The organism is Micromonospora sp. B9E7 (genome assembly GCF_039871815.1).
In the GTDB taxonomy this organism is placed as follows: domain Bacteria; phylum Actinomycetota; class Actinomycetes; order Mycobacteriales; family Micromonosporaceae; genus Micromonospora.
Window position 1 is genome coordinate 342,308 of sequence record NZ_JBDPLX010000004.1, and the last position, 57,671, is coordinate 399,978.

Annotated in this window: 9 protein-coding genes (2 of these 9 running past the window's edge); 3 read left to right on the forward strand and 6 right to left on the reverse strand. The window is 73.1% G+C overall.

Going from position 1 to position 57,671, the window contains the following annotated elements; translation table 11 throughout:
- The 3 genes from ABGB10_RS09290 to ABGB10_RS09300 form a co-directional block, all read left to right on the forward strand.
- On the forward strand, positions 1 to 2,720 hold the 3' portion of the coding sequence (locus ABGB10_RS09290; RefSeq protein WP_347660453.1) for a biotin carboxylase N-terminal domain-containing protein. The gene continues 2,686 nt to the left of window position 1, outside the view; 2,720 of the gene's 5,406 nt are visible here — the last part of the coding sequence; the start codon falls outside the window, past its left edge; the stop codon is at positions 2,718 to 2,720.
- 138 nt (positions 2,721 to 2,858) lie between these two features.
- The gene (locus tag ABGB10_RS09295) at positions 2,859 to 3,101 is read left to right on the forward strand and encodes a DUF5988 family protein (RefSeq protein WP_347660454.1); all 243 of its coding nucleotides are present in this window, start codon (positions 2,859 to 2,861) and stop codon (positions 3,099 to 3,101) included.
- Between the two features lie 274 nt (positions 3,102 to 3,375).
- Positions 3,376 to 4,080: a 4'-phosphopantetheinyl transferase superfamily protein gene (locus ABGB10_RS09300; protein WP_347660455.1), complete on the forward strand. Its 705-nt coding sequence runs from the start codon at positions 3,376 to 3,378 to the stop codon at positions 4,078 to 4,080.
- Between the two features lie 87 nt (positions 4,081 to 4,167).
- Here the strand turns inward: ABGB10_RS09300 and scpA are convergent, their stop codons facing one another.
- The 6 genes in view from scpA to ABGB10_RS09330 are tightly spaced (at most 34 nt apart) and all read right to left on the reverse strand, a layout consistent with a single transcriptional unit that may run on beyond the window.
- Complete coding sequence (gene scpA, locus ABGB10_RS09305) at positions 4,168 to 6,294, reverse strand: methylmalonyl-CoA mutase (protein ID WP_347660456.1); 2,127 nt, start codon at positions 6,292 to 6,294, stop codon at positions 4,168 to 4,170.
- On the reverse strand, positions 6,291 to 8,060 hold the full coding sequence (locus tag ABGB10_RS09310) for a methylmalonyl-CoA mutase family protein (protein ID WP_347660457.1): 1,770 nt from the start codon (positions 8,058 to 8,060) through the stop codon (positions 6,291 to 6,293). The genes scpA and ABGB10_RS09310 overlap by 4 nt, the downstream gene beginning before the upstream one ends.
- A gap of 26 nt (positions 8,061 to 8,086) precedes the next feature.
- Positions 8,087 to 27,034 (reverse strand): type I polyketide synthase, encoded by an 18,948-nt coding sequence (locus ABGB10_RS09315; RefSeq protein WP_347660458.1) that lies wholly within the window; start codon positions 27,032 to 27,034, stop codon positions 8,087 to 8,089.
- Positions 27,035 to 27,068: 34 nt separating this feature from the next.
- Entirely contained in the window at positions 27,069 to 41,447 is a 14,379-nt protein-coding gene (locus ABGB10_RS09320) for a type I polyketide synthase (RefSeq protein WP_347660459.1), read from the reverse strand.
- A gap of 23 nt (positions 41,448 to 41,470) precedes the next feature.
- On the reverse strand, positions 41,471 to 57,148 hold the full coding sequence (locus tag ABGB10_RS09325; protein ID WP_347660460.1) for a type I polyketide synthase: 15,678 nt from the start codon (positions 57,146 to 57,148) through the stop codon (positions 41,471 to 41,473).
- Positions 57,149 to 57,176: 28 nt separating this feature from the next.
- Positions 57,177 to 57,671, reverse strand: partial view of a type I polyketide synthase gene (locus ABGB10_RS09330; RefSeq protein WP_347660461.1) — the final stretch only. It continues 16,104 nt past the right edge of the window; the window shows 495 of its 16,599 coding nt (coding positions 16,105-16,599); the start codon falls outside the window, past its right edge — the gene reads right to left on this strand; its stop codon occupies positions 57,177 to 57,179.

Consider the following 57,671-nt stretch of genomic DNA (forward strand, 5'->3'; position numbering starts at 1 on the left):
CGGACGCCCCGGACCGGGCCGAGCGCGTCCAGCGGATGGTCTCCTGCCGGCAACCCCTCGTCCGGATCATCGGCCAGCGCATCCGACGCGGGGGCCACACCGAGCACGGCCCCCTGCTGGAGGTGCTCACCCGGCGCTACTACGGCAACCGCGGACTGCGGGCCGTCACCGCGCGAGGCGACTTCATCACCACCGAGCACGGCACCACGCACATCGTGGCGGGCGCCACCGACATCCCCCGTCTCCCGGAAACCCTCACCGCGCTCGCCGAACTGGCCGCCGACGCCCCGGCCCGGCTGGTCGCCGACCTCTACGTCGCGTTGGGCGACCAACCCGACGACGACGACGCGATCGCGGTACGGCTCGGGAAGCTCTTCGCGGACCAGCCGCCGCCCTCGACCCTCGATCGGGTGACCGCCACCGTGGCCAGCACCAACGGCGCGGTCATGCACCACTACTTCACCTTCCGGCCCGGCGAGACCGGCTTCACCGAGGACCGGCTGATCCGCGGCCTGCACCCGCAGATCGCCCAGCGCCTGCAACTGGAACGGCTCCGCGAGTTCGACCTGACCCGGCTGTCCTCGGCCGACGAGGAGATCTACCTCTTCAAGGCCGTGGCGCACAGCAACCCGGCCGACGAACGGCTGATCGCCATGGGCCAGATCCGCGACCTGACCCCGTTGCGGGAGACCGACGGGCGGCTGGTCGCGCTGCCCGCCCTGGAGGAGGCCACCACCCTGGCCCTGGACGCGATCCGCGACATCCAGGCGCGGCGCCCGCAGGACAAGCGCTTCGACACCAACCGGATCATGATGTACGTCTGGCCGCCCACCAACCTGTCGCGCGACGAACTGAACGCGCTGGTCCAGCGGATCCTGCCGACCACGACCGGTGCTGGCCTGGAAGAGGTGCAGTTCATCGCCCGGCAGCCGCGCTCGGCCGGGGACGTGGCGGTGACGATCACCCTGGATCCGGGCAACGGTGCCCGGCTGCACGTGGGCGCGCCGTCCACCGAACCGGTGCGACCGTTGGACGACTACCGGCAGAAGGTGCTGCGGGCCGCACGCCGGGGCACGACCTACCCGTACGAGCTGACCGGGCTGCTGGGCCGCTTCACCGAGTACGACCTCGACCCGTCCGGGACGCTCGTGCCGGTCGACCGGCCGAAGGGGAGGAACTCGGCGGCCATCGTCGCCGGCGTGGTGACGACCCCGACCGAGCGGTACCCGGAGGGGATCACCCGCGTGGTGCTGCTCGGCGACCCGACGAAGTCGCTGGGCGCGCTCTCCGAACCGGAGTGCGTCCGCGTGATCGCCGCCCTCGACCTGGCCGAGACCATGCGGGTGCCCCTCGAATGGTTCGCGCTGTCGGCCGGAGCCCGCATCTCGATGAGTTCCGGGACGGAGAACATGGACTGGGTCGCCGCCGCGCTCAAGCGCGTCGTGACGTTCACCCAGGCCGGCGGTGAGATCAACATCGTGGTGGCCGGCATCAACGTCGGCGCGCAGCCGTACTGGAACGCCGAGGCGACGATGCTCATGCACACCAGGGGCATCCTGGTGATGACCCCGGACTCGGCCATGGTGCTCACCGGCAAGCACTCGTTGGACTTCTCCGGTGGTGTGTCCGCCGAGGACAACTTCGGCATCGGTGGCTACGACCGGGTGATGGGGCCCAACGGGCAGGCCCAGTACTGGGCACCCGACCTGCCGGCGGCCCGGGACGTGCTGATGGCGCACTACGACCACACCTACGTCGTACCCGGGGAGACCGGGCCTCGGCGGGCCGACACCGACGACCCGGTGGACCGGGACGTCTCGGACTACCCGCACACCGTCGACGGCAGCGACTTCACCACAGTCGGGCAGATCTTCTCGGCGGACCACAACCCGGACCGCAAGAAGGCCTTCGACATCCGTACGGTCATGCGCGCCCTGTCCGACCAGGACCACCCCGTCCTGGAACGCTGGGCCGGGATGGCCGACGCCGACACGTCGGTGGTGCAGGACGCACACGTCGGTGGCTATCCCGTCTGCCTCATCGGCATCGAGTCGCGGCCGGTCCCCCGGCGCGGATTCCCACCCACCGACGGGCCGGACACCTACACGGCGGGCACGCTGTTCCCCCGCTCGTCGAAGAAGACGGCACGGGCCATCAACGCGGCCTCCGGCAACCGTCCGCTCGTCGTCCTGGCCAACCTGTCCGGCTTCGACGGCTCCCCCGAGTCGATGCGCAACCTCCAACTGGAGTACGGGGCCGAGATCGGCCGGGCGATCGTCAACTTCGACGGGCCGATCGTCTTCACGGTGATCTCCCGCTACCACGGTGGGGCGTTCGTGGTCTTCTCCAAGGCCCTCAACCCGAACATGTCCGTGCTCGCGTTGGAGGGATCGTTCGCCTCGGTGCTCGGCGGCGCCCCGGCCGCGGCTGTCGTCTTCTCCGGTGAGGTGAACACCCGCACCGCCAGGGACCCGCGAGTCGCGGACCTCCACGCGCAGGTGGCGGGGACGACGGGCGCCCAGCGCGCGGCGTTGAACGTCCGGCTCGCCGAGGTGCGCTCGTCGGTCCGCGCGGAGAAGTTGGGCGAGGTGGCCGCCGAGTTCGACCGGGTGCACAGCATCCAACGCGCCGTCCAGGTCGGCTCGGTCGACGCCATCGTCAGCACGGCCGACCTGCGGCCGCGCGTCATCGAGGCGATCGAGCACGGCCTGAAGAGCTGAACAGAGCCGCGACCCTCCGCACCTCGCGTTTGCCTCGCCCGTGCGGCACCGCGGTACTAGGGGTCTGTGTCGACGTCGGAGCCGCCACCATGCTGGATTCGGGAGCAACGACGCTCCCTGGCGGAGAGGAACGATCCGATGCCCCAGCAGTATCTGACGCTCGACCGGCCGGCCCTGGCACCGACATCCGAGCCCGTGTTGGTGTTCCTCCAGGGTGGACCGGAAGGCGTTCCGCGCACGATGGTGGCCAGCGTGGAGCAGCTGGTCTACGGGAAGATCAAGGTGCCCTACCTGGCCGGCTACGAGCACTTCGAGCGCCGCGTCGGCGACGGCTCCCCACTGTTGTTCACGTGGACCGGCCGGACCAAGATCGCCGAGTGACCCGGGGCGGATCGCGGGCCGTACCCCTGCCAGCGGCCCTGGCACGACGGCCCGCGACCGGACCCCCACCTGCTGCCCGGCCCCTAGCCGTCGAGGGCACTCCCTTAGCCCGGCGAGCCCGGCCCGTGAAAGCTGCAACGTTCGTTCCCTGCGGCTACCAGCGCCGATACTGTTGAAGCGTGACCAATGTCAGCCGCATTCAGCCACTGCCGCCCAACGGCGTCGGGTCGGATGCCGCTGACTCCGGAACCGTTTCTCCGGCGCGGAGGAAGCCATGATCGAGTCCATTCTTCCCGGCGCCGTGACGGCCGTCGACACGTTCGTGGACCCGCCGGGCGCCGAGCTCTTCCCCGAGGAGGAGGCAGTCGTCCGCAAGGCGGTGGACAAGCGCCGCCGCGAGTTCACCACGGCCCGCTGGTGCGCCCGCCAGGCGATGCGACGGATCGGGATCGCTCCCGCGCCGGTCCTGCCCGGCACCCGGGGCGAGCCCCAGTGGCCGTTCGGGATGGTCGGCAGCATCACCCACTGCGCCGGCTACCGCGCCGCCGTCCTCGCCGAGCAGGAGAAGGTCACCACCGTCGGCATCGACGCCGAGCCCAACGAGGCCCTCGCCAACGGCGTGCTCGAAGCCGTCTCCCTGGCCGAGGAGCGGGACCGGATCGCCGTCCTGCTGCGGGACCATCCCGGTGTCGCCTGGGACCGGCTGCTGTTCAGCGCCAAGGAGTCGGTCTACAAGGCCTGGTTCCCGCTGACCGCGCGATGGCTCGACTTCGAGGACGCGAACATCGTCATCGACCCGCTGAGCGGGACGTTCAGCGCCGCGCTGCTGGTGACCGGGCCCTGGGTGCACGGTCGGCGGCTCAGCGGCTTCAGCGGCCGGTGGATGGCCGAGCAGGGCCTCGTCGTCACCGCCATCACCGTGCTCGCCCCGGTGGCCCCGAAGACCCGTGCCACCGGCCGTCTCGCCGCCCACCGCTAGCGCACGACACGGTGGCCGCCTCCCGTGTGGGAGGCGGCCACCGTGTCGTCTGCGGTCAGCCCGCGATCGGTGAGCCGGTCGCCGTACTCATCGCTGAAGCCGTTCCAACAGGTCCACCGCGGCCTCGGCGAGCACCGTGCCGGGCGGGAAGACGGCCGAGGCCCCGGCCCGGCGAAGCGCGGCGATGTCACCGGGAGGAACCACCCCACCGACCACGATCATGATGTCCGCGCCACCCAGGGCGGTCAGCGCCTCGCGCAACGCCGGCACCAGGGTGAGGTGACCGGCGGCGAGCGAGTTGACTCCGACGACGTGCACGTCCGCGTCGACGGCCTGCCGGGCCACCTCGTCCGGGGTCTGGAACAGCGGACCGACCTCGACGTCGAAACCCAGGTCGGCGAAGGCCGTGGCGACGACCTTCTGACCGCGGTCGTGACCGTCCTGGCCCATCTTGGCGACCAGGATGCGCGGGCGGACCCCCCGCCGCTCGGCGAACGCGTCGGCGGCGGCACGGGCCCGCGCGACACCGGGATCGGCGCCCGCCTCGTCGCGGTACACGCCGCTGGTCGTGCGGATGTGGGCGACGTGCCGGCCGTACGCCGTCTCCAGGGCCGCGGAGATCTCCCCGACGGTGGCGTGGGCTCGGGCGGCGGTGACGGCCAGGTCGAGCAGGTTGGCCGCCGGGTCGGTGGCGCCGCGGGTGAGCGCGGCCAGGGCGGCGTCGCAGGCCGGCTGGTCGCGTTCGGCGCGCAGCCGGCGTAGCTTGGCGACCTGCTCGGCGCGGACCGCCGTGTTGTCCACCTTGCGCACCTCGATGGGGTCCTCGACCACCGGCCGGTGCCGGTTCACGCCGATCACCGGTTGGCGGCCCGAGTCGATCCGCGCCTGGGTACGCGCGGCGGCCTCCTCGATCCGCAACTTCGGCAACCCCTGCTCGATGGCCCGGGCCATACCGCCGGCCTGCTCGACCTCCCGGATGTGACCCCATGCCCGCTGGGCCAGGTCGTGGGTGAGCCGCTCCAGGTAGGCGCTACCGCCCCACGGGTCGATCACCTGGGTGGTGCCCGACTCCTGCTGCAGCAGCAGTTGGGTGTTGCGGGCGATGCGGGCGGAGAAGTCGGTCGGCAACGCCAACGCCTCGTCCAGCGCGTTCGTGTGCAGCGACTGCGTGTGACCCTGGGTGGCCGCCATCGCCTCGACACAGGTCCGCACCACGTTGTTGTACGGGTCCTGCGCCGTCAACGACCAGCCGGACGTTTGACAGTGGGTGCGCAGCGACAACGACTTCGGGTCGGTCGCGCCGGCGTCGCGCAGCAGCCGCGCCCACAGCAGGCGGCCGGCCCGCAGCTTCGCCACCTCCATGAAGAAGTGCATACCGACCGCCCAGAAGAACGACAGTCGGGGAGCGAACGCGTCGACGTCCAGCCCGGCGGTCTTGCCGGCGCGCACGTACTCGGCCCCGTCCGCGAGGGTGTACGCCAACTCCAGGTCGGCGGTCGCACCGGCCTCGTGCATGTGGTAGCCGGAGATCGAGATCGAGTTGAACCGGGGCATCCGCTGCGAGATGTAGGCGAAGATGTCCGCCACGATCCGCATCGACGGCTCCGGCGGATAGATGTACGTGTTGCGGACCATGAACTCCTTGAGGATGTCGTTCTGGATGGTCCCCGCCAACCGCTCGGGCGTGACCCCCTGCTCCTCGGCGGTGACGATGTAGAGGGCGAGGATCGGCAGCACCGCGCCGTTCATGGTCATCGACACGCTGATCCGGTCCAGCGGGATGCCGGCGAACAGCTCCCGCATGTCGAGGATCGAGTCGATCGCCACTCCGGCCATGCCCACGTCACCGGCCACCCGGGGGTGGTCGGAGTCGTAGCCACGGTGGGTGGCCAGGTCGAACGCGACCGACAGGCCCTTCTGGCCGCCGGCCAGGTTGCGCCGGTAGAACGCGTTGGACTCCTGCGCGGTGGAGAAACCGGCGTACTGGCGGACCGTCCACGGGCGGGTGGTGTACATGGTCGGGTAGGGGCCGCGCACGAACGGGGCGATGCCGGGCAGCGAGTCGAGGAAGTCCACGCCGGCCAGGTCGTCGGCGGTGTAGAACTGCTTGACCCCGATCCCCTCCGGGGTCTGCCACACCTCGGTCGGCTCCGGGGTCGGTCCACTCGGCGCCTGTGGTGTGCCGAGCGCGACGTCGGCGTACGAGGGGATCATCGGGGCACTCCGAGGTCGTCGAGGGTGGTCTCCAACACGTGCACGGCGTCGCATCCGGCGTACAGGTAGGCGTCGACGCCGGGATGCCCGCCGGGCCGCCCGGCCAGCCAGACCTTCGCCGCGCCGGCCTGCCGCAGCGCGGTCGCGACCGGCGCGGCCTGCTCGGCGTAGACCCGGTCGGACGAGCAGAGGCAGACCACGGCCCCGGGCGGGACCGCGTCGCCGGGGGCCGTCGTCACGGTGCGGATGCCGCCGGCGGCGAACAGGTTCGCGGTGAAGGTGACCCGGGCGTTGTGCTCGGACGTCCGTCCGATCGCGACCAGGTGCACCAGCGGCGGCGTCGGCGCGCCGTCGGCTCGGCGACGCAGCTCCTCGAAGCGGTACGCGTAACGGTGGCGGGGCAGGCCGCCGACGGGAGCGGGCGATCCGGCATGGTGGGCGGGGACCTGCTCGTCCAGATCGGGGAACTCGCTGACCCCGGTGATCGCGTCCTGCCGGCGGGCCAGCCGCGCGGCCCGGCGCTCCCAGGTGGCGGCCAGCCGGTCGGCGACCAGACCGCTGCGCAGCGCCGTCCCGATGCCGCCGGCCCGCTCGATCGTGGTGAACCAGTCCCAGGCCGCGCGGGCCAGGTCCTCGGTGCGTGACTCGACGTACCAGGATCCGCCGGCCGGGTCGGTGACCCGATCCAGGTGTGCCTCGTCCATCAGGATGATCTGGGTGTTGCGGGCGATCCGCTGGGCCGTCTCGTCGGGTCGCCCCAGGGCCAGGTCGAACGGCTGGACGGTGATCGCCCCGGCGCCGCCGACGCCCGCGCCGAAGCAGGCGATCGTGGTCCGCAGCAGGTTGCTCCACGGGTCCCGGGCGGTCATCATCGCGGCCGAGGTGACCGCGTGCTGCCGCTGCGCCGACGGCCGGTTGGCACCTGCCACCTCGGTGACCCGGTGCCAGAGTCGGCGGGCCGCCCGGAGCTTGGCGATCGTGGCGAACTGGTCGGCGGTCGCGGCGTACCGGAACTCGAGCTGGGCGAGCGACCTGGTCAGCGGGATCCCCCGGTCGCTCATCGCCCGCAGGTACGCGACGCCGGTGGCCAGCGCGCAACCCAACTCCTCGGCGTCACTGCCGCCCGCGTCGTGGTAGGTGGTCGCGTCGACGGTCAACGCCCGCAACCCGGGGTGCGCCGTCACCGACTGGGCGGCCAGCTCCGCGGCGACCCCGAGTTCCGGTTCGACGCCGCTCGCCGCGTACGCCCCGTACGGGTCGGCGCCGAGGTTGCCCCGCAACACGCGAGGCTCGATGTGCTGCCTGGTGGCCACATCCAGCAGGGCGGCGGCGGCCTTGTCGGTCTCGGTGCCGGCGTCGAGCACGATGCCGGTACGGTCCAGTGGGATGCCGGCGAGCAGCTCGCCCAGCTGCTCGGGTGCCGTCGCCCGCAGCCACAGCGAGGTCGCCCCTCCGTGCAGGTCGGCTCGGGCCGCCGTCGCGGTGCGTACCGGGTCGGGGTCGGTGTGCACGGTCCGCACGTCCCACCGGCCGCCGACCCCACCGCCCCGGGTGAACGGCGCCTGCCCGGGCCGGCCGTCCGGCACCGTGGTGTCGCGCGAGGTGTAGAGCGGGGCCAGCGGGAATCCGTCGTACGTGGTGGTGGCCAGCAGGTCCGCGGCCTCACCCGCCCGGGTGTTCTCGTCCGCCTTGCCGGACTTGCGCAGCACGCTCAGGGTGAGCCGCTGCCAGTCCTCGATGGCGGGAACCGGGAAGTCGTCTGTCATGAGTGTTCCTCCTTGGCCCGGCCCGGTCAGGCGCGGCCGAGTTCGCTGCGGATGAAGGCGAACAGTTCCTCGTCACTGGCTTCTTCGAGCGGAGGTGCCTCCTCGGTGACCGGCTCGACGACGTCGTTGAGGCGGTTGATGAAGGCTTGGAGTCGCAGGACGGTCCGGCTCCGCGTGGTGCTGTCCGGTGTGGACAGGGCGAGGCCGGCTTCGAGACGGTCCAGTTCGGCGAAGAGCCCGCCGGTCAGATCCAGGCCGTCGCCGATGACGGTGTCCCGGATGTGACGTGCGAGGGCTTGCGCGGTCGGGTGGTCGAACGCGGCCGTGGGTGGCAGGTTCAGGCCGGTGACCCGGCCGAGCCGGTTGCGTAGCTCGACCGCGGTGAGCGAGTCGAAGCCCAGCTCGGTGAAGGCCCGGGTGGGCGGGACGGCTTCCAGGGTGCCGTGCCCCAGGACGGCGGCGACGGTGCCGCGTACCAGGTCGAGAGCCGCCCGGTCCTGTTCCGGTTCGGCCAGGGCCCGCCACTGGTCGCGCAGCGCGGCGGTGGCTCCGGCGTCTCCGGTGGGCGGCTGTTCGGCCGCCGACACGGGCACCTCGGGCAGGTCGGTGAGCAGCCGGCTGGGCCGGGTGCCGGTGAACGCGAGCGCGAACCGGGGCCAGTCGACGTCGGCGAGGACGACCCGGCCGGTCGTGCCGGCTGCGGCTGCCATCGCGTCGAGGGCGGCGTTCGGGGGAAGGGCGGTCAGACCGCGGCGGCGGAGGCGTTCGTCGCTTCCGCTCCACGGTCCCCAGGCGATCGCGGTGGCGCCGGCCCGCTGGGCGAGCGCCTCGATGGTCGTGGCGGCCACGGCCGCGGCGGTCTGCAGGCCGCCACCCCAGGTGCCGGCCACCGAGGTGAAGACGACGAACGCGTCCAGGTCCTCGTCGATGAGGGCGGTCAGGTGCCGGGCCCGGCGTACCGCCGGGGTGTCCCAGGCATCGGATGTGGTGTCGGTCAGGGGCGCCGGTGCGGGCTCCGAGCGGTCGGCGAGGACGACGGCCGTCAGCGCGACGCCGTCGGCGCGGACGCGGTCCAGCAGGTCGGCCAGGGCTGCGCGGTCGTCTCCGGTGCAGGCCTCGACGGTGACGATGCCGTCGTCCACCTCGGCGATGCTCTCCGTGACGATCACCCGGTCGGCCCCCTCGGCCGCCGCCCAGCGGGCGATGTCGCCGCTGGTGTCGCCGACGACCAGGACCTTGCCGCGCGGGCGCCAGCGTCCGACCGGCGCGGTGGCGTGCCGCAGACGCCGGGCGAGCACCCGGTCACCACGGATGGCGAGCTGGTCCTCGCCGTCGCCGCCGAGCGCGGCGGCGAGGTGGTCGCCGGTCCAGTCCACCGGCACGTCCACGAGGCCGCCCCACCGGTTCGGCAGTTCCAGGGCGGCGACCCGGCCCAGGCCCCACACCGCCGCGGCGGACGGGTCGACCGGTTCACCGGGCTCGGTGGCGACGGCCGCCGTGGTCACCATCCAGAGCGGCGCGTCGACGGCGGCGTCGGCGTAGGCCTGGACGAGGACGAGCGCCACCTCGGGCGTGCCACCGGCCGCGACCGCACCGGCGAACGGGCCGCCGACTGCGGCCAGGCGCAGTTGGTCGGCCACGACGGCCCGGTCCGGGCCGAGGCCCGGGACGCCGCGCACCTCGGCGCCGTACGCGGTGAGGGTCTCGGCGACCGCCGTGAGGTACGCGTCGTCGCCGAGCACCAGCCACGTCCCGGTGATCGCCGTGGTGGGCGGGGCGGTCGGGGCCCACGCCTCCTCGTAGCGCCACGAGTCGCGGGCTCGGGTGGCTCGTCGCTCGTGACGCCACGCGGTCAGGGCGGGCAGCAGGTCGGCGTTGTCACCGGTGATACCGAGCGGGCTGAGATCGCCGTCCTCGACGGCCTGCCAGAACTCGCTGTCCACCGGGTCGACGGTGACCGGTTCGACCGGGGACGGCCAGAAACGGACGCGCTGGAAGGGGTAGGTGGGCAGGTCGACTCGTCGGCCGCCGGGAACGCAGCGTCCCCAGCCGACGGGCACACCGCGGACGAAGGCGCTGGCCAGGGCGGTGAGGAGGGTGGTCGGTTGGTCGCGGTCAGCGCGTTGCACGGGTACGAACACCGCGTCGGAGACACAGTCCGCGCCCATCGCGGACAGCACCCCGTCCGGGCCGATCTCCACGAACGTGGCGACACCGAGGCTCTCCAGGGTGGTGATCCCGTCGGCGAAGCGCACCGCCTCGCGGACGTGTCGCACCCAGTAGCCGGCGTCCTGGATCTCGGCGACCTGCCCGGTCACGTTCGACACGACGGGGATGCGCGGTGCCTGGTAGGACAAACCAGCCGCGACCGAGGCGAACTCGGCCAGCATCGGCTCCATCAGCACCGAGTGGAACGCGTGACTGACCCGCAGCTTCTTCGACTTCTCGAAGTGCGCCGCGACCGCCGTCACCTCGTCGGCCACACCGGACAGCACCACCGACCGCGGACCATTCACCGCCGCGATGCTCACGCCCTCGGTGAGAAGCGGCAACACCTCCGCCTCGGTGGCCCGCACCGCGACCATGACGCCGCCAGCCGGGAGGGCCTGCATGAGGCGGCCCCGGGCGCTGACCAGCCTGGCCGCGTCGGCGAGGGACATGACCCCGGAGACGTGCGCGGCGGCGATCTCACCGATCGAATGCCCGACCAGGAAGTCCGGGGTGACACCGAACGACTCGACCAGCCGGAACAACGCCACCTCGACCGCGAACAACGCGGCCTGCGTGTACACCGTCTGGTCCAGGTCGTCGCCCTCGGCGATCACCTCCCGGACCGGCCGGTCCAGGTGACGGTCCAACTCGGCGCAGACCGCGTCGAACGCCTCCGCGTACACCGGGAACGTGTCGTAGAGGTCCAGGCCCATGCCCGGTCGCTGTGAGCCCTGCCCGGAGAAGACGAAAGCCGTCCGGCCGCGTACCGCCGACCCGGTCACCACCCGGGGGTGCTCACCACCGGCAGCCAGGGCGTCGAGCGCCGTCACCAGGTCTTCCGTGTCGACACCGACCACCACCGCCCGCTCCTCCAGGACGCTGCGGGTGGTCGTCAGCGAGTGGATCAGGTCCTTCGGATCGGCCCCCGCCGACAGGTGTTCCCGCAGCCGAGCACCGTGCTCCCGGAGCGCGGGCCCGGTACGGGCCGACAGCGGCAGCCCCAGCACCGGCGGCTGCGACGGCTCCGGCTCGATGGGCACGGACGGCGTTCGGGTGGGCGGCTCCTCCAGGACGGCGTGGGCGTTCGTACCGCTGAACCCGAACGACGAGATGCCCGCCCGACGCGGCCGGTCACCGGTCCGCTCCCACGGCTGCTCCTCGGTGAGCAGGGCCACCGCACCCGTGGTCCAGTCCACGTGCGGGCTGGGCTGGTCGGCGTGCAGCGTACGCGGCAGGGTTTCGTGCCGCATCGCCTCGACCATCTTGATGATGCCGGCGACACCGGCGGCCGCCTGGGTGTGGCCGAGGTTCGACTTCACCGAGCCCAGCCACAGCGGCTGGTCGGTGGTTCGCCCCTGCCCGTACGTCGCGAGCAGCGCCTGCGCCTCGATCGGGTCGCCCAGCTTGGTGCCGGTGCCGTGCGCCTCCACCACGTCGACGTCGGCGGCCGACACGCCCGCGTTGGCCAGAGCCGCCCGGATCACCCGCTGCTGCGACGGCCCGTTCGGTGCGGTCAGCCCGTTCGACGCGCCGTCCTGGTTCACCGCGCTCCCCCGGACCACGGCGAGCACCGGGTGGTCGTTTGCGACCGCGTCGCTGAGGCGTTCCAGAAGGAGCATGCCGACGCCCTCACCCCAGATCGTCCCGTCGGCATCGGCCGAGAACGCCCGGCATCGGGCGGTGGCGGACAGGCCCCGCTGGCGGCTGAACTCGATGAACGCGCCCGGCGTGGACATCACTGTGACGCCGCCGGCCAGGGCGAGGTCGCACTCGCCCTGCCGCAGCGCCTGGCTCGCCCAGTGCAGGGCGACCAGCGACGACGAGCAGGCAGTGTCCACGGTGACCGCCGGGCCTTCCAGCCCGAAGGTGTAGGAGATCCGCCCGGAGACGACGCTCGCCGCGTTACCGGTGCTGACGTACCCTTCGGCGGCCTCCTGCTCACCGGTCAGCAGCGGACCGTAGTCCAGGTTGTTGGTGCCGACGAAGACCCCGGTCTGGCTTCCGCGGAGCGCGTCGGCCGGCACACCGCCGCGTTCGAACGCCTCCCACGCTGTCTCCAGCAGCAGCCGCTGCTGCGGGTCCATGGCCAGTGCCTCGCGGGGCGAGATGCCGAAGAACCCGGCGTCGAACTCGGTGGCGTCCGCCAGGAAGCCGCCCTCGCGTACGTAGGTGGTGCCGATGGCGTCCGGGTCCGGGTCGTAGAGGGCGTCCAGGTCCCATCCACGGTCGGTGGGGAAGCCGCCGATGGCGTCTCCGCCGTCGGCGAGCAACCGCCACAGGTCCTCGGGCGAGCCGATGCCGCCGGGGAATCGGCAGGACATCGCGACGATCGCGATCGGCTCGTCGGTGCGGCCCGTCACGGCGGCGACCGGGGTCGGGTCGGGAGCCCCGACAACCTCACTCTCCAGGTACGCGGCGAGTGCCTCCGGCGTCGGATGGTCGAAGACCAGGGTGGTGGGCAGCCGCAGTCCGGTGGCCGCGCCGAGCCGGTTGCGCAGTTCGACACCGGTCAGCGAGTCGAAGCCGATCTCGGTGAACGAGCGGCCGGGATCGACCGCCTGCGACGACCGCAGTCGGAGGACCTCCGCGACGTGCGTCCGGACGGTCTCCAGCACCGCGTGGGTCCGTTCGGTGCCGGCGAGCGCCAACAGCCCGGCCCGCCACCCGTCGTCGGCGGTCGACTCCGGTTCGGTGGTGAGGGCGTGGACCTCCGGGACGCCGTCGAGCAGCGGGCTGGGCCGGGCGGCGGTGAACGCCGGGGCGAACGTCGCCCAGTCCACGTCGGCGACGACGACGCTCGTACGGTCGTCGCCGACCGCCGCCCGCAGCCCGCGCAGGGCCCGCTCGGGGGCCATCGGGCGCAGGCCGCGTCGGCGTAGTTGTTCGTCCACGGCGCTATCGGCGGCCATGCCACCGTCGGCCCACGGGCCCCAGCCGATCGAGGTCGCGCTGAGCCCACGGGACCGGCGCTGGTCGGCGACGGCGTCCAGGGCCGCATTGGCGGCGGCGTAGGCGGCGTGGTCGCCGCTGCCCCAGACACCGGCGATCGAGGAGAACAGCACGAAGGCGTCCAACGCGGTGTCCCGGAACAGGTCGTCCAGGTGTGTCGCGCCGAGCACCTTGGCGGCCGTGACCTCGGCGATGGCGTCGGCGGTCAGCTCCGCGAGTGGGGCGCGGGTGGCGACGCCGGCGGTGTGCAGCACCGCGGTGACCGTCTCACCGGCGGCGTTCAGGTCCGCGACGACCGCACCGAGGGCGTCCCGGTCGGCCAGGTCGACGGCGTGCACCGTGACTCGTGCCCCGGCGGCGGTCAGTTCGTCGCGTAGGTCGGCGGCACCGGGTGCGGCCTCGCCCCGGCGGCTGAGCAGGACCAGATGGTCGGCGCCGTGGCCGGCGGCCCAGCGGGCGGCGTGCGCTCCCAGCGCGCCGGTGCCGCCGGTGATCAGGACGGTGCCGCGCGGCTGCCAGGGCCGGCCCGCCCCGGATGATGGGACGAGTCGCCGGGCGAGCAGTCCGGCGCGGACGGCGACCTGGTCCTCGCCGGCGGAGCCGGCCAGCGCGGCGGCGAGCACCCGTCCGTCGACGGGGTCACGGCCGGCGGGCAGGTCGACGAGGCCGCCCCAGGCACGGGGGATTTCCAGGGCGGCGACGCGGCCGAGGCCCCAGACGGCCGCGGCGGACGGGATGGGCGCCGGGTCGTGCGGGGTGGCGGCTACCGCACCGCTGGTGATCAGCCAGAGTGGGATGTCGGCGCTCAGCGACTGGTGGGTCTGGACGGCGCGCAGTGCGTGTACGGGGTCGTCCACCACGACGGCGACACCCGTGACGTCCCGCATCGTCTCGGCGTCCGGGGTACCGCGTCGCACGTCGAGGCCGGTGGTGGCCAGGGCGTCCGAGACGCGGGTGTCGTCGGCCGGTTCGGCGATCAGCCAGGTCCCGGTGGGTGTGCCGGCCTGCGGTAGTGGGGTCCAGTCGAGGCCGTAGCGGCCCAGTGGCGCGGTGGTGTGGTCGCGCCGCCAGGAGGCCAGGGCGGGGAGCAGTGGGGTGAGGGCGGTGCTGTCGTCGAGTTTCAGGGTCTGGGTGAGGGTGTCGAGGTCGGCACGTTCGACGGCGTCCCAGAAGGCGGCGTCGGTGGGGTTCGTGGTCCGGGTGCCGGGCGTCGGCCAGTAGCGCTGGTGGTGGAATGCGTAGGTGGGCAGGTCGATGAGCCGTCCGCCGGTCAGGGAGGGTGTCCAGTCGACCGCGACGCCGCGCACGAAGACCTGCGCGAGGGCGGTGAACAGGGTGGCGGGTTGGTCGCGGTCAGCGCGTTGCAGGGGTACGAACACGGCGTCGGTGACGCAGTCCGCGCCCATCGCGGAGAGGACCCCGTCCGGGCCGATCTCCACAAAGGTGGCGACGCCGAGGCTTTCCAGGGTGGTGATGCCGTCGGCGAAGCGCACCGCCTCGCGGACGTGTCGAACCCAGTAGGCGGCGTCCTGCGTCTCGGCGACCTGCCCGGTCAGGTTCGACACGACGGGGACGCGCGGGGACTCGTAGGTCAGGGTTTCGGCGACCTCGGTGAAAGCCTCCAGCATCGGCTCCATCAGCACGGAGTGGAACGCGTGACTGACCCGCAGCTTCTTCGACTTCTTGAAGTGCCCTGCGACCGCCGTCACCTCGTCGGCCCCACCGGACAGCACCAGCGAGCGGGGTCCGTTGATCGCGGCGATGTTCACGCCCTCGGTGAGCAGCGGCAGCACCTCGGCCTCGGTGGCCCGCACGGCGACCATGACGCCGCCGGCCGGGAGCGCCTGCATGAGCCGGCCTCGGGCGGTGACCAGCGTCGCCGCGTCGGCCAGGGACAGCACACCGGCGACGTGCGCGGCGGCGATCTCCCCGATCGAGTGCCCGACGAGGTAGTCCGGTGTGACCCCGAATGACTCCACGAGGCGGAACAGGGCCACCTCGACGGCGAACAACGCCGCCTGGGTGTAGACGGTCTGGTTGAGGTCGTCGCCCTGGGCGATGACGTCGCGGATCGGCCGGTCCAGGTGCCGGTCCAGCTCGGTGCAGGCCGCGTCGAACACCTCGGTGTACACAGGGAACGTGTCGTGGAGGTCCAATCCCATGCCGGGGCGCTGCGACCCCTGGCCGGAGAAGACGAACGCCGTCTTGCCGCGCACCACCGACCCGACCACGGGACCGGGTTCGCCAGCCACGAGCGCCGCCAGCTCGTCGCGCCCGAACACCACCGCCCGATGCGGGTGCGTCGACCGCGACGACACCAACGAGAACCCGACGTCCACCGGGTCGGCGTCCACCGACACCAGCCGGGCGGCCTGCCCTTGCAGCGCCTCGGGTGACCGGGCGGAGAGCACCCACGGCACGATGTGGGGTGTTTCCGGCGTCGTGTCGGCAGGTGTCGGCACGGTCGGTGGTTCTTCGAGGATGACGTGGGCGTTCGTGCCGGAAATACCGAACGAGGACACCCCAGCCCGACGCGCACGCCCACCGACCGGCCACGGCTGCGCCTCGGTCAACAACCGCACCTCACCAGCCGACCAATCCACCTGCGACGTCGGCGCATCCACATGCAACGTCCGCGGCAGAATTTCGTGCCGCATCGCCTCGACCATCTTGATGATCCCCGCGACACCCGCAGCCGCCTGCGTATGACCAAGATTCGACTTCACCGACCCCAACCACAACGGCCGACCAACATCCCGACCCTGACCATAAGTAGCCAGCAACGCCTGCGCCTCAATCGGATCACCCAACACCGTCGCCGTACCATGCGCCTCCACCACATCCACATCGGAGGTCGTGAGATCGGCGGCCGCGAGCGCCGCCCGAATCACCCGCTGCTGCGACGGACCATTAGGCGCCGTCAAACCATTCGACGCACCATCCTGATTAACCGCACTCCCCCGCACCACCCCCAACACCCGATGCCCATTCCGCACCGCATCCGACAACCGCTCCACCAACAACACACCCACACCCTCAGACCAACCAGTCCCCCCCGCCCCCTCCGCAAACGACCGACACCGACCATCCACCGACAACCCACGCTGCCGCGAAAACTCCACAAAAGCCGACGGCGTCGCCATCACCGTCACCCCACCAGCCAACGCCAACGAACACTCACCACGCCGCAACGCCTGACCCGCCAAATGCAACGCCACCAACGACGACGAACACGCCGTATCCACCGTCACCGCCGGACCCTCAAACCCAAACGAATACGAAACCCGACCCGACACCACACTCCCCGAATTACCCGTACCCAAGAATCCTTCGAGACCGTCGGGGCTCTGTTGTGCGAATGGCCCGTAGTCGTGGTACATCAGGCCGGCGAAAACGCCGGTGTCCGAGCCGCGTAGCGATTGTGGGTCGAATCCGGCTCGTTCCAGGGCCTCCCAACTCACCTCCAACAACAGGCGCTGCTGCGGATCCATGGCAAGGGCCTCACGCGGCGAGATGCCGAAGAACTCGGCGTCGAACTCGGCGGCGTTGGCCAGGAAGCCGCCCCGGCGGGTGTACGAGGTGTCCGTCCGGGATTCGTCCGTGTCGAAGAGCGTCTCCAGGTCCCACCCTCGATCGGTGGGGAAGTCACCGATGCCGTCCCCGTCGGAGTCGACCAGCCGCCACAAACCCTCGGGTGAGTCCACCCCGCCTGGGAAACGACAGGCCATGCCGACGATCGCGATCGGCTCGTCCGCCGCCAGCACGGTCGGAGCACCTGGCTCCGTCGCCGCCACGTCGGTCAGCTCGGCCAGCAGATGGTCGACCAGCGCGTCCGGAGTCGGATAGTCGAACACCGTCGTCGCCGACAACCGCAGCCCGGTCGCCGCCGACAAACCGTTGCGGAACTCCACAGCCGTCAACGAGTCGAAACCCAACTCACCGAACGCCTGAGCACCATCCACCGACCACCCCTGCGGATGACCCAGCACCACCGCCACCCGTGAGGACACCAGGTCGAGAAGGTGGGTGTGCCGCTCGTTCGGCGGTAGGTCGGCGAGCCGGGCCCGCAGCGACGACCTGTCGACCGAGGCGGCGGCCACCCGGCGTGCGGGTCGGACGAGGTGCCGCAGGAGCGTGGGAACGGTGCCGGAGGCGGCCACCGCTGCCAGGTCGAGCAGGATCGGCACGCTGACCGGCGGTGAGGACACGCAACCGGCGTCGAGCAGGGCGAGTCCCTGCTCGGCGGTGAGCGGGAGCACCCCGCCTCGGCCGAGTCGGCGTTGGTCGGCGTTGGCGCTCAGGTCGCTGGCGTCGGCCCAGAGGCCCCAGGCGAGGGAGACAGCCGGCAGCCCGAGCCCACGCCGGTGCTGCGCCAGAGCGTCCAGGAACGCGTTCCCCGCCGCGTACGCACCCTGACCCGCGTTACCGAACACCCCGGCCGCCGACGAGAACACCACGAACGCCGACAACCGCCGACCCTGGGTCAACTCGTGCAGATACCAACCCGCATCCACCTTCGCCCGCAACACCGCCGACAGACGATCCACGCTCAGCCCACTGACGACACCGTCGTCGAGCACACCGGCCAGGTGCACCACAGCGGACAGGTCCGGGGTACCGGCAACCACCTCGGCCATTGCTGCCCGGTCGGTGGCGTCCGCGGCCACCAGTCGGGCGGACGCGCCGAGTTCGGCGAGCTCCGCCACGTATTCGGCCGCTCCGGGGGACTCCGCGCCACGACGGCTGACCAGCAGCAGGTCGCGTACGCCGTGCGTGGTGACGAGGTGCCGGACCACAAGCCGGCCGAGCGTGCCCAGCGCTCCGGTGACCAGGACCGTTCCGGTGCCGTAGGTGAACGGGCGTGGTTCCTCGACCGGCGCTCGGACGAGTCGGGGGACGCTGACCACGCCGCCGCGGATCGCCAGTTGCGGCTCACCGCAGTGGGCGGCGGCCGGGAGCACCGCTACCGAGCCGGGTCCGTCGTCGATGTCGACAAGCACGAACCGGTCCGGGTGTTCGGCCTGGGCACTGCGTACCAGCCCGTGGACGGCGGCGCCGGCGAGATCGGTCAGCGGCTCGTCGCCGGTCCGCACGGCGTGCCGGGTCGCGATGACCAGCCGCACACCGGCGAGCCGGTCGTCGGTCAACCAGGTCTGCAGCACCGCCAGGGTGCGGGCGGCGGCGGTGTGCGCGGCGGTCACCGGGTCGGCGGCGGGACCGGGCTCGGCGTACCAGAGGACCGGGCCGGTCGGCACGCTGCCGGCGGCGAGGGTCGCCGCCAGATCGGCGTGGTCGATGAGCAGGGTCGCGGGCACGTCCAGCTGGGGGATCGGCATCCATTCCATCGCGTACGGACGAAGCGTCGTGCTCGTCGTCGCCGTGTACGGACGCAGGACGAGCCGGTCCACGGTGGCGATGGGTTGGTTTTCGGCGTCGCGCAGGTCGAGGGCGACGGCGTCGGCGCCGACGCGGCTGATCCGCACCCGGGCCGCGCGCGCCCCGGTGGCGTGCACGGTCACTCCGGTCCAGCTGAACGGGAGGCCGGTCGTGTCGGAGTCGAGGACGCCGAGGGCGAGTCCGTGCAGGGCGGCGTCGAGGAGCGCGGGGTGCAGGAGGAAGCCGTCCAGGGTGAGGTCGTCGGCGAGGGCCACGTCCGCGAGCAGCTCGCCGTCGCGGCGCCAGGCCCGGTGGAGTCCACGCAGGTGCGGCCCGTAGTCGAATCCGACCTCGGCGAAGCCGGGGTAGAGGCCGTCGACAGGCACTTCCTCGGTCGTCCCGGGCGTCCAGTGGCCGGGGGTCTCCACCGCTTCGGCGACGGCGGTGAGGGTGCCGGTGGCGTGTCGCTGCCATTCGCCGGTGTCGTCGGGGCGCGCGTAGAGGGTGATGTCGCGCCGTCGCGCGGCCGGGCCGTCCTCGGTGGGCGGGCCGACGAGGGCCCGGATGGTCAGCGTGCTGCCGCTGTTCGGCAGGACCATCGGGGCCTCGATGGTGAGTTCGTCGAGGCGGTTCAGGCCGGCGTGTTCGCCGGCGGCCAGGGCGAGGTCGACCAGCGCGGCGCCGGGGACCAGTAACGTGCCGCCGATCAGGTGGTCGGCCAGCCAGGGCTGCGCGCGGGAGGAGAGGCGGCCGGTGAGCAGGAGGCTGTCCTGCTCGGGCAGGTCGGCGGCGGCGGCCCAGAACGGGTGGTCGACGGTCCCGAGCCCGATGCTGGCCGCGTCGGTGGCGGCCTCGGGGGCTGTGGGCCAGAAGCGGCGGTGCTGGAAGGCGTAGGTGGGCAGGTCGATCAGCCGCCCGCCGGTCAGGCACGGCGTCCAGTCCACCGCGACACCGCGCACGAAGACCTGCGCGAGAGCGGTCAGCAGCGTGGCAGGTTGGTCCCGGTCAGCACGTTGCACGGGTACGAACACCGCGTCCGTCACACAGTCCGCGCCCATCGCCGACAGGACCCCGTCCGGGCCGATCTCCACGAACGTGCTGACGCCCAGACCTTCCAGGCTGGTGATGCCGTCGGCGAACCGGACGGCTTCCCGGACGTGCCGCACCCAGTAGGCGGCGTCCTGTGCTTCGGCCAGCTGCCCGGTCAGGTTCGACACCACCGGGATACGCGGCGACTCGTAGGTCAAGGTCTCCGCGATCGACGCGAACTCGGCCAGCATCGGCTCCATCAGCACCGAGTGGAACGCGTGACTCACCCGCAGCCGCTTCGACTTCTTGAAGTGCCCTGCGACCGCCGCCACCTCGTCGGCGACACCGGACAGCACCAGCGAGCGGGGGCCGTTCACCGCCGCGACGGAAACACCGTCGGTCAGCAGCGGCAGCACCTCGGCCTCGGTGGCCCGCACCGCGACCATGACACCGCCAGCCGGGAGAGCCTGCATGAGGCGACCCCGGGCGGTGACCAGCGTCGCCGCGTCGGCCAGGGACAGCACACCGGAGACGTGCGCGGCGGCGATCTCACCGATGGAGTGCCCGACCAGGTAGTGCGGGGTGACCCCGAACGACTCGACGAGGCGGAACAACGCCACCTCGACGGCGAACAGGGCAGCCTGCGTATGGATCGTCTGATCCAGGGCCTTCGCGTCGTTGAGGATCACGTCGCGGATCGGCCGCTCCAGGTGATGGTCCAGCTCGGCGCAGACCGCGTCGAACGCCTCCGCGTACACCGGGAACGTGTCGTAGAGGTGCAAGCCCATGCCGGGGCGCTGCGACCCCTGGCCGGAGAAGACGAACGCCGTCTTCCCGCGCACCACCGAACCGGTGACGGGCCCCGGCTCACCGTTGGCCAGCGCCGCCAACTCCTCCGGACCGAACACGACCGCGCGATGCGCGTGTGTCGTACGGTGCGCGGCCAGGGTGAACCCGACGTCCACCGGATCCGCATCCGACACCGACGCCAGTCGGGCGGCCTGCCCCCGCAACGCCTCGGGCGACCGGGCGGAGAGCACCCACGGCACGATGTCGGGTGTTTCCGGCCTCGCATCGGCCGGGGCTTGCACGGTGGGTGGTTCTTCGAGGATGACGTGGGCGTTGGTGCCGGAAATACCGAACGAGGACACCCCAGCCCGACGCGCACGCCCACCGACCGGCCACGGCTGCGCCTCGGTGAGCAACCGCACCTCACCAACCGACCAATCCACCTGCGACGTCGGCGCATCCACATGCAACGTCCGCGGCAGAATTTCGTGCCGCATCGCCTCGACCATCTTGATGATCCCCGCGACACCCGCAGCCGCCTGAGTATGACCAAGATTCGACTTCACCGACCCCAACCACAACGGCCGACCAACATCCCGACCCTGACCATAAGTAGCCAGCAACGCCTGCGCCTCGATCGGATCACCCAACACCGTCGCCGTACCATGCGCCTCCACCACATCCACATCGGAGGTCGTGAGATCGGCGGCCGCGAGCGCCGCCCGAATCACCCGCTGCTGCGACGGACCATTAGGCGCCGTCAAACCATTCGACGCACCATCCTGATTAACCGCACTCCCCCGCACCACCCCCAACACCCGATGCCCATTCCGCACCGCATCCGACAACCGCTCCACCAACAACACACCCACACCCTCAGACCAACCAGTCCCCCCCGCCCCCTCCGCAAACGACCGACACCGACCATCCACCGACAACCCACGCTGCCGCGAAAACTCCACAAAAGCCGACGGCGTCGCCATCACCGTCACCCCACCCGCCAACGCCAACGAACACTCACCACGCCGCAACGCCTGACCCGCCAAATGCAACGCCACCAACGACGACGAACACGCCGTATCCACCGTCACCGCCGGACCCTCAAACCCAAACGAATACGAAACCCGACCCGACACCACACTCCCCGAATTACCCGTACCCAAGAAACCTTCGAGACCATCAGGGCTCTGCTGGGCCAGGCCGGCGTAGTCGTGGTACATCAGGCCGGCGAACACTCCTGTGTCGGATCCGCGCAAGGAAGACGGCTCGATGCCGGCCCGCTCCAACGCCTCCCAACTCACCTCCAACAACAGGCGCTGCTGCGGATCCATGGCAAGCGCCTCACGCGGCGAGATCCCGAAGAACTCGGCGTCGAAGTCCGCCGCGTTCGGCAGGAATCCACCCCGGCCCGTCAGGGACGTCTCCGCCAACGTCGCCAGATCCCAACCACGATCGGTCGGGAAATCGCCTGTCCCCTCACCGTCGGCCTCGACCAACCGCCAGAGGCTTTCGGGGGAATCCACGCCACCCGGGAAACGGCAGGCCATGCCGACGATCGCGATCGGCTCGTCGGCGGCCACCGTCGCCGCCACCGTCGCGACCGGAGCAACCGCCCCTACCAACTCCGCCACCAGATGGTCTACCAGCGCGTCCGGAGTCGGGTAGTCGAACACCGTCGTCGCGGACAACCGCAGCCCCGTCGCCGCCGACAGACCGTTGCGGAACTCCACAGCCGTCAACGAGTCGAAACCCAACTCACCGAACGCCTGAGCACCATCCACCGACCACCCCTGCGGATGACCCAGCACCACCGCCACCCGCGACGACACCAGATCGAGAAGCGCGGCGCGGCGTGCCTCGTGGTCGAGGTTCGCGAGTCGGTCCCGAAGCGGAGCCGAGGCCGCGGCGGTACGGCGTACGCGTACCAGATGCTGCAGGACGGCCGGGACGGTCCCGGCTGCCCGGATCGCGCGCAGGTCGAGCCGCACGGGCACGGTGACGGCCGTGTCCTCGGCCGCTGCCCGGTCGAAGAGCGCGAGGCCCTGCTCCGCGGTCAGTTCGCGGGCGCCGCCCCGGAGGAGGCGTTCCCGGTCGGCGGCGTCGATGTCGGCAGCCATGCCGACATCCCAGGGTCCCCAGGCGAGGGAGACCGCCGGCAGCCCGAGCCCACGCCGGTGCTGCGCCAGAGCGTCCAGGAACGCGTTCCCCGCCGCGTACGCACCCTGACCCGCGTTACCGAACACACCAGCCGCCGACGAGAACACCACGAACGCCGACAACCGCCGATCACGCGTCAGCTCGTGCAGATACCAACCCGCATCCACCTTCGCCCGCAACACCGCCGACAGACGATCCACGCTCAACCCACTGACAACACCGTCGTCCAACACACCGGCGGCGTGCACCACACCGGACAGGTCCGGAGCACCGGCGACCACCTCGGCCAACGCCTCGCGGTCGGCCACGTCCACCGCGACCACCCGCGCGGACGCCCCCAGGTCGGCGAGTTCCGCCAGGAGTTCCGCCGCGCCCGGCGCCTCGGCGCCACGGCGGCTCAGCAGCAGTAGGTCGCGTACACCGTGTGTGGTGACCAGGTGCCGGACGACCAGCCGGCCGAGCTGCCCGGTGGCGCCGGTGACCAGCACCGTGCCGTCGGCCAGACCGAGAGGTCGCGGCGGGGTGCCGGTCGGTGGCCGGGTCAGCCGCGGCGTGGTCGGGGTGCCGTCGCGCAAAGCGGCCTGCGGCTCGCCGGTGGCGAGCAGGCTCGGCAGCGCCGCCTCGGAGTCGTCGGTGCCGTCGACGTCGACCAGGACGAAACGATCGGGGTGCTCGGACTGGGCCGCCCGGACGAGGCCCCAGACGGCGGCGGCCCCCGGGTCGGTGACCGGCTCGCCGGCCGTGGCGACCGCACCGGTCGTGACGACGACCAGACGCGCGCCGTCCTGCGGCCCGGCGGCAAGCCAGGACCGGAGGGTCTCCAGGACGGCGGCGGTGCGGTCGTGGGTGCCGGTGACGACGTCGGCATCGGCCGGTTCGACCCGGTGGATCACCACCGGACCGGTGACGGTGACGGAGGACGGCGCCAGCGGGAGCCACCCGAGGTGGAACAGCGCATCGTCGGCGCCGGTGCCCGCCGCGGGGGTGGTGAGTGGACGCAGGACGAGGCGGTCGACGGTGAGTACCGGCTGGCCGGCGGTGTCGGTCAGGTCCAGCCGGACGGAATCGGCACCGAGGGCGCGGACCCGGGCCCGGACGGCGGAGCCGCCGGTCGCGTGCAGGGTGACGCCGGACCAGCTGAAGGGCACGCTGGCCCCGTCGGCGTGGGCGGGCAGCAGGTCGCCGGCGCCGATGGCGTGCAGGGCGGCGTCGAGGACCGCCGGGTGCAGCGGGAAACCCTCGACCGGCACCGTGTCGTCGAGCGTGATCTCCGCGTACACCTGCTCCTGGTCGCGCCACGCGGCGCGCAGCGCGCGGAACGTCGGGCCGTAGTGCAGGCCGCGGTCGGCGAAGGCCTCGTAGAGGCCGTCCAGGGCGACGGGGGTCGCGCCGGACGGCGGCCAGGCGGTCGGCGGCGGGTTCGCCGCGCCAGGATCCGGCATGAGTACGCCGAGGGCGTGCTCGGTCCACGTCTCGGCGTCCGGGCTGGCGTGGATGCCGACCGGGCGACGCCCGTCGCTGTCCGGTGCGCCGACCCGGACCTGGACGTGTACGGCTTCGCTGCCGATGGTGAGTGGGATGCCGGTGGTGAGTTCCTCGATGCGGTCGCAGCCGACCCGGTCGCCGGCGGCCAGGGCCAGGTCGACGAGGGCGGCGCCGGGGACGACTACGGTTTCGGTGAGTGCGTGGTCGGCGAGCCAGGGGTGGGTGGCGACGGTCCACCGGCCGGTGACGACGAGTTCGTCCGCGCCGGCCAGGGTGATGGCGTTGTCCAGCATCGGGTGCCCGGTGCCGCCGCTGCCAGTGGGGGTGCCGGTGCCGACCGGCCAGTACCGCTGATGGTGGAAGGCGTAGGTGGGCAGGTCGACGCGCCGCGCGCCGGGGTAGCAGGGCGTCCAGTCGACCGCGACGCCGCGCACGAAGACCTGCGCGAGGGCGGTCAGCAGGGTGTCCGGTTGGTCGCGGTCAGAGCGTTGCACGGGTACGAACACCGCGTCCGTGACACAGTCCGCGCCCATGGCGGAGAGCACCCCGTCGGGGCCGATCTCCACGAAGGTGCTGACGCCCTGGCTTTCCAGGGTGGTGATCCCGTCAGCGAACCGGACGGCTTCCCGCACGTGCCGCACCCAGTACTCCGCGTCCTGCGTCTCGGCGACCTGCCCGGTCACGTTCGACACCACGGGGACGCGCGTGGACTCGTAGGTCAGGGTTTCGGCGACCTGGGCGAACTCGGCCAGCATCGGCTCCATCAGCACCGAGTGGAACGCGTGACTGACCCGCAGCTTCTTCGACTTCTCGAAGTTCGCCGCGACCGCCGCGACTTCGTCGGAGACACCGGACAGCACCACCGAGCGGGGGCCGTTCACCGCCGCAACGGACACCCCTGCGGTCAGAAGGGGCAGCACCTCCGCCTCGGTGGCCCGCACGGCGACCATGACGCCGCCAGCCGGGAGGGCCTGCATGAGGCGGCCCCGGGCGGTGACCAGCCTGGCCGCGTCGGCGAGGGACATGACCCCGGAGACGTGCGCGGCGGCGATCTCACCGATCGAATGCCCGACCAGGAAGTCCGGGGTGACACCGAACGACTCGACCAGCCGGAACAGGGCCACCTCGACCGCGAACAACGCGGCCTGCGTGTACACCGTCTGGTCCAGGTCGTCGCCCTCGGCGATCACGTCGCGGATTGGCCGGTCCAGGTGACGGTCCAACTCGGCGCAGACCGCGTCGAACGCCTCCGCGTACACGGGGAACGTGTCGTAGAGGTGCAGACCCATGCCGGGTCGCTGCGACCCCTGGCCGGAGAAGACGAACGCCGTCTTGCCCCGCACCACCGAACCGACGACCGGACCGGGGTCACCGGCCGCGAGCGCCGCCAGCTCGTCCGGCCCGAACACCACCGCCCGATGTGCGTGCGCCGTGCGGTGGGTCGCCAGGGTGAACCCGATATCCACCGGATCCGCATCCGACACCACCGCCAACCGGGCCGCCTGCCCGCGCAACGCCTCCGGCGACCGCGCCGACAGCACCCACGGCACCAGGGCGGACACGACCGCCTCGTCCCGGGGCGGCACCTCGGCGGCCGGCGATTCCTCGATGATGATGTGCGCGTTCGTGCCGGACACCCCGAACGAGGAGATACCTGCGCGGCGCGGTTCCGGGCGCTGTGGCCACGGCTGGTTGTCGGCGGCGATGCGGACCGCTCCGGCACTCCAGTCGACGTGCGTGGACGGCTGGTCGGCGTGCAGGCTGCGCGGGATCCGGCCGTGGCGCATCGCCATGACCATCTTGATGATGCCGGCGACGCCGGCGGCGGCCTGGGTGTGCCCGATGTTGGACTTGATCGAGCCCAGCCAGAGCGGCTGGTCGGCGGGTCGGTCCTGGCCGTAGGTGGCCAGCAGCGCCTGCGCCTCGATCGGATCGCCCAGCTTGGTGCCGGTGCCGTGCGCCTCGACGGCGTCGACGTCGGTGGTGGTGAGGCCGGCGTTGGTGAGTGCGGCGCGGATGACGCGTTGCTGTGCCGGCCCGTTCGGGGCGGTCAGGCCGTTCGACGCGCCGTCCTGGTTGACCGCGCTCCCCCGGACCACGGCGAGCACCGGGTGACCGTTGCGGACGGCGTCGGAGAGCCGCTCGACAAGCAGCATGCCGACGCCCTCGCCCCAGCCGGTCCCGTCGGCGTCGTCGGAGAACGGCTTGCAGCGTCCGTCCGGGGCCAGGCCTCGCTGGCGGGAGAAGGCCAGGAACGCTCCGGGGGTGGCCATCACCGTGACGCCGCCGGCCAGCGCCAGGTCGCACTCGCCCTGCCGCAGCGCCTGGGCGGCCAGGTGCAGGGCGACCAGCGACGACGAGCAGGCGGTGTCCACGGTGACGGCGGTGCCCTCGAGGCCGAACGTGTATGCGATCCGTCCGGAGGCGATGCTGCCGGTGCTGCCGGTGCCGAGCGAACCCTCGGCGGAGTCGCCCAGCTCGCCGACCAGCGCGGCGTAGTCGTGGTACATCACGCCGGTGAAGACCCCGGTCCGGCTGCCCTTGAGCGCGGCCGGGTCGACGCCGGCCCGCTCGAACGCCTCCCAGGACGTCTCCAGCAGCAGGCGTTGCTGCGCGTCGGTGGCCAGCGCCTCCCGAGGGGAGATGCCGAAGAACGCCGCGTCGAAGTCGCCGGCGTCGTGCAGGAAGCCCCCGTGCCGGGTGTACGACGTGCCGGGGTGATCCGGGTCGGGGTGGTAGAGCTTCTCCACCTCCCAACCCCGTTCGGCAGGGAACTCCCCGATGGCGTCGACACCCGAGTCGACGAGCTGCCACAGCGACTCCGGGGAGTCGACGCCGCCGGGGAACCGGCAGCTCATTCCGATGATGGCGATCGGCTCGCGGTGCCGCGCCTCGACTTCCTGCAACCGCTCGCTGGTCTCGTGCAGTTCGGCGGTGACGCGCTTGAGATATTCGCGGAGCCGATCTTCGTTCGCCATGGGAATCACCTGTCCGAGAGAGTGTGCGAGCCGGTCAGGACGCGCCGAGCCGGCGGTCGATGAACGCGAACAGCTCGTCGTCGCTGGCTTCGTCGAGCGTTTCGGTGACCGGCGCGGACGCCCCGGTCACCTCGGCCCACTGGCCGGTGAGTGCCTTCAGCCGGGCCGCGACGCCGTCCCGCACGGCCAGTTCGGCGACCTCGTCCGGCAGCAGGGCGGCGAACGCCTGCTCCAGCCGGGCCAGTTCGTCGAGCAGCCGCGGGGTACGGGCCGGGGCGAGCGTGCTCAGCAGGTGGTCGGCGAGAGCACGCGGCGTCGGGTAGTCGAAGGTGAGCGTCGCCGGCAGGCTGAGCCCGGTGGCGGCGTTGAGGCCGTTGCGCAGTTCGACAGCCGCGAGCGAGGTGAACCCGAGGCCGGTGAACTCCAGGTCCGGGTCGACGGTGTGCGCTCCCCCGTCGCCGATCGTGGCGGCCACCTGGGTGAGGACCACGTTCAGCACCACCTCGCTCCGGGCGGCCGGGTCGGTCGAGGCGATCTGCTCGGCGAGCGTACGGTCGGGGCCGCGCCGGCTGCCGCGGCGCTTCGGTGCCTCCCGCAGCAGGCCGCGCAGCACCGCCGGCACACTGGCCGGGGTGGCCGTCGGGTCGAGCCGCAGCGGCACCAGGGCCGGCTCGGCGGCACCGAGGCTCAGGTCGAACGCGGTCAGGGCCTGGGCCTCGGTCATCGGCAGGACGCCGGTGCGGGCCATCCGGGCCAGGTCGGCCTCGGTGAGGGTGGCGGCCATGCCGGCGGCCCACGGCCCCCAGGCCAGGGAGGTGCCGGGCAGACCGGCCCTTCTGCGGTACGCGGCGAGCGCGTCGAGGAACGTGTTGGCGGCTGCGTAGTTGCCCTGCCCCGGTCCACCGACGACGCCGGCCGCCGAGGAGAACAGCACGAACGCGGTCAACTGCCGGTCCCGGGTCAGCTCGTGCAGGTGCCAGGCGGCCTCGGCCTTGGGGCGCAGGACGGTGGCGACGCGCTCCTCGGTCAGCGCGGTGACCACTCCGTCGTCGAGCATCCCGGCGAGGTGGACGACAGCGGTCAGGTTGGTGAGGCCGTCGAGCACCTCGGCCAGCGCGGTCCGGTCGGCGGCGTCGCAGGCCACCACTGTCGCGGTGGCTCCGGCGGCGGCGAGGTCACGGACGAGGGTGTCGGCACCCGGCGCGTCCGGGCCCTGTCGGCTGAGCAGCACCAGGTCGGTGACGCCGTGCCGGGTGACCAGGTGGCGGGCGACGACCCGGCCGAGTCCACCGAGGGCGCCGGTGACCAGCACGGTGCCGGTGCCGAGTCCGGTGGTCCCGTCGCTGCCCGCCGGGTACGGGGTGAGGACGGGGGTGAAGACGCCGTCCACACCGATGGCGAGTTGGGACTGCTCGGCTGTCGCGGCGGCACGGATCTCCGCCTCGGTGGTGCCGGGCTCGGCGTCGACGAGTGTGAACCGGCCGGGGTGCTCCGACTGGGCGGCACGGACGAGACCCCAGACGGCGGCTCCGGAGAGGTGGGTGATGTCGCCGTGGGTGGCTCCGGCGGTGACCACGGTGAGGCGGGTGTCGGTGGTGATCGCCGATTGGAGTGCGGTGAGCGTGCGGCCGGTCGCGGTGCGCGTGGCCGCCACGGGGTCGGTGCCGTCCGCTGGGATCCGCAGGATGACGGTCTCGGGGTCGCCGGTGGCGGGCAGGTCGATCGGCGTCCAGTCGAGGCGGTGCAGCACCGACGGCGGCGTGTACGCCCGCAGCCGCAGGGCGGCCACGGACACGACCGGGTCGCCGACGGCATCGGCCAGTGTGACCTGGACGGCATCGCCGACAGTGAGACGGACCTGGGCGGCGGTGACACCGGGCTGGTGGACGGTGACGCCGGACCACGCGAACGGCACCTTGGCTGCGCCGTCGCCGGCCTGGTCGTCGAGGCCGAGGGTGTGCAGGGCGGCGTCGAGCAGGGCCGGGTGGATGCCGTAGCCGCCGGTGCCCACCTCGTCGGGGAGCACGACGTCGGCGTGCAGGGTGCCGTCGGTGTCGCGCCAGGCGGTCCGGACGCCCTGGAACGCCGGCCCGTAGTCGAGGCCGCGCCGGAGCAGTTCGTCGTAGAGCCCGTCCACGTCCAGCGGTGCCGCGGCTGCCGAGCGGCCCACCGGGACGACCGGAGTCTCGTCGGGGGGTGCGAGGGTGCCGGTGGCGTGGGCGGTCCAGTTCGTACCGTCGGTGGTGGCGTGGATGGTGACCGGGCGGCGGCCTTCGTCGGTGGCCGGGCCGACCCGTACCTGGATCTGGGCACCTCCCTCGCCCAGGACGAGCGGGGCGGCGAGGACCAGGTCGTCGAGTCGGTCGCCGGCGCCGGCCGCGAGGGCGGCTTCCACCAGCGCGGTGCCGGGGACCAGGAGGGTGCCGTCGACCCGGTGGTCGGCCAGCCACGGCAGGGTCGCGACCGACCAGTGGCCGGTGAGGACACGTTCCCCGCTCGCCTCGGCGAGGGTGATCGCGGTGTCGAAGAGGGGGTGGCCGGTGCGGTCGCGGCGTGCGGCGGCAGGGCCTGCCGGCCAGTAGCGGCGGTGCTGGAAGGCGTAGGTGGGCAGGTCGATCAGACGTCCGCCGGTCAGGCACGGTGTCCAGTCCACCGCGACGCCACGCACGAAGACCTGCGCCAGGGCGGTCAGCAGCGTGGTCGGTTGGTCGCGGTCAGCGCGTTGCACGGGTACGAACACCGCATCCGTGACACAGTCCGCGCCCATCGCGGACAGCACCCCGTCCGGGCCGATCTCCACAAAGGTGCTGACGCCGAGGCTTTCCAGGGTGGTGATCCCGTCGGCGAAGCGCACCGCCTCGCGCACGTGCCGCACCCAGTAGCCGGCGTCCTGCGTCTCGGCGAGCTGCCCGGTCAGGTTCGACACGACAGGAATACGCGGCGACTCGTAGGTCAGGCTTTCCGCGATCGACGCGAACTCGGCCAGCATCGGCTCCATCAGCACCGAGTGGAACGCGTGACTCACCCGCAACCGCTTCGACTTCTCGAACTGCGACGCAACGGCCGTCACCTCGTCGGCCACACCGGACAGCACCACCGACCGGGGGCCGTTCACCGCCGCCACGGACACCCCGTCGGTGAGCAGGGGCAGCACCTCGGCCTCGGTGGCCCGCACCGCGACCATGACACCGCCAGCCGGGAGAGCCTGCATCAGCCGACCCCGGGCGGTGACCAACGTCGCCGCATCGGCCAGGGACAGCACCCCGGCGACGTGCGCGGCGGCGATCTCCCCAATGGAGTGCCCGACCAGGAAGTCCGGGGTCACCCCGAACGACTCGACCAGCCGGAACAACGCCACCTCGACCGCGAACAACGCCGCCTGCGTGTACACCGTCTGGTCCAGGTCGCCGCCCTCGGCGATCACCTCCCGGACCGGCCGGTCCAGGTGACGATCCAGCTCGGCGCAGACCGCGTCGAACGCCTCCGCGTACACCGGGAACGTCTCGGCCAGTTCCAGGCCCATGCCGGGCCGCTGCGAACCCTGACCGGAGAACACGAAGGCGAGCTTGCCGTCGGCCACGTCGCCGGCCACCAGACCGGCATCCGTCCGCCCCTCGGCGAGCGCTGCGAGGGCGTCCCGCCCGAACGCCACCGCCCGGTGCGGGAAGGCGCCGCGCGTGGTGAGGGTGTGCCCGATGTCGGCGGTGTCCAGCGCGGGGTGGGTCTCCAGGTGGGCCAGCAGCCGGGTCGCCTGGTCGCGGAGACCGTCAGTGGTGGTCGCGGTGAGCGGCCACGCCGCCGGGCCACTGCCCGGGTGTCGGGGTGCGGGAGCCGGTTCGGGGGCGGCTTCGAGGATGACGTGGGCGTTGGTGCCCGAGACACCGAACGAGGAGACGGCGGCGCGACGTGGGCGGCCCGGCACGGTCCACAGCCGTTCCTCGGTGAGCAGCGAGACCGCACCGGCCGACCAGTCGATGTGCGGGGACGGGTCGTCGGCGTGCAGGGTGCGTGGCAGGACGCCGTGCCGCATCGCCTCGATCATCTTGATGATGCCGGCGACACCGGCGGCGGCCTGGGTGTGGCCCATGTTCGACTTGATCGAGCCGAGCCAGAGCGGCTGGTCGTCGGGGCGGTCCTGACCGTAGGTGGCCAGCAGCGCCTGCGCCTCGATCGGGTCGCCGAGCACGGTGCCGGTGCCGTGCGCCTCGACGGTGTCGACGTCGGCGGTGCTCAGGCCGGCGCTGGCCAGCGCGGCACGGATGACCCGCTGTTGGGCGGGGCCGTTGGGGGCGGTCAGCCCGTTGGAGGCGCCGTCCTGGTTGACGGCGCTGCCCCGGATGACGGCGAGGATCGGGTGGCCGTTGCGGCGGGCGTCGGAGAGGCGTTCGACCACGAGCATGCCGACGCCCTCGGACCAGCCGGTGCCGTCCGCTCCCGCGCCGAAGGACTTGCACCGGCCGTCGGCGGAGAGGCCGCGCTGGCGGGAGAACTCGATGAAGGTGCCCGGCGTGGCCATCACTGTGACACCACCGGCGAGCGCCATCGTGCACTCGCCGTTGCGGATCGCCTGGATGGCCAGGTGGAGCGCCACCAGGGAGGACGAGCAGGCGGTGTCCACGGTGACCGCCGGGCCTTCCAGTCCGAAGGTGTACGCGACCCGGCCAGAGATGACGCTGCCCGCGTTGCCGATGCCGAGCAGGCCCTCGACCTCGTCGCCGTCGGGGTCCAGGCGGGACACGTAGTCGTGGTACATGACGCCCGCGAAAACGCCGGTGCGGCTGCCGCGTACGGTCGCCGGGTCGATGCCGGCCCGTTCGAAGGCCTCCCACGAGGTTTCCAGCAGCAGCCGCTGCTGGGGGTCCGTGGCGAGGGCCTCGCGCGGGCCGAGCCCGAAGAACGGGGCGTCGAAGTCGGCGGCGTCGGCGAGGAACCCGCCGGATCGGGTGTACGAGGTCCCGGGGTGATCCGGGTCGGCGTGGTAGAGGCGGTCCACGTCCCAGCCCCGGTCGGCGGGGAAGTCGCCGATCGCGTCGCTGCCGGTCTCGACGAGTCGCCACAGGTCCTCGGGTGAGCTGATCCCGCCGGGGTAGCGGCAGGCCATGCCGACGATGGCGATCGGCTCGTCGGCGTGGCCGGATGCGGTGACCTCCGGGCTGCCGGGCAGCTCGGCGCCGATCAGCGTCTCGTGCAGGTGGGCGGCGAGGGCGGCCGGGGTCGGGTGGTCGAAGACGAGGGTGGCCGGCAGCCGCAGGCCGGTCGCGGCGTTCAGGCCGTTGCGGAGTTCGACGGCGGCGAGCGAGTCGAACCCGGTCTCCTGGAACGCCTTGCCGGGGGGGACCGCCTGCCCAGAACCGTGGCCCAGCACGCTCGCGACGTGGGTGCGGACCAGGTCGAGGAGCGCTTCCCGTTGGTCGGCCGGGCGCAGGGCGGCGAGTCGCTGGACCAGGGAGGCATCGCCGGTGGCGGCCCGCGTGGCGCCCCGCCGCGTGGCCCGGATCAGGTTGCGCAGCAGCGGGTGGACGGTGGTCGGCGCGGCGCGCCCGGAGGTGAGCCGCAGTGGGACGACAGTGGTGTGCCGGCCGGCCGCGTCGAAGAGGCCGAGGCCGTCCTCGGGTGTGATCAGGGCGAGTCCGCCCCGGCTGAGCCGCTGGACCGCGTCCGGGTCCAGGTCGGCGGCCATCCCGGCGGCCCAGGGCCCCCAGGCGAGCGAGGACGCCGGGAGCCCGGCCCGGTTCCGCAGGTCGGCCAGGGCGTCGAGGAAGGCGTTCGCCGCCGCGTAGTTGGCCTGGCCGGGGCTGCCGAGCAGGCCGGCGGCCGAGGAGAACGTCACGAACGCGGTGAGCGGGTGCCCGGCGGTGAGTTCGTGCAGGTGCCAGGCGGCGTCGACCTTCGGTCGGAGTACCGCGGCGAGGCGTTCCGGGGTGAGCGCGGTGACCACACCGTCGTCGATCACCCCGGCGATGTGCAGGACTCCGGTCAGGCTGTCCGCGCCGTCGACGGCCCCGGCGAGCGCGTCGCGGTCGGCCAGGTCGCAGGCCAGGATCGTGCTGGTCGCACCGAGTTCGGCGAGTTCCGCCGTCAGGTCGGCGGCCTCCGGGGCGTCCGGGCCACGGCGGCTGAGCAGTAGCAGGTCGGTGACGCCGTACCGGGTGACCAGGTGCCGGGTGAGCAGCCGGCCGAGGGTGCCGAACGCGCCGGTGACCAGGACCGTTCCGGTGCCGAAGTCGTGACTGCCTGCGGGTTCGGTGACCCGGGCCAGGCGGGGTGCGCACAGGGCGCCGTCGCGGATGGCGATCTGCTCCTCGCCGGTGGCGAGGACAGCGCCCAGGTGGTCGTCGCCGTCGGTGTCGATGAGCAGGAACCGGCCGGGGTTCTCGGTCTGGGCGCTGCGGACCAGGCCCCAGACGGCTGCGGCGGCCAGATCGGTGACCGGGTCGCCGGGGCGGCTGGCGACCGCGCCGCTGGTGACGACCGCGAGTCGGACGTCCCGCTCGACGGCGTCGCGCAGCGCGGTCAGGACGGCGGTGGTGGTGGCATGGGTGGCGGTGATCGGGTCGTCGGTGGCGGTGTCGGGTACGCGCAGCACCTCGATCCCGGTGCGGTCGGAGGTGCCGGGTGCCTCGACCGGAATCCAGTCGAGGTGATGCAGGCCGTCGGTGCTGGCGGTGCGCTCGGCGTAGCGACGCAGCACCAGGGAGTCGGCGGTCAGCAGGGTCCGCCCGAGGGTGTCGGTGAGGTGGACGCTGACGGCGTCGGTGCCGGCGTCGGCCAGCCGCACCCGGGCGGTGACCGCGCCGGAGGCCCGCAGGGTGACGCCGGACCAGGCGAACGGCACCCGGGCCTGACCGTCGTCGTCGCCCAGGACGCCGAGACCGAGTGGGTGCAGGGCGGTGTCCAGCAACGCCGGGTGCACCCCGTACCGGCTGCCGTCCACGGTGGCGGGCAGGTCCACCTCGGCGTGGACGGCGCCGTCGGTGTCGAGCCAGGCCTGGCGCAGCCCCCGGAACGCGGGACCGTAGTCGAGACCCCGACGCCGCAGAGCGTCGTAGAGGCCGGTGGTGTCGATCGCCTCGGAGCCGGCGGGTGGCCAGGTGGTCGGCGTGGTGTCGTCGACGGTCCCGGCGGTGCTGAGGGTTCCGGTGGCGTGGGTGGTCCACCGGGTGCCGTCGGGGCTGGCGTGGACGGTGACGGCGCGGCGGCCGGAGCCGTCATCGACGCCGGTGCGGACCTGGACCTCGACCCGTTGCTCGCCGAGGACCAGCGGGGCGGCCAGGACGAGGTCGTCGACGCGGTCGCAGCCGACCTCCGCGCCGGCCGCGAGGGCGAGTTCGAGCAGTGCGGTGCCGGGGACGACGACGTCACCGGCGACCTGGTGGTCGGTGAGCCACGGCAGGGCGCTCCGCGACCAGCGGCCGGTGAAGATCCGTTCGTCGCTGTCGCCGGCGAGGGTGAGCATGCCGCCGAGCAGTGGGTGGTCGACGGCGTCGCCGTCGCCGGTCACCGTGGCGGCGGGCCAGTAGTGCTGGTGTTGGAAGGCGTAGGTGGGCAGGTCGATCAGACGTCCGCCGGTCAGGCACGGCGTCCAGTCCACCGCGACGCCACGCACGAAGACCTGCGCCAGGGCGGTCAGCAGGGTGGCAGGTTGGTCGCGGTCAGCGCGCTGCACGGGTACGAACACCGCGTCCGCCACACAGTCCGCACCCATCGCCGACAGGACCCCGTCCGGGCCGATCTCCACGAACGTGGCGACACCGAGGCTCTCCAGGGTGGTGATCCCGTCGGCGAACCGCACCGCCTCCCGGACGTGTCGCACCCAGTAGGCGGCGTCCTGCGCCTCGGCGACCTGCCCGGTCACGTTCGACACCACCGGGATACGCGGCGACTCGTAGGACAAACCCGCTGCCACCTGGGCGAACTCGGCCAACATCGGCTCCATCAACACCGAGTGGAACGCATGACTCACCCGCAACCGCTTCGACTTCTCGAAGTTCGCCGCGACCGCCGTGACCTCATCGGCCACACCGGACAGCACCACCGAACGCGGGCCGTTCACCGCCGCCACCGACACCCCGTCAGTCAACAGCGGCAACACCTCCGCCTCAGTCGCGCGAACCGCAACCATGACGCCCCCGGCGGGCAACACCTGCATGAGGCGGCCCCGCGCGGTGACCAGCGTCGCCGCGTCGGCCAACGAGAGCACCCCGGCGACATGCGCGGCGGCGATCTCACCGATCGAATGCCCCACCAGGTAGTCCGGGGTGACACCGAACGACTCGACCAGCCGGAACAGGGCCACCTCGACAGCGAACAACGCCGACTGCGTGTACACCGTCTGATCCAGGTCGCCGCCCTCGGCGATCACCTCCCGGACCGGCCGGTCCAGGTGACGATCCACCTCGGCGCAGACCGCGTCGAACGCCTCCGCGTACACCGGGAACGTCTCGGCCAGTTCCAGGCCCATGCCGGGCCGCTGCGAACCCTGACCGGAGAACACGAAGGCGAGCTTGCCGTCGACCACGTCGCCGGCCACCAGACCGGCATCCGTCCGCCCCTCGGCGAGCGCTTCGAGGGCGTCCCGCCCGAACACCACCGCCCGGTGTGGGTGGCGGCTGCGCCGGGTGAGTGAGTAGCCCAGGTCGACCGGGTCCGCGTCGAGGTACGGCAGCAGCCGCCCGGCCTGGGCACTCAGCGCGCCCGGCTCGGCGGCACCGAGCGTCCACGGCACCGGCGGCGTCGCCGGCACGAGCGTGGCCTGCGGCTCCGGCGTGACCTGCGGATCTGGGACGGCCTGCGGCTCCGGCGTCGGGGGTGCTTCCAGGATCGCGTGGGCGTTGGTGCCGCTGATGCCGAAGGAGGACACGGCGGCGCGGGCCGGCCGGTCCGCGTCGGGCCACGGCTGCGGCTCGGTGAGCAGGGACACCGCCCCGGAAGCCCAGTCGACGTGCGGGGTGGGTTCGTCCACGTGCAGCGTGCGGGGCAGCACCCGGTGCCGCATCGCCATGACCATCTTGATGATCCCGGCGACGCCCGCCGCCGCGACGGTGTGCCCGATGTTCGACTTGACCGAGCCGAGCCAGAGCGGCCGACCGGTCGGGCGGTCCTGGCCGTACGCGCTGAGCAGCGCCTGCGCCTCGATCGGGTCGCCGAGCCTGGTGCCGGTGCCGTGCGCCTCGACGGCGTCCACGTCGGTCGGGCTGAGGCCGGCGTCGGCCAGTGCCGCCCGGATGACCCGCTGCTGGGCGGGGCCGTTGGGGGCGGTCAGGCCGTTCGAGGCGCCGTCCTGGTTGACCGCGGTGCCCCGGACCACCGCGAGGACGCGGTGACCCTTGCGGACGGCGTCGGAGAGCCGTTCGACCAGCAGGATGCCCGCGCCCTCGGACCAGCCGGTGCCGTCCGCGCCGGCCGCGAACGACTTGCAGCGGCCGTCGGCGGCGAGGCCCCGCTGGCGGGAGAACTCGACGAACGCGTCCGGGCTGGCCATCACCGTGACGCCGCCGGCCAGGGCCAGGGAGCACTCGCCGGAGCGCAGGGAGCGGACGGCCAGGTGCAGCGCCACCAGCGACGACGAGCAGGCGGTGTCCACGGTGACGGCCGGGCCCTCCCAGCCGAGGGTGTACGCGATCCGCCCGGAGGTGACGCTTGCCGCCGTTCCGGTGAGCCGGTACCCCTCGACTCCGTCGGCGATCTGGTCACCGGTGCCGTAGCCGGAGAAGGACGCCCCGACGAAGACACCCGCGGGTTCGCCGCGCAGGCCGGCGGGGTCGATACCGGCCCGTTCGACCGCCTCCCACGCGGTCTCCATCAGCAGTCGCTGCTGCGGATCCATGGCCAGCGCCTCACGAGGTGAGATGCCGAAGAACGCCGCGTCGAAACCGGCCACGTCGGCGACGAACCCACCGGCCCGGGTGTAGGAGGCGCCGGGCTGGTCCGGGTCGGGGTCGTAGAGGGCGTCCAGGTCCCAGCCACGGTCGACGGGGAACCCGGCGATCGCGTCGGTGCCGGACTCGACGAGACGCCACAGGTCCTCGGGTGAGCCGACGTCGCCCGGGTAGCGGCAGGCCATCCCGATGATGGCGATCGGCTCGTCGGCGACACCGATGGCCGGCGCGACGGTGTGCGCGGTGCGATCCGCGCCGGACAGCAGGGTGTCCAGCTCGGCGGCGAGGACGGCGGCGTACGGGTAGTCGAAGGCGACAGTGGTGGGCAGGCGCAGGCCGGTCGCGGCGACGAGGCGGCTGCGCAGCTCCACGGCGGTCAGCGAGTCGAAGCCGAGTTCCCGGAACGGGCGGTCGGCCGGGACGGCGTCGGCGGACTCGTGGCCGAGGACCGCGGCGGCCTCGCCGCGTACCAGGTGCAGCAGGTGCGCACGGCGCTCCTCGACGCCGAGGCCGGCCAGGAGATCGCCGGCCGGTTCGGTGGACTGCTGCTCGTCCTCGGCGTCGGTGAGCAGCGGGGTGAGCAGGGGGCTGTCCCGTCGTACCGTGAAGGCGGGTCCGAAGCGTGACCAGTCCACGTCGGCGACCACCACCGTGGCGTCGCCGGCGGAGACGGCGTCGGCGAGCGCGGCGATGGCGCGGGTCGGGTTCATCGCGGTGATACCGCGCCGGGCGAGTTGGGCGGTGACGTCGGCGTCGGCCATGCCGCCGCCGGCCCACGGGCCCCAGGCGATCGCGGTGGCGGGCCGGCCCTGGGTGGCCCGGCGGGCGGCGAGGGCGTCGAGGTACGCGTTCGCGGCGGCGTATCCGCCCTGGTCCCCGCTGCCCCACACGCCGGCGATCGACGAGAAGAGCACGAAGGCGTCCAGCTCGTCGCCGAGGAGTTCGTCGAGGTGCCGGGCACCGAGCACCTTCGCGGCGCCGAGTTCGCCGATGTCGGTGGGGTCCAGGTCGGTGAGCGGGGTCAGGTGGGCCACACCGGCGGTGTGCACGACCGAGCGGACCGGGGTGCCGTCCGCGCGGAGTGTCGCGACGAGGGCGGCGAGCGCATCGCGGTCGGTGACGTCGCAGGCTGCGGCGGTGAGCTGGCAGCCGGTCCCGTCCAGTTCGGCGGTCAGGGCGGCCAGGCCGGGGGCGGTCGCGCCCCGGCGGCTGACCAGGACGACCCGGTCCGCGCCGGACTGCGCGGCCCAGCGGGCGACGTGGGCGCCGAGCGCCCCGGTGCCGCCGGTGACCAGGACGGTGCCGGTCGGTTGCCAGGGTTCGGTGGCGGTGGTGGGGGCGCGGTCGATGCGTCGGGCGTGCAGGCCGTCGGCGCGGACCGCGACCTGGTCCTCGCCGGTGCTGCCGGCCAGGACTGCGACGAGCTGGTCGGTGACGTCACCGGCCAGGTCGACGAGGCCACCCCAGGTGTCGGGGTGTTCGAGGGCGGCCACCCGGCCGAGGCCCCAGATCGCGGCCTGGGCGGGGTCGGGCGCGACGCCGTCGGTGCCCGTGGTGAAGGCCCCGGTGGTGACGGTCCAGATCGGCGCGGTGGTCCCGGCGGTGGTCGCCGCGTGGAGCAGGGCGAGCAGGTCGGTCGTGGCGTCGAGGTCGCCGGTGCGGGAGGGTACGTGGAGGATGCCGGCCAGCTCGTCGGTGAGGTGCGCGGCGGTGCCGATCTCCGCAGTGGCGCCGTGTCGGGTGAGCAGGTCGTGCAGCCGCTGCGCGGTCGGGTCCGCCGGGTCGGCGACGATGCGCCACGCCCCGGCGAGGGTGCCGGTGGGCGGGGTGTCGACGGGCTGCCAGCTCTCCTGATAACGCCACTCGTCAGGGGTGCTGCTCGCGGGTTTCGGCAGGTCCGGCCAGTAGTAGCGGCGTTGGAAGGCGTAGGTGGGCAGGTCGACCGTGCGGGCGCCCGGGTGGCACGGCGTCCAGTCCACCGCGACGCCACGCACGAAGACCTGCGCCAGGGCGGTCAGCAGGGTGGTCGGTTGGTCGCGGTCAGAGCGTTGCACGGGTACGAACACCGCATCCGTCACACAGTCCGCGCCCATCGCGGACAGCACCCCGTCCGGACCGATCTCCACGAACGTGCTGACACCCTGGCTTTCCAGGGTGGTGATCCCGTCGGCGAAGCGCACCGCCTCGCGGACGTGCCGCACCCAGTAGGCGGCGTCCTGCGTCTCGGCGATCTGCCCGGTCAGGTTGGACACGACGGGGATGCCTGGCGACTCGTAGGTCAGGCTTTCCGCGATCGACGCGAACTCGGCCAGCATCGGCTCCATCAGCACGGAGTGGAACGCGTGACTGACCCGCAGCCGCTTCGACTTGAACGTCGCCGCGACGGCCGTGACCTCGTCGGCCACACCGGACAGCACCACCGAACGCGGGCCGTTGACCGCCGCGATGCTCACGCCCTCGGTCAGCAGCGGCAGGACCTCCGCCTCGGTGGCCCGCACCGCCACCATCACCCCACCCGCCGGGAGCGCCTGCATCAGGCGACCCCGGGCGGTCACCAGCGTCGCCGCATCGGCCAGGGACAGCACACCGGCGACATGCGCGGCCGCGATCTCACCGATCGAATGCCCCACCAGGTAGTCCGGGGTGACCCCGAACGACTCGACCAGCCGGAACAGGGCCACCTCGACCGCGAACAACGCCGACTGCGTGTACACCGTCTGATCCAGGTCGCCGCCGTCCGCGATCACCTCCCGGACCGGCCGGTCCAGGTGACGATCCAGCTCGGCGCAGACCGCGTCGAACGCCTCCGCGTACACCGGGAACGTCTCGTAGAGGGCCAGCCCCATGCCGGGCCGCTGCGAACCCTGACCGGAGAACACGAACGCCAGCGGGCCGCGGCTGACGGCGTCCCGCACCACGCCGGCCGTGCTGCGCCCCTCGGCGAGCGCCGTCAGCGCGGTGAGCCGTTCCGCCGGGTCGGTGCTGGTGATCGCGGCGCGGTGTCGCAGCCCGGCGCGGGTGGTGGCCAGCGAGTGCGCCACGTCGGCGGGGTCGGCGTCGCGGTCGGTGAGGTGACGGGCGAGGCGGGCCGCCTGGGCGTGCAGGGCGGCGTCGTCGTGGCCGGAGAGCAGCAGCGGCGCCGGGATGGTGACCGGCTCGCGGGCCGGCTCCTCGTCGCCGGCCGGGGCCTGCTCGACGATGACGTGGGCGTTGGTGCCGGAGACGCCGAAGGCGGAGACACCGGCCCGGGCCGGGTGGTCTCCGGACGGCCAGGGGCGGGCCTCGGTGAGCAGCTCCACCGCCCCGGCCGACCAGTCGACGTGCGGGGTGGGCGCGTCGACGTGCAGGGTCCGCGGCAGGGTGCGGTACCGCATCGCCATGACCATCTTGATGATCCCGGCGACACCGGCGGCGGCCTGGGTGTGCCCGATGTTCGACTTGATCGAGCCGAGCCAGAGCGGGTCGCGCTCCCCTCGGTCGCGGCCGTAGGTGGCGAGCAGCGCCTGCGCCTCGATCGGGTCGCCGAGTACGGTGCCGGTGCCGTGCGCCTCGACCGCGTCCACGTCGGCGCCGGTGAGCCCGGCGTTGTCCAGGGCGGCCCGGATGACCCGCTGCTGGGACGGCCCGTTCGGGGCGGTGAGGCCGTTGGACGCGCCGTCCTGGTTGACCGCGGTGCCCCGGATGACGGCGAGCACCTGGTGGCCCAGCCGGCGGGCGTCGCTGAGACGTTCCACCAGCAGCAGCCCGACGCCCTCACCCCAACCGGTGCCGTCGGCGGCCGAGGCGAACGACTTGCAGCGGCCGTCCGCCGCGAGGCCGCCCTGTCGTTCGAACTCCTCGAACGCGCCGGTGGTGCACATGACTGTCGCGCCGCCGGCCAGCGCCATCGTGCACTCGCCCTGCCGCAACGACTGGACCGCCAGGTGCAGCGCGACCAGCGACGACGAGCAGGCGGTGTCGACGGTGATGGCCGGGCCTTCGAGACCGAAGAAGTACGACAGCCGACCGGAGACCACGGCTGCCGCGTTTCCGGTGAGCAGGTGACCCTCGTCGGCGATCGGCGTCCGCATCAGCACCGACGCGTAGTCCTGGGTGTTGGAGCCGACGAAGACGCCGACCTGGCGGCCACGCAGCGAGAGCGGGTCGACACCGCCGCGCTCCAGTGCCTCCCAGGCGGTCTCCATGAGGAGCCGCTGCTGCGGGTCCATGGCGACGGCCTCGCGCGGCGAGATGCCGAACAGCGCCGCGTCGAACTCACCTGCCGCGTCCAGGAACCCCGCCGGGCGGGCGTACGAGGCGGCCGGGTCCCAGCCGCGGTCGTCCGGGAAGCCCGACAGTGCGCCGGCACCGTCGGCGACGAGACGCCAGAGGGCCTCGGGCGAGTCGACACCGCCGGGATACCGGCAGGCCATACCGACGACCGCGATGGGTTCCCGCTGCGCCTCGGTGAGCCGGCGGTGCTGGTGGCGCAGACGCTCGTTCTCCTTCAGGGAGGAGCGCAGTGCCTCGACGAGCTTGTCGCTGGAGGTGGCCATCATGAGCTCCGCACGTCGGTGGTTCAGCGAGAGGAATCGAGTGCCAGCCGGATGAGGTCGTCCTCATCCAGCCCGTCGAGGTCGGTGCCGTCCGGTTCCCCGGCGGCGGGTTCGGCGTCGTCGCCGGCACCGTCGGCGAGGCGCAGCAGCGCGTCCAGCAACCCAGCGGCACGCAGCCGGGCCGGGGAGATCGCGGCGAGCGCCTGCCGGATGCGGGCGTCGTCGTCGAGGTCGTCCGGTCCGAACAGCTCGTCGTGCAGGTGCTCGGCGAGGACCACGGCGCTGGGGTAGTCGAAGATGAGGGTGGTGGCGAGCCGCAGGCCGGTGCTCGCGTTGAGCCGGTTCCGCATCTCGATCGCGGTCGCCGAGTCGAAGCCCAGCTCCCGGAACGCCCGCTCCGGTTCGACGGACTCGACCGACGGGTGGCCGAGGACTGCGGCGGCCTCCGCCCGTACCGTCTGGAGCAGAGCCCGGTGCCGCTCGCCGCGAGACCTGTCGCGCAGCCGGGTGTAGAGCGCGGACGCCCCCTGGCCGCCGATCGCGGCCTGGTCGGCGTCGCGGATCCGGCGTACCTGCGGCAGTTCGTGCAGCAGCGGCCGGGGCCGGGCCGACTCGTAGGCGGGAGCGAACCGCTGCCAGTCGACGTCGGCGATGGCGACGAAGGTCTCGTCGTGGTCCAGGGTGCGGGCCATCGCGGCGATGGCCAGGTCGGGCGCCATCGCGGCGAGGCCGCGTCGGCGCAACTGCTCGACGATCACGGCGTCGGACATGCCGCCGCCGTCCCACACACCCCAGGCGATCGAGGTGGCGCGCAGACCACGGGCCCGGCGACGGGCCGCGAGCGCGTCGAGGTACGCGTTGGCCGCCGCGTACGCGCCCTGCCCGCCGCCGCCCCAGACACCGGAGTTGGAGGAGAACAGGACGAATGCGCTCACGTCCCCGACGAGGTCGTCGAGCAGGGCGGCACCTGCCGCCTTGCCGTTGACCACGTCGGTGAACTCGTCCAGGCCGGTGTCGGCCAGCGATGCCGAGCGGGCGACGCCTGCGGCGTGGAAGACCGCGGTGAGGTCGTCGAGGCCGTCGAGCAGGCTGGTGAGCGCGGCCCGCTCGGCCGTGTCGCAGGCGGCGATGGTCACCCGGGCGCCGAGCTGTTCCAACTCGGTGCGCAGGTCGTCGGCACCGGGGGCGTCCGGACCTCGACGGCTGGTGAGCACCAGGTGCTCGGCGCCGCGTCCGGCCAGCCAGCGGGCCACGTGTGCGCCGATCGCGCCGGTGCCGCCGGTGATGAGGGTGGTGCCGGACGGCGTCCACCCGTTCGACGGTGCCGGGCTGTCGAGGGGGGCCGGGCGTAGGCGTCGAGCGTGGACGCCGTGCTCGCGTACCGCGATCTGGTCCTCGTCGTCGATGCCGGCGACGGCGGCCTGGAAGCGGGTGAGCGCGGCGTTGTCGAGCCGGGCCGGCAGGTCGATCAGGGCGCCCCAGCGTTCCGGCTGTTCCAGGCCGAGCACCCGGCCGGTGGCCCAGACCTGGGCGGGACCGGTCAGCGGTGGCGCGTCGGTGGCGGTGACGGTGACCGCGCCGCGGGTGACGATCCGGAGCCGGCCAGGGATCCCGGCGTCGGCCAGGGCCTGGACCAGCAGCACGGTCGCGGTGAGGCAGGGTGGGACGGCTCCGTCGGTGTCCGGGGCCGCGGCCAGGAGGGACAGCACACCGGAGATGGCGGGTTCCGGGCCGGTCGCCGCGCTCAGCTGTGCGGTCAGGGTGGCCCGGTCGGTCGTCGCCGGGTCCACCTCGACGATGACGGCGGTGCCGCCGGCCTGCTCGATCGCGGCGCTGGCGAATGTGGTCTCCGTCCGCGCGGTGGCGGTGGTGAGCAGCAGCCAGGTGCCGGTGAGCAACGCGTCGGGCGGCTCGGGCAGGGCGGTCCAGCCGACGGTGTAGCGCCAGGTGTCGGTGGTGCCGCGCTCCTTGCGGGTACGCCGCCAGGCGGTGAGGGCGGGCAGCAGCTCGCCGCCGTCGTCGGTGATCCCGAGGGGGGTGAGGTCGCCGTTCTCCACGGCCTGCCAGAACTCGCTGTCGACCGGGTCCACGACCGACACCGGCGGGTCACCGGCCGGCCAGTAACGCTGGTGTTGGAAGGGGTAGGTGGGCAGGTCGATGGTCCGGGTCGTCGGGATGACGGTGGTCCAGTCGACGGGTGCGCCCTGCACCCACGCCTCGGCGAGGGCCCGCACGATCTGCCGTGGGCCGCCCTCATCTCGGCGAAGCGTCCCGACGGCGGGGACGTCGACGCTGTCGGCGATCGCCCCGGTCAACACCGGATGCGCGCTGACCTCCACGAAGATCCGATGCCCCGCCGCGTACGCCGCCTGCACCGCCAGGTCGAGACGCACCGGCTGACGCAGATTCCGATACCAGTAACCGGCGTCCATGACACCGCCGTCCTCCACGGTGGAGAACAGCGGCACAGCGCCGGGCAGTGGTCGCACCCCGTCGAGCACAGTGGCCAGTTCCGCCTCGACCGGCTCGACCAGAGCACAGTGCGACGCGTAGTCGACCTTCACCCGCCTGGCCCGCACCCCCGCCGCCTCCGCAGCGGCCAGGAACGCATCCAGGTCAGCACCGGCGACCACGACACTCGTCGGACCGTTGACCACCGCGACACTCACACCCTCGGTCAACAACGGGGTGACCACATCCAGACCGGCGCTCACCGACACCATGCCCCCGCTGCCAGCAATCGCCAGCAACGCCTTGCTGCGCAACGCGACCACCTTCGCCGCGTCGCTCAGTGACAGCACCCCTGCCACACAGGCAGCCGCGATCTCACCCTGCGAATGACCTATCACCGCATCCGGGGTCACACCCCTGGCCCGCCACACCTCAGCCAACGCCACGTGCACCGCCCACAACACCGGCTGCACCACATCCACCCGCTCCAACGGATCATCGGAACGCAGCACATCGAGGAGGCTCCAGTCCACGAACGGCGCAAGGGCCGCCGCACACTCCGCGATCCGCGCCGCGAACACCGGCTCCGCATCCAGCAACTCGGCAGCCATCCCCACCCACTGCGAACCCTGACCGGGGAACACGAACACCACCCCAGCCGAACGGGCCACACCCGACACCACACTGCTCGACGGCAACCCCTCGGCCAACGCGGCCAGACCGGCCCGGTGGTCCGGGCCGAGCACGACAGCCCGGTGGTCGAAGACGGCACGGGACGCGGCCAGCGAGTGCGCCACCTCTCCGGCATCGCCCTCCCACGCCGCGAGCCGCTGCGCCTGACCGGCGATCGCCGTCGCGGTACGGCCGGACAGCAACCACGGCACACCCGGCTCCGTCGCGACCGTTTCGACCACCGGTGCGACCGGCGGCTCCTCGATGATCACGTGCGCGTTGGTGCCGGAGACCCCGAAGGACGACACCCCCGCCCGGCGCGGGCGCTCCCCCGCCGGCCAGGGCCGTGCGTCCACGAGCAGCTCCACCGCACCCTCGGACCAGTCGACGTGCCCGGTGGGCCGCTCGACGTGGACGGTCCGCGGCATGGTGTCGTGCCGCATCGCCATCAGCATCTTGATGATCCCGGCGACGCCGGCGGCGGCCTGGGTGTGGCCGATGTTCGACTTGATCGAGCCGAGCCAGAGCGGCTGGTCGGTGGGGCGGTCCTGGCCGTAGGTGGCGAGCAGCGCCTGGGCCTCGATCGGATCACCGAGTCGGGTGCCGGTGCCGTGTGCCTCGACCGCGTCCACGTCGGCGGTGGTGAGGCCGGCATCCGCGAGGGCGGCGCGGATGACGCGTTGCTGTGACGGCCCGTTCGGGGCGGTCAGCCCGTTCGACGCGCCGTCCTGGTTGACCGCGGTGCCCCGCACCACGGCGAGTACCCGGTGACCGTTGCGGACGGCGTCGGAGAGTCGCTCCACCAGCAGCACACCGGCGCCCTCGGCCCAGCCGGTCCCGTCGGCGTCGTCGGAGAAGGACTTGCACCGGCCGTCCGGCGCCAGGCCGCGCTGCCGGGAGAAGTCGACGAACGTGCCCGGGGTGGCCATCACGGTCACCCCGCCGGCCAATGCCATGACGCACTCGCCGTTGCGCAGCGCCCGCACCGCGAGGTGCAGTGCCACCAGGGAGGACGAGCACGCGGTGTCGACGGTGACCGCCGGGCCCTCCAGGCCGAAGGTGTACGCCACCCGGCCGGAGACGACACTGCCGGCGTTACCGACGCCCAGCAGACCCTCGACTCCGTCAGCCGAGCCGAGCTGGCTGACGTAGTCGTGGTACATGACCCCAGCGAACACACCCACCTGCGCTCCCCGTACGACCGCCGGGTCGATCCCGGCCCGCTCGAACGCCTCCCAGGAGGTCTCCAACAACAGCCGCTGCTGCGGATCCATGGCGAGGGCCTCCCGCGGCGAGATCCCGAAGAATCCCGCGTCGAAGTCGCCCGCGTCGTAGAGGAAACCGCCCTCCTTGGTGTACGTGGTCCCAGGATTGTCAGGATCGGGATCGAACAACACCCCTACATCCCAGCCCCGGTCAGGGGGGAACTCCCCGATCGCGTCACCGCCGGTGTCGACCAGCTGCCAGAGGTCCTCGGGTGTCGTCACACCGCCGGGGTAGCGGCAGGCCATGCCGACGATGGCGATGGGTTCGTCGGCGGTGACCGCCCTGCTCACACCGGCTGTGCGGCCTTCGTCGTCGCCACCGAGAGCGGTGTTCAGGTGCTCGGCCAGGGCCACTGGGGTCGGGTAGTCGAAGACCAGGGTGGCGGCCAACCGCAGCCCGGTCGCGGCGTTCAGCCCGTTGCGCAGTTCGACGGCGGCGAGCGAGTCGAAGCCGAACTCGCTGAACGGGCGGTCGGCGGCGACGGCCCGTCCCGAGCCGTGGCCCAGCACGCCGGCCACGTGGGTGCGTACCAGATCGAGCAGTTGGTCGCGGCGCGCGGCCGGCGCCAGACCGGCGAGCCGGCGCACCAGGGCGGCGTCGCCGGACGCCCGACCCGCGCGCTGCCGGGGGATCGCGCGGACCATGCCGCGCAGTACGCCGGGGACGTGCGACGGGGTCGCCGACGGGTCGAGCCGGACCGGTACGAGCAGGGCCTGGCTGTCGGCGCTGGCCTGGTCCAGCGCGGTGAGCGCCACGTCGGTCGGCAGCGGCAGCACACCGGAGCGGGCCATCCGGTCCAGTTCGGCCGGGGCGAGACCGGCGGCCATGCCGTCCGCCCACGGTCCCCAGGCCAGCGAGGTCGCGGCCAGGCCGGCGGAGCGGCGGTGCGCCGCGAGGGCGTCGAGGAACGCGTTGGCGGCGGCGTAGTTGCCCTGCCCCGGGCCACCGAAGACGCCGGCGGCGGAGGAGAACGACACGAACGCGGAGAGGTTCCGGTCGCTGGTGAGTTCGTGCAGGTGCCAGGCCGCGTCGACCTTCGGTCGCAGGACGGCGGCGACGCGGCCCGGGGTGAGGCGGTCGACCGTACCGTCGTCGAGGACCCCGGCGATGTGGACGACGGCGGTCAGGTCGGGTGCCGCGGCGAGGACCGCCGCGAGGGCGTCGCGGTCGGCCGCGTCGGCGGCCACCACTGTCGCGGTGGCGCCGAGGCCGGCCAGTTCGGCGACCAGGTCGGCGGCACCGGGCGTGTCCGCGCCACGGCGGCCGAGCAGGATCAGGTCGGTGCTGCCGTGGCGGGTCACCAGGTGCCGGGTGACGATCCTGCCGAGAGCGCCCAGGGCACCGGTGACCAGGACCGTTCCGGTGCCGAAGGCCGGGCCGTCGCCGGTCGCGCGATGAGGAACGAGCCGGGGTACGAGGACAGCGCCGCCGCGCACCGCGACCTGTTCCTCTCCGGCGGTGGTGATGGCCGCCAGCCGGGCGTCGTCCAGGTCGTCGCCGGGTTCGGTGTCGACCAGGAGGAAGCGACCCGGGTTCTCGGACTGGGCGCTGCGGATCAGGCCCCAGACCGCGGCGCCGGCCGGGTTCGGGACGGTGTCGTCCGGTCCCGCCGCCACCGCGCCGGTGGTGAGCACGAGCAGACGGGTGTCGTCCTGTGCGAGGACGGCCTGCGCGGCGGTGAGCGCCTCCACAGTTACCGCGTGCGCGGCGGCGGCCTGGTCGCCCGGGACCTGCGGGACGCGCAGCACGGTCAGGTCCCGTGCGGTCGACTCCACGGGTACCGGGATCGGCGACCACGCCAGCGTGTGCAGCACCGAGGGCGGGGCGTACGGCCGGAGCAGCAGGGACTCCACGGTGACCGTGGGGCGGCCGAGGTCGTCGGCCAGGTCGATCCGGACGGTGTCGGCGGCGGTCCGGGTCAGCCGGGCGCGGGCGGCGCTGCCGGTCTGACCGTGCCGGGTGACCCCGGTCCAGGAGAACGGCACCTTGGCTTCCCGGCCGGCGTCGCCGGTCAGGCCGAGGACGTGCAGGGCGGCGTCCAGCAGCGCCGGGTGCGCCGCGTACCCGTCGGCGTCACCGTCGAGGGCCAGGTCGGCGTGGATGGTTCCGTCGGTGGCACGCCAGGCCGCGCGCAGCCCTCGGAAGGCGGGACCGTAGTCGAGGCCACGGTCGGCCAGGTCGTGGTAGAGGTCGCCGAGGTCGAGCGGGGTCGCGCCGGGCGGGGGCCATTCGTCGGCCGCCGGGGCGGACAGGGTGGCGGGGCTGACCGTGCCGGTGGCGTGTGCCGCCCACCGGACCCCGTCGGTGGTGGCGTGCACCGCGACCGGTCGCCGTCCGGCGTCGTCCGCCGGGCCGACCCGGACCTGGAGTTGCACGCCGCGTTCGCCGGCCACCACGGGGGCGGAGAGGACGAGATCGTCGACCTGTTCGCAGCCGGCCTCGGTGCCGGCCGCGAGGACCAGTTCGAGCAGCGCGGTGCCGGGCACGACGACCGAGCCGGCGATGCGGTGGTCGGCCAGCCAGGGTACCGAGCCGGTGCTCCAGTGGCCGGTGTGCACGCGCTCGTCGTCGCTGCCGGCCAACGGGACCATCGCGCCGAGCAGCGGGTGACTGCCGGCGCCGGTCTCACCGACGGCGGCGGCCGGCCAGTAGCGGCGGCGTTGGAAGGCGTAGGTGGGCAGGTCGATCAGACGTCCGCCGGTCAGGCACGGCGTCCAGTCCACCGCGACGCCACGCACGAAGACCTGGGCCAGGGCGGTCAGCAGCGTGGTCGGTTGGTCCCGGTCAGCGCGTTGCACGGGTACGAACACCGCGTCCGTCACACAGTCCGCGCCCATCGCCGACAGGACCCCGTCCGGGCCGATCTCCACGAACGTGCCGACACCCAGACCCTCCAGGGTGGTGATCCCGTCGGCGAAGCGCACCGCCTCCCGCACGTGCCGCACCCAGTAGCCGGCGTCCTGGATCTCGGCGACCTGCCCGGTCAGGTTCGACACGACGGGGATACGCGGCGACTCGTAGGTCAGGCTTTCCGCGATCGACGCGAACTCGGCCAGCATCGGCTCCATCAGCACCGAGTGGAACGCGTGACTCACCCGCAACCGCTTCGACTTGAACGTCGCCGCGACCGCCGTGACCTCGTCGGCCACACCGGACAGCACCACCGACCGCGGACCGTTCACCGCCGCGATGCTCACGCCGTCGGTGAGCAGCGGCAGGACCTCCGCCTCGGTAGCCCGCACGGCGACCATGACGCCACCGGCGGGCAACGCCTGCATCAGGCGACCCCGGGCGGTGACCAGCTTCGCCACATCGGCCAGGGACAACACCCCGGAGACGTGCGCGGCGGCGATCTCGCCAATGGAGTGCCCGACCAGGTAGTCCGGGGTGACACCGAACGACTCGACCAGCCGGAACAACGCCACCTCGACGGCGAACAACGCCGACTGCGTGTACACCGTCTGGTCCAGGGCCTCCGCGTCGTCCGCGATCACCTCCCGGACCGGACGGTCCAGATGAACGTCCAGCTCGGCGCAGGCCGCGTCGAACGCCTCCGCGTACACCGGGAAGGTGCCGCAGAGGTCCAGGCCCATGCCCGGGCGCTGCGAACCCTGGCCGGAGAACACGAATGCCGTCCGGCCGGTCGCCGGCACACCGGTGACCAGAGCGGAATCCTTCTGACCTGCGGCGAGAGCTTCGAGGGCGGCCCGACCGAACGCCACCGCCCGGTGCGGGAGGCGGGCCCGCCCGGCGAGGGTGTACGCGGCGTCGACCAGGTCCATGTCGTCGCCGTCCAGCAGCCGGGTGGCCTGCGCGGTGAGCGCTACCGGGCTGCGGGCGGACAGGACCAGCGGTACGTCGACCGTGCCCTCGCGGGCCGGGTCCTCGGGTGCCGGGTCCTCGCGTGCCGGGTCCTCGCGGGCCGGCTCCTCGGGTGCGGGGTCCGGTTCGGGTGCCGCTTCGAGGATGACGTGCGCGTTGGTGCCGGACACCCCGAAGGAGGAGACCGCCGACCGGCGGGGGCGCCCGTCACCGGTCCACTCGCGGGCCTCGGTGAGCAGGGCGACCGAGCCCGACGACCAGTCGACGTGCGAGGTCGGCTCGTCGGCGTGCAGGGTGCGGGGCATCAGGCCGGCCCGCATCGCCATGACCATCTTGATGATGCCGCCGACCCCGGCGGCGGCCTGCGCGTGACCCAGATTCGACTTGATCGAGCCGAGCCACAGCGGCCGGTCGGCGGCGCGGCCCTGGCCGTACGTGGCGAGCAGTGCCTGCGCTTCGATCGGGTCGCCCAGCACCGTGCCCGTGCCGTGGGCCTCCACCACGTCGACGTCGGCGGTGGACAGACCGGCGTCGGCGAGCGCCGCCCGGATCACGCGCTGCTGGGCGGGGCCGTTCGGGGCGGTCAGACCGTTCGACGCGCCGTCCTGGTTGACCGCCGTGCCACGGACCAGCGCGAGCACCGGGTGGCCGCGTCGGCGGGCGGTGGACAACCGCTCGACCAGCAGCACGCCGACACCCTCGGACCAGCCGGTGCCGTCGGCGCCCGCCCCGAACGCCTTGCAGCGCCCGTCGGCGGCGAGCCCACCCTGTCGGGAGAACTCCAGGAACATCGTCGGCGTGGCCATCACCACGGCGCCGCTGGCGACGGCCATCGCGCACTCGCCGTTGCGGATGGAACGGATCGCCAGGTGCAGGGCGACCAGCGACGACGAGCAGGCGGTGTCGACCGTGACGGCCGGGCCCTCGAACCCGAAGGTGTACGCGAGCCGGCCCGAGATGACACTGGCGGCGGTGCCGGTGAGCAGGTAGCCGGTGCTGGCGTCCCGGCCCTGCAGCAGGGTGTCGTAACCCTGGGCCGACGCCCCGACGAAGACACCGACCGGCTCGCCGCGGACCGTCTCCGCGTCGATGCCGGCGCGTTCCAGGGCCTCCCAGGTGGATTCCAGCAGCAGTCGCTGCTGTGGGTCCATCGCCAGAGCCTCGCGCGGTGAGATGCCGAAGAAGTCGGCGTCGAAGTCGGCGGCGTCGTGCAGGAAGCCCCCACGGTCGGTGGCCGAGCCGCCGTCCCGGTCGGTGTCGAAGAGGTCGGCCCGCCACCCCCGGTCCGTCGGGACCGCGCTGATGCCCTCGGCACCGTCGGCGACCAGCCGCCACAACTCCTCCGGCGTGCTGATGCCACCCGGGTAGCGGCAGGCCATCGCGACGATGGCGATCGGATCGTCGTCGTCCCCGGCGGCCTCGGTGGAGGGTTGAGGTGCTTCCGGGATCGCAGCGCCGAGCAGTTCGTCGCGCAGGTGGGCGACGAGCGCGAGTGGGCTCGGGTGGTCGAAGGCGAGGGTCGCGGACAGCCGGAGCCCGGTCACGGCGGTGAGCCGGTTGCGGAGTTCGACGGCGGTCAACGAGTCGAAACCGAGTTCCTTGAAGGCTCGGCCGGCGACAACGTCGGACGGGGCGTGCCCGAGGACCGCGGCGACGTCCGCCACGACGATGTCCAGGAGGATCCGTTCGGCCTCGTCGGGTGAGGTGGCCAGACGGCGGCGCAGCGCGGTCGCCGCGTCGGCGGGCCCGGCGCTGCCGGCCGGGCGGGTGACGCCGCGGACGAGGCCCCGGAGCAGCGGCGGCGGGGTGGTGCCGGCGGCGAGGGTACGGGCGAGTCGCACGGGGACGGTCAGCGACTCGTCGACCCCGAGCGCCGCGTCGAGCAGTGCCAGCCCTTCGCCGGTGCTGAAGCCGAGCACACCGGTGCGGTCCATGCGCCGCGTGTCGGTGTCGTCCAGCCGTCCGGCCATGCTGGTCGTGGCGGTCCAGGGGCCCCAGGCGAGCGAGATCGCCGGCCGGCCCTGGGCGCGCCGGTGCGCGGCGAGCCCGTCCAGGAACGCGTTCGCGGCCGCGTAGTTGGCCTGCCCGGCCGCGCCGAGCAGCCCGGACAGCGACGAGAAGAGCACGAAGGCGGCGAGCGGCTGGTCCTGGGTGAGGTCGTGCAGGTGCCAGGCCGCGTCGACCTTCGGGCGCAGCACGCTGGCCAGCCGGTCCGGCGTCATCGCGCCGAGCACACCGTCGTCGAGGACGCCGGCGAGGTGGACGACGGCGGTGAGCGGCCGGTCCGTGGTGCTGGCCGCGATCAGGGCCGCGGCGGCGTTGCGGTCGGCGACGTCACAGGCGGCCAGGGTCACGCTCGCGCCGAGGCCGCGCAACTCGTCGGCGAGGTCGGCGGCACCGGGCGCGTCCGGGCCGCGCCGGCCGGCCAGCACCAGGTGCCGGACGCCGTGGGCGGTGACCAGGTGCCGGGCGACGGCGGCACCGATCGCGCCGGTGCCGCCGGTGAGCAGGACGGCACCGTCCGGGTCCAGGGCGGTCGGGACGGTGAGGACCACCTTGCCGACGTGGGCGGCCTGGCTGACGTGCCGGAACGCGGCACCGGCCGAGCGGACGTCCCAGGTGGTCACCGGCAGCGGCCGCAGTGCGCCGGCGTCGAAGAGGTCGACCAGGGCGCGCAGCATCTCCTGGATCCGGTCCGGTCCGGCCTGGATGGTGTCGAAGGCCCGGTAGGTGACGCCGTGCGCCGCCGTGATCGCGGCCGGGTCGCGGACGTCGTTCTTGCCCATCTCGGCGAACCGGCCCCCCGGGGCGAGCAACCGCAGCGAGGCGTCGACGTGCTCGCCGGTCAGCGAGTTGAGCACGACGTCGACCCCACGGTCGCCGGTCGCGGCGCGGAATCTCTCCTCGAACCCGGTGGTCCGGGACGAGGCGATCCGGTCGCCGTCGACACCCAGACCGCGCAGCGTCTCCCACTTGGCCGGGCTGGCCGTGCCGTAGACGGTGGCGCCGAGGTGGTGGGCCAGTTGCACGGCGGCCATGCCGACACCGCCGGTGGCGGCGTGCACCAGCAGCGACTCCCCGGCGCGCAGGTCGGTCAGGTCGACCAGGGCGTAGTAGGCGGTGAGGAAGACGATCGGCACGGCGGCGGCCTGCTCGAACGTCCAGCCGGCCGGGATCGGGGTGACCAGCCGGTGGTCGGTGACGGTCACCGGGCCGAACGCGCCGTGGAACATGCCCATGACCGCGTCGCCGACCCGCACCCCGTCGGCACCGGGCCCGACGGCGGTGACGACGCCGGCGCCCTCGCTGCCGAGTTGGGCGACGTCGGGGTACATGTCCAGGGCGATCAGGACGTCCCGGAAGTTGAGGCCGGTGGCGCGGACCGCGATCCGGACCTGGCCCGGGCCGAGCGGTTCGTCGACCTCGGGGCACGGGACCAGGGTGAGGTTGTCGAGGGTGCCCTTGATCGGCACGTCGAGGCGCCAGGGGACGCCGGCGGGCGGGATCAGGGCGGGGCCGGTCGCGGCGCGGGCCAGGCGCGGGGCGAGCAGGGTGCCGTTGCGGGCGGCGAGCTGCGGCTCCCCGGTGGCGAGCGCGGTGGCGAGCATGCCGTCGTCGTCGGGGCGGTCCAGGTCGACCAGGACGAAGCGGTCCGGGTTCTCGGTCTGCGCGGTGCGGACCAGCCCCCAGACCGCGGCGGCGGCCAGGTCGGTGACGTCCCCGTCGGGCGAGGTCGCCACCGCGCCGGACGTGACCACGGCGAGGCGGGCGTCGGTGTCGGTGGCCTCGCGCAGGAACCGCTGGAGTACGCCGAGCGTGGCGGCGGTCGCGGAGTGCGTCGTCGTCAGCGGGTCGGCACCGGTGGTCGGAGGTCGCCAGACCTGCGCCGATGTGGCCGGCGCGGCGGGTGCGGCGGGTGCGGTGACCGGCGTCCACGCGAGGCGGTGCAGGGCGTCGGCGACCGGGAGGGTCGTCGCGGTGGGTGGGGTGTACGGCCGGAGCACCAGGGACCCGACCGTGGCAACCGGCTGCCCGGTGGTGTCCCAGACGTCCACGGTGACGGTGTCGGTGCCCCGCAGTCGTACCCGGATCGTGTCGGCGCCGACCCCGTGCAGGGTGGCACCGTTCCAGGCGAACGGGACGACGGCCGGTTCGGCATCGGTGACCGGGTGACCGAGGGCGTGCAGGGCGGCGTCGAGGACTGCGGGGTGCAGCCCGAAGCTGGAGGCGTCGACGCTCTCGGGGGCGCGTACCTCGGCGAACGTCTCCCCCAGCGGGCCGCGCCAGACCGCTTCCAGGCCCCGGAACGCGGGCCCGTAGGTCAGACCGCGCTCGCCCAGCCCCGGATAGAGATCGGTGATGTCGACGGGTTCGGCCCCCGGCGGCGGCCACTCGGCCAGGGCCGACGCGACGCTGCCGGTGACGCCGAGGGTGCCGGAGGCGTGCACGGTCCACGTCTCGCCGTCCCCGCTGTGCACGCTCACGCTGCGCCGGCCGTCGCCGTCCGCCGCGCCGACCCGGACCTGAACCTGCACCCCTGCGGGCGGCAGTACGAGTGGGGTGGCCAGGACCAGGTCCTCGACCGTCGGGCAGCCGATCTCGGCACCCGCCGCGAGTACCGCTTCGAGCTGGGCGGTGCCGGGAACGACGAGGTCCCCGGCGACCTGGTGGTCGGCGAGCCACGGGTGCCCGGCGGTGGACCAGTGACCGGTGAAGAGGTGCTCGTCGACGCCGGCCAGCGCGACGGCGGCACCGAGCAGCGGGTGGTCGACACCGGTGAGGCCGAGCCCGCGGGTGTCGCCGACCGGAGCGGCGCCGGTGGTCGGCCAGTACCGCTGCTGCTGGAACGCGTAGGTGGGCAGGTCGACGCGGTGGCCACCGGTGGCCAGCACGGTCCAGTCCACCGCGGCGCCCCGCACGTACGCCTCGGCCAGCCCGGTGACCAGGGCGGTCACCTCGGGGCGGCCCCGGCGCAGCAGGGGCAGGTAGGCGGCTTCGGTGTCGTCGCTCTCCCGGGCCATCGCGGTGAGTACGCCGTCCGGGCCGATCTCCAGGAACCGGGTGACGCCACGACCACGTAGCCAGGCGATGCCGTCGGCGAACCGGACCGCCGCGCGCACGTGCCGGACCCAGTAGCCGGCGTCCTGTGCGCCGGCGAGCTGCCCGGTCAGGTTGGAGACGACCGGGATGACCGGATCGTGGTAGGTCAGGGCACTCGCCACATGGGCGAACTCGGCCAGCATCGGCTCCATCAACGCCGAGTGGAACGCGTGGCTGACCGTCAGCGCCTTGGACTTGTCGAAGTGGGCGGCGACGGCGGCCACCGCGTCGGCGGAGCCGGACAGCACCACCGACCGCGGACCGTTGACCGCGGCGATGTCGACACCGTCGGACAGCAGCGGCAGCACCTCGGCCTCGGTCGCGCGGACCGCCACCATCACCCCACCGGGTGGCAACGCCTGCATCAGCCGACCCCGCGCCGCCACCAACGTCGCGGCGTCCGCGAGGGACAGCACGCCGGCCACATGGGCGGCGGCGATCTCACCGATCGAGTGCCCCACCAGGTAGTCCGGGGTGACCCCGAACGACTCGACCAGTCGGAACAGGGCCACCTCCACCGCGAACAGGGCGGCCTGCGTGTAGACGGTCTGTTCCAGGTCCACCCCGTCGGCGATCACCTCCCGCAGTGGACGGTCGAGACGCGGGTCCAGTTCCGCGCAGACCAGGTCGAATGCTTCCGCGTACGCCGGGAACCGCTCGGCGAGGTCGACACCCATGCCCGGCCGCTGGGAGCCCTGACCGGAGAAGAGGAAGGCGGTGCGGCCCTCCTGGACCGAGCCGGTGACGACCCCGGCGGCGGCGTTCCCGTCGGCCAGGGCCGCGAGGCCCGCCGGAAGGTCGGCGCCGGTGACCACCGCCCGGACGGGCAGCGGTGAGCGGGTCGCGGCGAGCGAGAAGGCGATGTCGGCGGGGTCGGCCGCGCAGTCGGCCGCGAAGGCGTTGAGGCGGCCGGCCTGGGCCCGCAGCGCCTCCGGGGTGTGACCGCTGAGCACCCAGACCGGGTCGGTGGCGGCCGGCGCGGGGGGCGTCGGGGCGTCCGTCGCCGGAGCCTCCTCGATGATCGCGTGGGCGTTGGTGCCGCTGATGCCGAACGCGGAGACCGCCGCGCGTCGGGGCCGCTCCCCCGGCGTCCAGGGGCGCTCCGTGGTGAGCAGTTGGACGTTGCCGGCGGTCCAGTCGACGTGCGGGGTGGGCTCGTCGACGTGCAGGGTGCGTGGCATGACGCCGGCCCGCAGGGCGAGCACGGTCTTCATCACGCCGCCGACCCCGGCCGCGGCCTGGGTGTGGCCGAGGTTGGACTTGAGCGAGCCGAGCCAGAGGGGTTCGCCGGCCGGACGGCTCTGACCGTAGGTGGCCAGCAGTGCCTGCGCCTCGATCGGGTCGCCGAGCCGGGTGCCGGTGCCGTGCGCCTCGACCAGGTCGACGTCGGCCGCGGTGAGTCGGGCGTTGGCGAGCGCGGCCCGGATGACGCGTTGCTGGGCGGGCCCGTTGGGTGCGGTGAGCCCGTTGGACGCGCCGTCCTGGTTGACCGCGGTGCCCCGGATGACGGCGAGCACCGGGTGGCCGTTGCGGCGGGCGTCGGAGAGCCGTTCCAGCAGGAGCAGGCCGGCGCCCTCGGACCAGCCGGTGCCGTCGGCGGCGGCGGCGAACGGCTTGCACCGGCCGTCCGGGGCGAGGCCGCGCTGGCGGCTGAACTCGACGAACGCCTCCGGGGTGGCGAGCACTGTGGCGCCACCGGCGAGGGCGAGGGAGCACTCCTGCTGGCGTAGCGACTGGACCGCCAGGTGCAACGCGACCAGGGAGGCCGAGCAGGCGGTGTCGATGGTGACGGCCGGTCCTTCCAGACCGAACTGGTACGCGATCCGCCCGGAGAGCACGCTGGCCGCGCTGCCGGTCAGTCGGTAGCCCTCGATGCCGTCCTGGGTGTGCCGTTGCAGCAGGGTGTCGTAGTCGCGGCCGCTGATCCCGACGAAGACGCCGGTCCGGCTGCCGCGCACGCTGTCACCGGGGATGCCGGCCCGCTCGAACGCCTCCCAGGCGGTCTCCAGCAGCAACCGCTGCTGCGGGTCCATGGCCAGGGCCTCGCGCGGCGAGATGCCGAACAGCGCCGGGTCGAAGTCGGCCGCGTCGGCGAGGAAGCCGCCCTCGCGGGCGTAGCTCTTGCCCTTGGCGTCCGGGTCGGGGTCGTAGAGCCCGTCGACGTCCCACCCGCGGTCGTCGGGGAAGTCGCCGATCGCGTCACCGCCGGTGGCGACCAGCTCCCAGAGCTGCTCCGGGGTGCTGACCCGCCCGGGGTAGCGGCAGGTCATCGCGACGATCGCGACCGGTTCGCCGGCCGCCGTCTCCACCTCTTCGAGGCGCCGCTTGCTGCGTCGCAGCTCGGCGGTCATCCACTTGAGATGGTCGAGCAGCTTCTCGTCGTTCGCCATCACACGTACCCCGTTCCCGCTGCGCGGATCAAGATCTGCCGAATTCGTTCTGGATGATCTGGAGCAGTTCGTCGGCGGTCGCGTCGCCGATCTCGTCGCCGCCCACCTCCGCCGGTTCCTCGGTGGCGGCCCAGCGCTGTGCCAGCGCCTGTAGGCGGGCCACCAGGGCCGGCCGTTCGGTGTCGTCGACACCGGTGGCGGCGAGGGCCGCCTCGAGGTCGTCGAGCCGGCCCGCCAGGGTCGGCGCGGTCGGACGGTGCTCGCGCATGAGGAGGGTGTCCAGGTGCGCGGCGAGCATCGCCGGGGTCGGGTGGTCGAACACCAGGGTGGCCGGGAGGCTGAGCCCGGTGACCGCGGTGAGCCGGTTGCGCATCTCCACCGCGGTCAGCGAGTCGAAGCCGAGTTCGCGGAAGGCACGGTTCGCCTCGAAGCCGCCGCCCGGGCCGACGACGGTGGCCGTCTCGGTCCGGACCAGGTCGAGCAGCAGGTGCCCTCGTTCGGCCTCGGGCAGGTCGGTGAGCCC

Excerpts from the sequence above, each read along its gene's own strand:
- ABGB10_RS09295 (WP_347660454.1), top strand. The coding sequence starts at position 2,859 with ATGCCCCAGCAGTATCTGACGCTCGACCGGCCGGCCCTGGCACCGACA.
- ABGB10_RS09300 (WP_347660455.1), top strand. The coding sequence starts at position 3,376 with ATGATCGAGTCCATTCTTCCCGGCGCCGTGACGGCCGTCGACACGTTC.
- scpA (WP_347660456.1), bottom strand. The coding sequence starts at position 6,294 with ATGATCCCCTCGTACGCCGACGTCGCGCTCGGCACACCACAGGCGCCG.
- ABGB10_RS09310 (WP_347660457.1), bottom strand. The coding sequence starts at position 8,060 with ATGACAGACGACTTCCCGGTTCCCGCCATCGAGGACTGGCAGCGGCTC.
- ABGB10_RS09315 (WP_347660458.1), bottom strand. The coding sequence starts at position 27,034 with ATGGCGAACGAAGATCGGCTCCGCGAATATCTCAAGCGCGTCACCGCC.
- ABGB10_RS09320 (WP_347660459.1), bottom strand. The coding sequence starts at position 41,447 with ATGGCCACCTCCAGCGACAAGCTCGTCGAGGCACTGCGCTCCTCCCTG.
- ABGB10_RS09325 (WP_347660460.1), bottom strand. The coding sequence starts at position 57,148 with ATGGCGAACGACGAGAAGCTGCTCGACCATCTCAAGTGGATGACCGCC.